56 protein-coding genes and 1 riboswitch (2 of these 57 only partly in view) are annotated in these 56,495 nt (G+C 69.2%); of the genes, 29 read left to right on the top strand and 27 right to left on the bottom strand.

Features of this window, described 5'->3' with window-relative positions:
- Together ACIBGM_RS12485 and ACIBGM_RS12480 are read right to left on the bottom strand one after the other, a co-directional pair.
- A protein-coding gene (locus tag ACIBGM_RS12485; RefSeq protein WP_396385457.1) for a 1,4-dihydroxy-2-naphthoyl-CoA synthase crosses the window boundary here: on the bottom strand, nt 1-62 show its 5' end (the start). The gene continues 841 nt to the left of window position 1, outside the view; 62 of the gene's 903 nt are visible here — the first part of the coding sequence; the start codon lies at nt 60-62; its stop codon lies off the left edge, out of view.
- A 33-nt stretch (nt 63-95) separates the two neighbouring features.
- Nucleotides 96-1,109 (bottom strand): LacI family DNA-binding transcriptional regulator, encoded by a 1,014-nt coding sequence (locus ACIBGM_RS12480; RefSeq protein WP_396385456.1) that lies wholly within the window; start codon nt 1,107-1,109, stop codon nt 96-98.
- A gap of 145 nt (nt 1,110-1,254) precedes the next feature.
- Here ACIBGM_RS12480 and ACIBGM_RS12475 point away from each other — a divergent pair, with 145 nt between their 5' ends.
- A complete protein-coding gene (locus ACIBGM_RS12475) occupies nt 1,255-3,198 on the top strand; it encodes a Xaa-Pro dipeptidyl-peptidase (RefSeq protein ID WP_396385455.1) in 1,944 nt (647 codons plus the stop codon).
- Nucleotides 3,199-3,312: 114 nt separating this feature from the next.
- Here ACIBGM_RS12475 and ACIBGM_RS12470 read toward each other — a convergent pair whose 3' ends face one another.
- Together ACIBGM_RS12470 and ACIBGM_RS12465 are read right to left on the bottom strand one after the other, a co-directional pair.
- Nucleotides 3,313-3,885, bottom strand: a complete 573-nt coding sequence (locus ACIBGM_RS12470) for a flavoprotein (protein ID WP_396385454.1) — start codon at nt 3,883-3,885, stop codon at nt 3,313-3,315.
- A gap of 18 nt (nt 3,886-3,903) precedes the next feature.
- Nucleotides 3,904-5,103 (bottom strand): helix-turn-helix domain-containing protein, encoded by a 1,200-nt coding sequence (locus tag ACIBGM_RS12465; protein ID WP_396385453.1) that lies wholly within the window; start codon nt 5,101-5,103, stop codon nt 3,904-3,906.
- A gap of 432 nt (nt 5,104-5,535) precedes the next feature.
- On the opposite strand from ACIBGM_RS12465, the gene ACIBGM_RS12460 reads away from it, so the two are divergent.
- Nucleotides 5,536-5,736, top strand: a complete 201-nt coding sequence (locus ACIBGM_RS12460; RefSeq protein ID WP_360519370.1) for a hypothetical protein — start codon at nt 5,536-5,538, stop codon at nt 5,734-5,736.
- 99 nt (nt 5,737-5,835) lie between these two features.
- Here the strand turns inward: ACIBGM_RS12460 and ACIBGM_RS12455 are convergent, their stop codons facing one another.
- Nucleotides 5,836-6,537 carry a DUF899 family protein gene (locus tag ACIBGM_RS12455; RefSeq protein WP_396385452.1) on the bottom strand — a complete coding sequence of 234 codons (702 nt, stop codon included), beginning with the start codon at nt 6,535-6,537 and terminating at the stop codon, nt 5,836-5,838.
- A 115-nt stretch (nt 6,538-6,652) separates the two neighbouring features.
- Between ACIBGM_RS12455 and ACIBGM_RS12450 the strand changes: the two genes are divergently transcribed.
- Nucleotides 6,653-7,576 (top strand): RNA polymerase subunit sigma-70, encoded by a 924-nt coding sequence (locus ACIBGM_RS12450; RefSeq protein ID WP_396385451.1) that lies wholly within the window; start codon nt 6,653-6,655, stop codon nt 7,574-7,576.
- Between the two features lie 9 nt (nt 7,577-7,585).
- Here the strand turns inward: ACIBGM_RS12450 and ACIBGM_RS12445 are convergent, their stop codons facing one another.
- On the bottom strand, nt 7,586-8,512 hold the full coding sequence (locus ACIBGM_RS12445) for a helix-turn-helix domain-containing protein (protein ID WP_360519379.1): 927 nt from the start codon (nt 8,510-8,512) through the stop codon (nt 7,586-7,588).
- Nucleotides 8,513-8,600: 88 nt separating this feature from the next.
- On the opposite strand from ACIBGM_RS12445, the gene ACIBGM_RS12440 reads away from it, so the two are divergent.
- From ACIBGM_RS12440 to ACIBGM_RS12420, 5 genes are all read left to right on the top strand, one after another.
- Complete coding sequence (locus ACIBGM_RS12440; protein ID WP_396385450.1) at nt 8,601-9,125, top strand: hypothetical protein; 525 nt, start codon at nt 8,601-8,603, stop codon at nt 9,123-9,125.
- A 255-nt stretch (nt 9,126-9,380) separates the two neighbouring features.
- Nucleotides 9,381-9,710 carry a PadR family transcriptional regulator gene (locus tag ACIBGM_RS12435; protein ID WP_360519385.1) on the top strand — a complete coding sequence of 110 codons (330 nt, stop codon included), beginning with the start codon at nt 9,381-9,383 and terminating at the stop codon, nt 9,708-9,710.
- On the top strand, nt 9,707-10,891 hold the full coding sequence (locus ACIBGM_RS12430; protein WP_396385449.1) for a DUF1700 domain-containing protein: 1,185 nt from the start codon (nt 9,707-9,709) through the stop codon (nt 10,889-10,891). The genes ACIBGM_RS12435 and ACIBGM_RS12430 overlap by 4 nt, the downstream gene beginning before the upstream one ends.
- Before the next feature lie 64 nt (nt 10,892-10,955).
- On the top strand, nt 10,956-11,837 hold the full coding sequence (locus ACIBGM_RS12425; RefSeq protein ID WP_396385447.1) for a hypothetical protein: 882 nt from the start codon (nt 10,956-10,958) through the stop codon (nt 11,835-11,837).
- Entirely contained in the window at nt 11,834-13,336 is a 1,503-nt protein-coding gene (locus ACIBGM_RS12420) for an SMI1/KNR4 family protein (protein WP_396385446.1), read from the top strand. The genes ACIBGM_RS12425 and ACIBGM_RS12420 overlap by 4 nt, the downstream gene beginning before the upstream one ends.
- Here ACIBGM_RS12420 and ACIBGM_RS12415 read toward each other — a convergent pair.
- The 5 genes from ACIBGM_RS12415 to ACIBGM_RS12395 all read right to left on the bottom strand — a co-directional run bounded on the left by ACIBGM_RS12415 (nt 13,330) and on the right by ACIBGM_RS12395 (nt 17,386).
- A complete protein-coding gene (locus tag ACIBGM_RS12415) occupies nt 13,330-14,049 on the bottom strand; it encodes a GNAT family N-acetyltransferase (protein WP_396385445.1) in 720 nt (239 codons plus the stop codon). The two genes, ACIBGM_RS12420 and ACIBGM_RS12415, sit on opposite strands and share 7 nt — an antisense overlap.
- Before the next feature lie 15 nt (nt 14,050-14,064).
- The gene (locus ACIBGM_RS12410; protein ID WP_396385444.1) at nt 14,065-15,045 is read right to left on the bottom strand and encodes an adenylate/guanylate cyclase domain-containing protein; all 981 of its coding nucleotides are present in this window, start codon (nt 15,043-15,045) and stop codon (nt 14,065-14,067) included.
- On the bottom strand, nt 15,035-15,433 hold the full coding sequence (locus ACIBGM_RS12405; protein ID WP_396385443.1) for a cyclic nucleotide-binding domain-containing protein: 399 nt from the start codon (nt 15,431-15,433) through the stop codon (nt 15,035-15,037). Before ACIBGM_RS12405 ends, ACIBGM_RS12410 begins: the two co-directional genes overlap by 11 nt.
- 61 nt (nt 15,434-15,494) lie before the next feature.
- The gene (locus tag ACIBGM_RS12400; protein WP_396385442.1) at nt 15,495-16,193 is read right to left on the bottom strand and encodes a class I SAM-dependent methyltransferase; all 699 of its coding nucleotides are present in this window, start codon (nt 16,191-16,193) and stop codon (nt 15,495-15,497) included.
- A complete protein-coding gene (locus ACIBGM_RS12395; protein ID WP_360519409.1) occupies nt 16,184-17,386 on the bottom strand; it encodes a 3,4-dihydroxy-2-butanone-4-phosphate synthase in 1,203 nt (400 codons plus the stop codon). Before ACIBGM_RS12395 ends, ACIBGM_RS12400 begins: the two co-directional genes overlap by 10 nt.
- 320 nt (nt 17,387-17,706) lie before the next feature.
- Here ACIBGM_RS12395 and ACIBGM_RS12390 point away from each other — a divergent pair, with 320 nt between their 5' ends.
- The gene (locus ACIBGM_RS12390) at nt 17,707-19,233 is read left to right on the top strand and encodes a DUF4185 domain-containing protein (RefSeq protein ID WP_396385441.1); all 1,527 of its coding nucleotides are present in this window, start codon (nt 17,707-17,709) and stop codon (nt 19,231-19,233) included.
- Nucleotides 19,234-19,240: 7 nt separating this feature from the next.
- On the opposite strand, the gene ACIBGM_RS12385 is transcribed toward ACIBGM_RS12390, so the two are convergent.
- The 3 genes from ACIBGM_RS12385 to ACIBGM_RS12375 are packed head-to-tail and all read right to left on the bottom strand — an operon-like array spanning nt 19,241 to nt 23,089.
- Nucleotides 19,241-20,593: a threonine/serine exporter ThrE family protein gene (locus tag ACIBGM_RS12385; protein WP_396385440.1), complete on the bottom strand. Its 1,353-nt coding sequence runs from the start codon at nt 20,591-20,593 to the stop codon at nt 19,241-19,243.
- Nucleotides 20,593-21,582 carry a sugar-binding transcriptional regulator gene (locus ACIBGM_RS12380; RefSeq protein WP_360518995.1) on the bottom strand — a complete coding sequence of 330 codons (990 nt, stop codon included), beginning with the start codon at nt 21,580-21,582 and terminating at the stop codon, nt 20,593-20,595. The genes ACIBGM_RS12385 and ACIBGM_RS12380 overlap by 1 nt, the downstream gene beginning before the upstream one ends.
- 7 nt (nt 21,583-21,589) lie before the next feature.
- A complete protein-coding gene (locus ACIBGM_RS12375) occupies nt 21,590-23,089 on the bottom strand; it encodes a DUF4038 domain-containing protein (RefSeq protein ID WP_360518992.1) in 1,500 nt (499 codons plus the stop codon).
- Between the two features lie 52 nt (nt 23,090-23,141).
- Nucleotides 23,142-23,275, top strand: a riboswitch (FMN riboswitch).
- A 103-nt stretch (nt 23,276-23,378) separates the two neighbouring features.
- Between ACIBGM_RS12375 and ribB the strand changes: the two genes are divergently transcribed.
- On the top strand, nt 23,379-23,999 hold the full coding sequence (gene ribB / locus ACIBGM_RS12370; protein ID WP_360518989.1) for a 3,4-dihydroxy-2-butanone-4-phosphate synthase: 621 nt from the start codon (nt 23,379-23,381) through the stop codon (nt 23,997-23,999).
- On the opposite strand, the gene ACIBGM_RS12365 is transcribed toward ribB, so the two are convergent.
- From ACIBGM_RS12365 to ACIBGM_RS12335, 7 genes are all read right to left on the bottom strand, one after another.
- Entirely contained in the window at nt 23,983-24,951 is a 969-nt protein-coding gene (locus ACIBGM_RS12365) for a transketolase C-terminal domain-containing protein (protein WP_360518986.1), read from the bottom strand. The two genes, ribB and ACIBGM_RS12365, sit on opposite strands and share 17 nt — an antisense overlap.
- On the bottom strand, nt 24,948-25,940 hold the full coding sequence (locus tag ACIBGM_RS12360) for a transketolase (protein WP_396385439.1): 993 nt from the start codon (nt 25,938-25,940) through the stop codon (nt 24,948-24,950). Before ACIBGM_RS12360 ends, ACIBGM_RS12365 begins: the two co-directional genes overlap by 4 nt.
- Nucleotides 25,937-26,932: a sugar phosphate isomerase/epimerase family protein gene (locus tag ACIBGM_RS12355; protein ID WP_360518980.1), complete on the bottom strand. Its 996-nt coding sequence runs from the start codon at nt 26,930-26,932 to the stop codon at nt 25,937-25,939. Before ACIBGM_RS12355 ends, ACIBGM_RS12360 begins: the two co-directional genes overlap by 4 nt.
- Nucleotides 26,933-26,965: 33 nt before the next feature.
- On the bottom strand, nt 26,966-27,862 hold the full coding sequence (locus tag ACIBGM_RS12350; RefSeq protein WP_360518974.1) for a carbohydrate ABC transporter permease: 897 nt from the start codon (nt 27,860-27,862) through the stop codon (nt 26,966-26,968).
- A 115-nt stretch (nt 27,863-27,977) separates the two neighbouring features.
- Nucleotides 27,978-28,892, bottom strand: a complete 915-nt coding sequence (locus ACIBGM_RS12345) for a sugar ABC transporter permease (RefSeq protein WP_360518971.1) — start codon at nt 28,890-28,892, stop codon at nt 27,978-27,980.
- A 9-nt stretch (nt 28,893-28,901) separates the two neighbouring features.
- A complete protein-coding gene (locus ACIBGM_RS12340; RefSeq protein ID WP_360518968.1) occupies nt 28,902-30,200 on the bottom strand; it encodes an extracellular solute-binding protein in 1,299 nt (432 codons plus the stop codon).
- Nucleotides 30,197-31,069, bottom strand: a complete 873-nt coding sequence (locus ACIBGM_RS12335) for a nucleoside hydrolase (RefSeq protein ID WP_396385438.1) — start codon at nt 31,067-31,069, stop codon at nt 30,197-30,199. Before ACIBGM_RS12335 ends, ACIBGM_RS12340 begins: the two co-directional genes overlap by 4 nt.
- 147 nt (nt 31,070-31,216) lie before the next feature.
- Between ACIBGM_RS12335 and ACIBGM_RS12330 the strand changes: the two genes are divergently transcribed.
- From ACIBGM_RS12330 to ACIBGM_RS12300, 7 genes are all read left to right on the top strand, one after another.
- Nucleotides 31,217-32,626 (top strand): FGGY family carbohydrate kinase, encoded by a 1,410-nt coding sequence (locus ACIBGM_RS12330; protein ID WP_360518962.1) that lies wholly within the window; start codon nt 31,217-31,219, stop codon nt 32,624-32,626.
- A 180-nt stretch (nt 32,627-32,806) separates the two neighbouring features.
- Nucleotides 32,807-33,541, top strand: a complete 735-nt coding sequence (locus ACIBGM_RS12325) for a cupin domain-containing protein (protein ID WP_360518959.1) — start codon at nt 32,807-32,809, stop codon at nt 33,539-33,541.
- Nucleotides 33,538-34,716 carry a Gfo/Idh/MocA family oxidoreductase gene (locus ACIBGM_RS12320; protein WP_360518956.1) on the top strand — a complete coding sequence of 393 codons (1,179 nt, stop codon included), beginning with the start codon at nt 33,538-33,540 and terminating at the stop codon, nt 34,714-34,716. The genes ACIBGM_RS12325 and ACIBGM_RS12320 overlap by 4 nt, the downstream gene beginning before the upstream one ends.
- Complete coding sequence (locus ACIBGM_RS12315) at nt 34,713-35,867, top strand: dihydrodipicolinate synthase family protein (protein WP_396385437.1); 1,155 nt, start codon at nt 34,713-34,715, stop codon at nt 35,865-35,867. The genes ACIBGM_RS12320 and ACIBGM_RS12315 overlap by 4 nt, the downstream gene beginning before the upstream one ends.
- Nucleotides 35,864-36,679, top strand: coding sequence for a sugar phosphate isomerase/epimerase (locus ACIBGM_RS12310; protein ID WP_360518951.1), 816 nt, complete (start codon nt 35,864-35,866; stop codon nt 36,677-36,679). The genes ACIBGM_RS12315 and ACIBGM_RS12310 overlap by 4 nt, the downstream gene beginning before the upstream one ends.
- Before the next feature lie 19 nt (nt 36,680-36,698).
- Nucleotides 36,699-37,445, top strand: a complete 747-nt coding sequence (locus ACIBGM_RS12305) for a sugar phosphate isomerase/epimerase (RefSeq protein ID WP_360518948.1) — start codon at nt 36,699-36,701, stop codon at nt 37,443-37,445.
- Between the two features lie 71 nt (nt 37,446-37,516).
- A complete protein-coding gene (locus ACIBGM_RS12300; RefSeq protein ID WP_360518945.1) occupies nt 37,517-38,953 on the top strand; it encodes a diguanylate cyclase domain-containing protein in 1,437 nt (478 codons plus the stop codon).
- Between the two features lie 24 nt (nt 38,954-38,977).
- Here ACIBGM_RS12300 and ACIBGM_RS12295 read toward each other — a convergent pair whose 3' ends face one another.
- The gene (locus ACIBGM_RS12295; protein WP_360518942.1) at nt 38,978-39,853 is read right to left on the bottom strand and encodes an aldo/keto reductase; all 876 of its coding nucleotides are present in this window, start codon (nt 39,851-39,853) and stop codon (nt 38,978-38,980) included.
- A gap of 166 nt (nt 39,854-40,019) precedes the next feature.
- Here ACIBGM_RS12295 and ACIBGM_RS12290 point away from each other — a divergent pair, with 166 nt between their 5' ends.
- Together ACIBGM_RS12290 and ACIBGM_RS12285 are read left to right on the top strand one after the other, a co-directional pair.
- A complete protein-coding gene (locus ACIBGM_RS12290; protein WP_360518939.1) occupies nt 40,020-41,552 on the top strand; it encodes an alkaline phosphatase D family protein in 1,533 nt (510 codons plus the stop codon).
- Nucleotides 41,552-42,373 (top strand): polysaccharide lyase family protein, encoded by an 822-nt coding sequence (locus ACIBGM_RS12285; RefSeq protein ID WP_396385435.1) that lies wholly within the window; start codon nt 41,552-41,554, stop codon nt 42,371-42,373. The genes ACIBGM_RS12290 and ACIBGM_RS12285 overlap by 1 nt, the downstream gene beginning before the upstream one ends.
- A gap of 43 nt (nt 42,374-42,416) precedes the next feature.
- Here ACIBGM_RS12285 and ACIBGM_RS12280 read toward each other — a convergent pair whose 3' ends face one another.
- The gene (locus ACIBGM_RS12280) at nt 42,417-43,997 is read right to left on the bottom strand and encodes an alkaline phosphatase D family protein (RefSeq protein WP_360518933.1); all 1,581 of its coding nucleotides are present in this window, start codon (nt 43,995-43,997) and stop codon (nt 42,417-42,419) included.
- 134 nt (nt 43,998-44,131) lie between these two features.
- Here ACIBGM_RS12280 and ACIBGM_RS12275 point away from each other — a divergent pair, with 134 nt between their 5' ends.
- From ACIBGM_RS12275 to ACIBGM_RS12250, 6 genes are all read left to right on the top strand, one after another.
- Nucleotides 44,132-44,614, top strand: a complete 483-nt coding sequence (locus ACIBGM_RS12275) for a GNAT family N-acetyltransferase (RefSeq protein ID WP_360518930.1) — start codon at nt 44,132-44,134, stop codon at nt 44,612-44,614.
- A gap of 98 nt (nt 44,615-44,712) precedes the next feature.
- Nucleotides 44,713-46,362: a hypothetical protein gene (locus ACIBGM_RS12270; RefSeq protein ID WP_396385433.1), complete on the top strand. Its 1,650-nt coding sequence runs from the start codon at nt 44,713-44,715 to the stop codon at nt 46,360-46,362.
- Between the two features lie 46 nt (nt 46,363-46,408).
- Nucleotides 46,409-47,332, top strand: coding sequence for a hypothetical protein (locus ACIBGM_RS12265; protein ID WP_396385432.1), 924 nt, complete (start codon nt 46,409-46,411; stop codon nt 47,330-47,332).
- A gap of 54 nt (nt 47,333-47,386) precedes the next feature.
- Complete coding sequence (locus tag ACIBGM_RS12260; protein WP_396385431.1) at nt 47,387-47,731, top strand: tetratricopeptide repeat protein; 345 nt, start codon at nt 47,387-47,389, stop codon at nt 47,729-47,731.
- A gap of 108 nt (nt 47,732-47,839) precedes the next feature.
- Nucleotides 47,840-48,952, top strand: a complete 1,113-nt coding sequence (locus ACIBGM_RS12255) for an LLM class flavin-dependent oxidoreductase (protein WP_396385429.1) — start codon at nt 47,840-47,842, stop codon at nt 48,950-48,952.
- Entirely contained in the window at nt 48,949-49,551 is a 603-nt protein-coding gene (locus tag ACIBGM_RS12250) for an FMN reductase (RefSeq protein ID WP_396385428.1), read from the top strand. The genes ACIBGM_RS12255 and ACIBGM_RS12250 overlap by 4 nt, the downstream gene beginning before the upstream one ends.
- Here ACIBGM_RS12250 and ACIBGM_RS12245 read toward each other — a convergent pair.
- Nucleotides 49,541-50,308, bottom strand: a complete 768-nt coding sequence (locus ACIBGM_RS12245) for a TetR/AcrR family transcriptional regulator (RefSeq protein WP_360518912.1) — start codon at nt 50,306-50,308, stop codon at nt 49,541-49,543. The genes ACIBGM_RS12250 and ACIBGM_RS12245 overlap by 11 nt on opposite strands.
- A gap of 94 nt (nt 50,309-50,402) precedes the next feature.
- Here ACIBGM_RS12245 and ACIBGM_RS12240 point away from each other — a divergent pair, with 94 nt between their 5' ends.
- The 3 genes from ACIBGM_RS12240 to ACIBGM_RS12230 all read left to right on the top strand — a co-directional run bounded on the left by ACIBGM_RS12240 (nt 50,403) and on the right by ACIBGM_RS12230 (nt 53,134).
- Entirely contained in the window at nt 50,403-51,356 is a 954-nt protein-coding gene (locus tag ACIBGM_RS12240) for an ATP-binding cassette domain-containing protein (RefSeq protein ID WP_360518909.1), read from the top strand.
- Between the two features lie 76 nt (nt 51,357-51,432).
- Nucleotides 51,433-52,227, top strand: a complete 795-nt coding sequence (locus ACIBGM_RS12235) for an ABC transporter permease (protein WP_396385427.1) — start codon at nt 51,433-51,435, stop codon at nt 52,225-52,227.
- 28 nt (nt 52,228-52,255) lie between these two features.
- A complete protein-coding gene (locus tag ACIBGM_RS12230) occupies nt 52,256-53,134 on the top strand; it encodes an FkbM family methyltransferase (protein ID WP_396385426.1) in 879 nt (292 codons plus the stop codon).
- Here ACIBGM_RS12230 and ACIBGM_RS12225 read toward each other — a convergent pair.
- Nucleotides 53,131-53,898: an SDR family NAD(P)-dependent oxidoreductase gene (locus ACIBGM_RS12225; protein ID WP_396385425.1), complete on the bottom strand. Its 768-nt coding sequence runs from the start codon at nt 53,896-53,898 to the stop codon at nt 53,131-53,133. The genes ACIBGM_RS12230 and ACIBGM_RS12225 overlap by 4 nt on opposite strands.
- A 98-nt stretch (nt 53,899-53,996) precedes the next feature.
- Between ACIBGM_RS12225 and ACIBGM_RS12220 the strand changes: the two genes are divergently transcribed.
- A complete protein-coding gene (locus ACIBGM_RS12220) occupies nt 53,997-54,536 on the top strand; it encodes a GNAT family protein (protein ID WP_360518897.1) in 540 nt (179 codons plus the stop codon).
- Here ACIBGM_RS12220 and ACIBGM_RS12215 read toward each other — a convergent pair.
- Nucleotides 54,533-55,348 (bottom strand): bifunctional allantoicase/(S)-ureidoglycine aminohydrolase, encoded by an 816-nt coding sequence (locus ACIBGM_RS12215; protein WP_396385424.1) that lies wholly within the window; start codon nt 55,346-55,348, stop codon nt 54,533-54,535. The genes ACIBGM_RS12220 and ACIBGM_RS12215 overlap by 4 nt on opposite strands.
- Nucleotides 55,345-56,495: the 3' portion of an allantoinase AllB gene (allB, locus tag ACIBGM_RS12210; protein ID WP_396385422.1), read on the bottom strand. The gene runs 181 nt beyond the window's last position; 1,151 of the gene's 1,332 nt are visible here — the last part of the coding sequence; its start codon lies beyond the right edge, outside the window — the gene reads right to left on this strand; its stop codon occupies nt 55,345-55,347. Before allB ends, ACIBGM_RS12215 begins: the two co-directional genes overlap by 4 nt.

Below are 56,495 nucleotides of genomic sequence, written 5' to 3'. Positions count from 1 at the left end.
GTCAGGTCGAACCCGTCCACCTGCTTCCAGGCCGACGCGTCGAAGATCTCGGAGACGGTCACCCCGTGAGCATATTTCAGAGTCCCCAGCCCCCCTCAGGCCCGGGCGGTGCTCTCCCGCAGGACGACCTCGGCCTTGAACGTCTCGGTGGTCGCCTCGCCGCCCTCGATGGCCAGCTCGAGCGCCCGGCGGCCCATCTGCTCCAGCGGCAGCCGGACCGTGGTCAGCCCGGGCCACACGTCCCGCAGCGTCGCGATGTCGTCGAACCCGGCCACCCCGAGATCCTTAGGTACGTCGACTCCGCGCGCCCGCAACGCGGACATCGCGCCGACCGCCATCACGTCGTTCACCGCGAACACGCAGTCCACGTCGACCTTGCGGTCCAGCAGCTCCCCGGCGGCCGCGTGCCCGCCGTCCCGGGTGAACTCACCGGCCTCGACCGCGACCGGCTGCAGCCCGGCCTCCGCCAGCCCGGCCACGAAACCCTCCCGCCGGTCCTTGGCGGTCGCCAGTGTGTCCGGCCCACCGAGTACGGCGAACTTCCGCCAGCCGAGGCCGACCAGCGACCGGGCCAGCTCGGCCGCGCCGGAGCGGTTGTCCGGCTCGATGGTGTGCGCCGGCATCCCGGACTGGCTGACCAGCGCCAGGCCGGCGCCGGAGTTCAGGAACGTCTCGACCTCGTTCGCCGTCCGGGCCAGGCTGTCGGGATCGGTCCGCCGGCTGCCGATCATCACCGCGGCCCGGGCCCGCTGGGCCCGCAGCGACGAGAGGTAAGCAATCTCGCGATCCGCGTCACGGAATGTGCTCGCCATCATCACCAGCAGACCGCGCTCGTCGGCCGCCCGCATCACCCCGTTCGCGATCGCCGCGAAGTACGGGTCCTCGATGTCGTGCACCAGGATGCCGACCACGTTCGTCGACGACTTGGCCAGCGCCTGGGCCTGCGCGTTCGGCGTGTACCCGAGCTCGTCCGCGGCGGCCTTGACCCGTTCCTGCAGCTCAGGACGGGGAACCCGGTCCCCGCCGTTGAGCACGCGGGAAGCGGTCGCGACCGACACACCCGCGCGCTGCGCCACGTCCAGCAATGTCACCGGTGCTCGCAGATTCACTGGCCTACCCTTCCGTACGCTCCCCCTGGGTGGTGGCCGTCACCTTATCGGAACCAGTCCATCACTACTCTGTGTGGCAGGGAAGTGCTTGCCAATCTCGGCAGAACCTGGCGTTGGACCTCCGGAGTGACTAGCCTTCCCAGCCATGACGACCGTCCGCGCCAGGGTGACGATCCTGGTCTCGTCCACCGTGCTCAGCCTGGGTACCGTCACCGGTACCGCGACGGCTGCTCGGATGCCGGACGACCCCAGTGCGCCGCCTCCCGGCGCATCCGCGGGGGCCCCAGGGGCGCCGCCGTACGTCGATGCCGCGCACAAGAGCACGCAGCCGATCTACGACTACTCCGACGCGCTGCGCGAGTCCGTCTACGTCGACACCAACATGGACACCGACTCCGACGGCAAGAACGACGTCGTCGCCGTCGACATCGTCCGGCCCCGGGAGACCGACCAGTCCGGCCTGCGGATCCCGGTCATCATGGACGCGTCGCCGTACTACTCCTGCTGCGGCCGCGGCAACGAGAGCGAGAAGAAGACGTACGACGAGAACGGCGTCATCCAGAAGATGCCGTTGTTCTACGACAACTACTTCGTCCCGCGCGGGTACGCCGTGGTCGGCGTCGACATCGTCGGCACCGGCCGGTCGACCGGCTGCGGCGACGTCGGCGGCAAGGACGAGATCGACTCCGTCGTCGCCGTGATCGACTGGCTGAACGGCCGCAACACCGCGCACACCGCGGACGGCCAGGACGTCGAGGCGACCTGGTCCAGCGGCGCGGTCGGCATGATCGGCAAGTCGTACGACGGCACGCTGGCCAACGGAGTCGCCGCGACCGGCGTCAACGGCCTGAAGACGATCGTCCCGATCTCCGCGATCTCCTCCTGGTACGACTACACCCGCTCCGGCGGCGTGCCGTACTCCGACGACTACATGCCGTGGCTCGGCAGCTATGTCGGCCACGACTCGCCCGCCTGCGACGCCGTCCGCGCGGACCTCGGGGACAACGACGACGACGAGACCGGCGACTACACGTCGTTCTGGGCCGAGCGGGACTACCTGCGGACCGCGTCCAAGGTGAAGGCGTCGGTCTTCATCACGCACGGGCTGAGCGACTACAACGTGCAGACCAACCACTTCTCGCAGTGGTGGACCGCACTCGCCAAGAACAAGGTGCCGCGCAAGCTGTGGCTCGGCCTCGAAGACCACGTCGACCCGTTCGAGTTCCGGCGGGACAAGTGGGTCGACGAGTTGCACAAGTGGTTCGACTACTGGCTGCAGGGCCTGCAGAACGGCGTCATGAAGGAGCCGATGGCCTCGATCGAGACGGCCCCCGACGTCTGGCGCGACTACAAGACCTGGCCGGCCGTGAACCGCACCGTCGGCGTCCCGCTGTCCGCCGGCAAACTAGGTGCTCCCGGCAAGGGAACGGTCACCGTCACCGACGACCCGGAGCTGACCGAGGACGACATCGTCTCCGATCCGTCCGAGGTGATCGCCGGCCGGCAGATGTTCCTGTCCGCACCGCTGCCCGCCCCGATCCGGATCAGCGGCAGCGCGTCCGTCACGCTGAAGATCAAGGCCGACTCCACCACCACGCCGATCACTGCCCGGCTGATCGAGTACGGCGAGGCCGAGCGGTTCTCCGGGATCCGCCGTACCGACGACAGCACGTGTGAAGGCGAGAGCACGTCGTACGACGACGCCTGCTACTACACGGTCGAAAAGCTCACCACCGAAACCGACCACGGCATCGTCTCCCGCGGCTGGATCGACGCCGCCCACAGCAAGTCCCTGAGCAAGCCCACCCCGCTCACCCCCGGCCAGTGGACCACCGTCACCGTCCCCCTCCGCGCCCAGGACGAGGTCATCCCCAAGGGCCGCATCCTCGGCCTCGCCGTAACCCTCAGCGACACCGAGTGGACCAGCCCCAACGACACCGGCGCCACCATCGACATCGACCTCGCCGGCTCCAAACTCAACCTCCCCGCCACCTCCGGCAAACTCACCGCCCCCACCAAGCCCCAACCCATCGACGTAGACATCACAACCCCCACCCACCGCCCCGACCTCCACGACCAAAAGAACTGACCATGGTCTGACCCCGCAGCGTCGCCGACGCGTGGACCACAGTGGTCACGAGTCGTTGGCCCGCACACCGTCCAGCGCGCTTGAACACGCAATAGCCTGTTCAAGCCCACCGGTTCACGGTGCCTCCCGCGTGTTCTGGCCGGCTGGATGAGCCAGCAGCGCATCCCAGGCAAGCTGCCAAGGAAAAAGGTGGATGTACCGTTCCCCCGTCCCGGGATCGTGCTGCTTGTAGACCTCGTCGCCGACCAGCACCGTCACGCCCCAGCCGGACAGCTTCGCCATCGCCTCCTGCACAGCAGGAAATCCGATCTGCGCCCAGTTCGAGAACGGCATCGCGACCACCGGCTGCCCCTTCCCCACCGCCTCGACCAGCAGCCCCAGCGGCAACGTGTCCGAGATGCCCGCCGCCCACTTCGCCAAGCTGTTACAGGTGATCGGAGCAACGATCATCGCGTCCGCGGCCGGCAGCACATCCGGAGCATCAGGATCCTTGTACGAACTACGCACCTGATGGCCGGTCTTCGCCGCCAACGCGTCGACATCGATGAACTGACGCCCGTTGGGAGATGCGATCACACACACCTCCCACCCATCGGCCTGCGCGAGATCCACCAACTTCCCGACATCCCTCGCCGCAGGAGACCCAGTGACGATCGCATAGAGGACGGGCGGCTGCTGCGCACTCATGGTCGGAACTCTCCGATGCTAGGTGCGAATGCCGCACCAAGCCGCGAAGCGAGCAAGGCTGACAGTCATCCGCGAGTCGCTGATCGCCAGCGACTGTACGGTCTCATAAACCTGAGGGTGGTACCGGGTGAGCAACGGAGCGATTCCACGAGCAATGTTGAGCGCCTCCAGGGCCCGCCGACGATCACCATGCAGAAGCCAACCCCGGGACAGGTCGATCCAGTAGTGACCGGATCGACTCGGCGCAGTGTCGACCGGGAGCTTGATCTTGGCAGCCCGAGCGACGGCGGTCGTGCCGTCGGCCATTTCGACGGGTACGGCCACACGGTGGATATCGACGTTGGTCGGGCCGAACTTGGTCCCGTAGTAGTTCGCCGCTTCCTGTTTCGGAGCAGCTAACTGTTCGGCGTCGGCAAGGTATGCGTCCGCCAGGTCGGTATCGGTCATTCGTGCGGCAAGGATTGATCCGCGGAGGTGCAGAGCTCCTCGCAAGGCCTGCGCGGCCTCGATGTCCGGCGCCTCGCCAACTACCTCCTGGGCCCGGCTGATGGCCCGCAACCCGGCACGATAGGACCCGTCGCAGAGCAATATCAGTGCGTGGTGCCATTCCGCGGTTGCTGACCTCAGCGGGTCGTTCCCGCGGTCCGCAAGTCGGCGAGCACGCTCGTCCGCAAGGTGTGCCAGATCCAGGTGGCCCAGCCGGTAGAGCCCGATCACGGCGAAACAGTAGGTCGACGCCAACAACTCCGCCGCGACCGGACTCTCGGCCGTCGACGCGTCGTTGTGAGCGCGATGGAGATGCCTGAGCAAGTCCGGAAGCGCGCGAATCACCGCGGCATGTTCGGTGCGGCGGTCCCACTCCTTGAGCTTGGCGACGTCAACCCGAAGTTCGGCGAGGCTACGTCGAGGGACGTCCAAGTCCGGGTCATCGCCCTCGACCAGTGCCTGACGCAAGGCGGGAACAGCTGCCTGGTCAGACTCCGGGCTTGCATTCCAGGCGCCGTACGGCTGCTCGGTGATGTCCGTGATGTTGACGTTCAGGGCTCGGGCGAGAGCAGCGACCATGGCCGGCGAAGCCGCCCGGTCGCCCGCCTCGATCTTCCGGATCGCCGATTCGGACACGTTCGCCTTTTGAGCCAGGCCGACCTGCGTCGCTCCGTGAATCTTCCGCAGTTCAGCGATTCGACGACCGATCCTCGTGGCCTTCGTTTCGCTCATGGCCCACTCCTCCGACGCACGGGCGGCTGTGACGGTTCTGTGGCAGTTCAGGCAACCAAGTCTGCACCACTATCTACGGTACGCGACGAGCTGGTTACAGGAGGGGCGACGGATGTGAACGACCTGAGCGAGGACGAGATCGCAGAGTACGTCCGGCGTTGCCCCGAACAGAGTCGGCCGGCGTTCGAAGGATGGCTACGTGGAGAGCGCCATCTCGACGGCGAACGCATAGAGGTGGGAGAGCGCAGTGCGAACGACGGCGGCAAACGGGGAGCGTGAAACCGAGTGGAGACGCGTGCGCCTGTGGCTTGGCGAACACCTGATAACGGACTGGATCGGAGACCTGCACGACTCGGCCCGTTACGAGGCAGTTGCTCGCCAACAGTTCGGCGATCTGTCCGTGACGAACGAACTAGCACGAACCTCAGCGCTGTGACCGCGCGGCGTTATTGGCGCGTGCGCGTCGTCCGCGGCGATGTCGTGATAGCAAGCCGCATCGCGCCGATCGAACTGGCCGAGCAATACGCGTCTGTACTGAGGGTTCTCTATCCGAACGATCAGGTCCGCTGCGATCGGATACCCGAGAACGAGACGGCCGACCCGACAGACCGACCGTACGACCCCCGCGACTGACTCGAAGCCACAAGCGGCGGGGCTGCCGTGCCGATGCCGCAATCCGCGGCAGCCCCGCTCACCACCAGGACCCACAACTCCGAACCTCCAAGGAGCACATCATGTGGAGAGATCACCTGGCCTGGTCCATTGGGGGACGGGGCGGCCGGATTTCGTCCACCAGGTGGCGGTGGGGTGTTGGGGCCAGCCGGCGGGAGAGTCTTCCCAGGCTTCTTGGCGGCCGTAGACCGTGAGGTCGAGCAGGTGGGCCTGCAGCATGGTCGTTTCGACGCCGCGGCCTACAATCTCGTTGGTGAGGAAGACGCGCTCGCCGTCGCGCAGGTAGCAGGCGATGTTGCCCGGCTCGTCGATGAGGCCGGGTCCGACGCCGCGGTCGTCGACGCCGAGCATCGAGTACCACGGCAACGTGTAGCCCATGAACTCACGGAACGGCGCGATCTCGTCCCACGGTCCCTCGCAGAAGATGGCGAACGACACGCCCCGATGGTTCAGGTAGCTCGCGTCGTGGACGTCGAAGATGCTCGCGGTGCAGCCCACGCACTGGCCTTCGATCCCCGCGCCGGTGTGCCACATGTGCTTGTACGCGATCAGCTGATCGCGGCCGTCGAAAACGTCCAGGAAGGACACCGGGCCGCTCTCCCCGATCAGGGTGGCGGAGGCGTCGACCTCGGTCATCGGCAGCCGGCGCCGTACCGCCGCGATCGCGTCGCCCTCGCGGGTGTGGGCCTTCTCCCGATCGAGGAGGGTACGGCGCTCGCGGCACCAGGTCTCGCGGTCGACGATCGGCGGCAGTGCGGTCATGGGTTCCTCCAGGTGTGCTCGTCAGGTGTTATGAATACGGACGAGCGACCAGGCGGATCGTCATCGCACTTTCTCGGCGACGGCGTACCCGGCGGCGGGAGGAGGGTCCGAGCGGATGGCGAGCACCGCGGACGAGGCGTGGTTCCGGGACGCGTTCGAGGAGCACCGGCGGCCGTTGCACGCGCACTGCTACCGCCTGACCGGGAATGTCGCCGACGCGGACGACCTCGTCCAGGAGACCTTTCTGCGGGGCTGGCGCTCCCGCGCGCAGTACGAAGGACGGGCGTCCCTCCGGACCTGGCTCTTCCGGATCGCCACCAACGTCTACCTCGACCACCGGAAGGCAGCGGAGCGGCGGACCCTGCCGGTCGGCGACCCGATGGAGTGGTCCACCGAGATCGGCCCGTATCCCGACTCGCTACTGGGCGGGGACCCGCCGTCGGACGTGGCGGCCCGGGAGACCATCGAGCTCGCGCTGATCGCCGCGCTGATGTACCTGCCGCCGCGGCAGCGAGCGGCGTTCGTACTGCGTGACGTCTCCGGCTGGACCCCGGCCGAGATCGCCGACGGGCTCGAACTCGCCGTACCGGCGGTGAACAGTCTGATCCAGCGGGCCCGGAAGACCATCCGGCACTATGCGCCAGGTGATCCGCGGGACTGGCGTAGGCCGCCGCTGACCAGCGCGGACGAGGAGATCCTGCGGCGTTATGCCGCCGCGACGGATCCGGCCGGCTTCCGGGAGTTGCTGGCCGAGGACGTCCGCATCACCATGCCGCCGGATCCCCCGGTCGTGGGCCGCGAGGCGGCCGCCGAGTTCCTCGGCCGTCCCCTCGACTGGCGCACGTTCCCGTCCGCCGCGAACGGCCGGCCTGCGCTGATCTGCTACCTCCGCCACCCCGGCAGCGAACGGTACGACGCAACGGTCGTCGACGTACTCACGATCGCGAACGGGCGGATCGTGGCGAGCAACGCCTTCGTCGGAGCTCATCACGTCGCAGCGTTCGGAATGCCGGCGAGCATCGGCCCCGGCGACTCTTGAGCAGGGTGGCTACTTGCCTTCGGCGACGTGGTGCATGGGGTCGCCGAAGCCCAGGTCGGTGATGCCGGCGGTGTAGAAGGCGCCGATCAGGAGGGAGCGGCGGTGGGCGGCGAAGGTGAGGACGTGGGCGACCATGCCGCCGTACGTGAAGACGCGCGGTGGTTCGCAGGTGGTGTCGACGAAGGACTCGTCGAAGCGGCCCTCGTCGTTCAGCTGGTTGATCAGGGCAACGAAGCGGGAGCCGGCGAGCGCATGGCGTTCGCGGAGCTCGGGGATCGGGGTGACGACCTGGCGGCCGCACTCGGGGACCTTGAACGGGCGGTCCTCGACCGACGCCAGCCACATCTCCTCCTGCCAGACCAGCCGGTCCAGCAGGTACCGGATCGAGATGTCGTCGTCGATTCCCTCCACCGAGAGCTCGATCGGCCGGTCGAGCGTGGCCGCGTCCAGGCGGGCGCCGCGTTCGATCATCTCGCCGGTCAGCCAGACGTGGTGCTCGACCATCCGGACCAGCACATCCATCCCTCTCACCTCTTTCCGCGCCGGCAGCCGTAGGCCCGCCGGTGGCTGAAAATGAACCCCGCTGGGCGCCGACAGGAAGAACACCCGCGACGACTCCCGACGCCACTCCCGCGGCGACATCCCATAGGCCCGCACGAACGCCCGCGTGAACGCCTCGTGCGACCCGTACCCGGCCTCCACCGCGACGTCGAGCACCGGCGAGTCCTCCGCCAGCAGCCGGTACGCCGCCCGCTCGAGCAGAACCCGTCTCCGGAACGCGTACGGCGACTCGCCCGCCACCGCCCCGATCACCCGGTCGAAGTGGAACCGCGACAGATGCACCCGCCCCGCCAGATCCGCCCCACCCACCAGCTCGCCCGGCGCGGCCAACCCCTCAGCCACCACCGCCACGAACTCCTCGAACACATCCACCATCCCCCTACTGTGCCCGCCCCACCTCCCACAGCACTTGATCAAAATTGCGGACCTGGCGCACCGAGGCGCCGATCTGGATGATTGGCCCGTGCAGAGGTTCTTCTCCGGGTGGCGTGGATCGGTGGCGTGCGGTCTGATCGGCGCGGCGGGGATCGGCGTCTTCGTCAGGACCGACGGGGCGAGCTGGGCGACAACAACTGGGTTTGCCGCGTTCGGCGGTGTGGTGTTCGGCTTCGCGTTGTGGCGGTTCGAGCCGCGGATACGGCGCGAGCTCGCGGAGGTCGAAGGTGACCTGCCGGCCGAGAAGCTGGAGCTCGCGCACCGCGCCGCTCGACGGGGCCCAGTGCCGTCCGACCCTGAAGTCCGGGCGGCGGCGCTCCGGATCGCCTCGCACGAGCTGGGGTCATCATCCACCTGGATCCCGGGCCCTCGGATCAGAACGGCGATCGGCGCGCTGATGGCGCTCAACGCCGTCGGCTCCGCGGTGTCAGGCTCGCTCTGGGCCCTGATCTACGGCACATCGGCCGCCCTGCTGCTGCACTCCGGCCTCTACTACCCACGCCAACTCCGCAGCCGCATCAGGCTGCTCTCGGCTGACGGTTCGGGCGACTAGACCCGCGACCACGCTGGTTTGGAGATCCACAGGTCGGCGGGTCCACGGGGTGGTCGACTTGCGGGCGGCAGCCCGCGGGGGGCGCGCGGTAGCGCGCAGAAGGGCGGGTGGGTGCGAGCGCGGCGAGCACGCGACGTAGGAGCGGGCGTGGCGGTGCGTGGGTATGTGGTGCGTTGTGGAGTACTGCGCATTGTGTAGTAGTGTGGTCGGTGTAGGACTGGAGGCCGCGGTCTTCTGGTGGGTGAGGAGGTTGGTGTGGATACGAGCCAGTTGCTCAAGGGTGTGCTGGATCTGGCGGTGCTCGCGGTGTTGCGGGATGCCGACGGGTACGGGTACGACGTGCTGCGGCGGTTGCGGCAGGCGGGGCTGGAGGATGTCGCGGACGCGTCGGTGTATGGGACGTTGCGGCGGCTGTTCGCGGCCGGGGCGCTGACGTCGTACGTGCAGCCCAGTGAGGAGGGGCCGCACCGGAAGTACTACGGGCTGAACAAGACCGGCCTGGACATGCTGGCCCAGTCGACCAAGACCTGGAACCACTTCGCCGACACGATGTCGGTGCTGCTGTCGGAGGAGGAGGCCGCGTGAACAGCACCCTGACCGGAGCCGTCGCGATCTACCTGGCCCAGGTGCGGGCCGAGCTGAGCGATCTGCCGCCGGGCGAGCTGGAGGACGTGCTCGAGGACGTCAGCGGTCACCTCACCGAGGTGGCCGCCGAGTTCGAGCACGAGCCGACCACCGCCGGCCTGCAGGAGCGGCTCGGGACACCGCGGGAGTACGCCGACGAGCTGCGGACCGCAGCCGGCTACCCGCCCCGCACGCAGCCGGTCGCCGATCGCGACGCAGCCCGGAAGGCGCTCCGCTGGGGCCTGATCGCGGCGACCGTGGGACCGTTCTTCGTTGCCATCGGCATCTTCGCGTGGTCACACGAGGAGACCTTGTTCTTCGGGGTTCTCGGCTTCGGCGTGCTGTTCGCCGCGGCCTACCTCGGCGTCCGCGCCCTGCGCGGCCACGATCCGCGGATCGTGCTCGAGACGCCCCGCGGCGCGCAGGGCGCCGAGGCCGTCCGCGGCCTGGTCGACCAGATCCCGCCGAACGTCCGCCGCGAGCTGGTCACCATCGGCCAGCCGGTCTGGTGGGTCGCCCGCGGCGCCACCGGCGGCGGTGGCTTCTTCGCGCTGTTCGGCGCCGGCGCGGTCACGGTGGTCGGCGCGCTGGCCGGCGCCGCGGTGTCGATCTGGATCGGCCGCAAGACCCAGGAGGACGCGCGCTGGCTCTGGTACGTCGTACCGCTCAACGTCGTCGCGACCGTCGCCGTGCCGGCCTTCCTGGCCGCCGCCTACATGGGCGCGTCGTTCGGATTCCTCAACGGGTACGACGACTACAGCGGGAGGTCGGCGTCGTACCAGGACGGCCTGGTCCTGAACGGCACGCCGGTCACGAACATCTACCCGTTCGACGCCCAGGGCAAGCAGGTGCCGGTCCGGCTGTACGACCAGGACGGCGCTCCGATCAGCCTGCGCAAGCAGGACTGCGCGAGGTACTTCGACAACGCCGATGCCACCAGCAACAGCTTCCCGCTGCCCGTGATGATCGACGACGGGGCCAACGTGGAGCAGCAGACCTGCAAGAACTCCGACCAGGCCTCGTTCTCCCCGCCACCGGCCCCGGCCACCATAACCACGCCAAGCATCACACCAAGCGTGAGCACCAAACCGACGACGACCCCAAGCACCAGCGTGACCCTGACCGTCCAGCCCACGCGCTGAACGGTGAACCCCACCAGACACTAGGGTGACGGGCCTTGTCGCCCGTCGTGTGAGGAAACGCCCTGTGTGGATCGTGCTCGGAATCGTTGCCGTCGTCGTCCTGCTCATCGCCCTGGCGCTCTGGTGGCTGCTCCGCGGTCCTGACGACGAGCTGGACGAAGAGTTCGCGGTGGAACGCAAGTGGGACTGGGAGTCCGCGCTGACCGAGGAGCAGGAGACTGCTCTGATGTCCGGCCTGCAGGCGTACCACAAGAGCAAGGACGGCCCGGTATCCATCGACGGCAGCAGCGGTCAGCTCATGCTGTTCGCACCGCACACCGTCATCTCGCTCTACCTACTCGCCCAGCGGTTCGTTGCCCTCGGCCCGGATGCGGTGTCGTACCCGGTGAGCGCGGTCGGGCGGCTGCTGGACGAGTTCGCCGACCAGGAGCAGCCCGGGGTCCTGCACCTGCGGGACGGCTGGTTCCCCGCCGAAGGCGTCGACGGGATGGACAGCTCGGAGTTCGCTGACCTGGTGATGGACGTGCTGATGCAGCACAACGACCAGCGAGTCACCGGCGGATCGTGGAACGGCGACAGCATGGTCGAAGCAGTCGTCCATGCGACCGGGCTCAGCCTGCGCGAGGAGCGGGACGCCATGTCCGACCAGGCGGAGCACGCGAGGCAGCACGGCGCGTCGGACGACGAAGCCTTCGACCGGGCCCGCGAACGGATGGAGGCGGACCGGAGCCGGCACACCAACCACCTGGTGCTGGACCTCGGCCGCGTGCTGGACCATTACGGCCAAGCCCGGCAGGCCCAGCCGCAGACCCCGCCGATCGACCTCCTGCGCGGTCTGCTGGCCCGCATGGTGGCCTCTGAGGTACCCGGCGTGCTCTGGACCCGTCCAGCCACCGACGACGAGCGAGCCATCCTCGCCGACTCCGCCTGGAACAACGGCGCGTGAAGGCGGACGACGTCCTCGGAGCGATCGCGCGCACGGTCGCGGAGGACGGACCGGAAGGCTGGCAGCAGGCCACGCTGACCGCGACAGTCGGCGAAACCTGGTCCTACCGCAGCGGCCCCCGCTACCAGCCCGACGACGGCCCCTACCGCGAGGCCGACGACGAGCGGCTCCACAAGCAGCTCACCCAGCTCCACGAGGCGGTCGATGCGGTCGACTCCGTCCTGCTCGACCTCGTCGTCCACGCCTCCGGCGCGTACGAGGCTGTCACCAGCGAGTCGGTCAAAGAGCTCAACCCCGGCTACCTCTACGTCCTCGACGCCTACGACCTGCCGTTCGAGCCCGCCGAGCTCCAGTCCGGCCCGGCGAACGCCGTACCAGCAGGTGACCCGGCCGAGGCCGTCGAGCTCCTGCACCGGTACGTCGACCACGTCGAGCGGATCCTGGATCGGAAACCGGGTGAGTTGTTCGGCAAGCTGCCTCCGCCGATGCAGGCGGACGAATCCGACCTGCCTCCGGACCTGCTCGCGCTCTACTCCGTCATCGACGGCGACGGCGGCGCCGGGATCTTCGACAACCACGTGTGGTTCGGGCTCGAGTCGGTCGCGGCACCGCCCCTCGAGCGGTGGTGGGGCGAGCGCGACTGGGCGACCGAGGTGTCCAGCCCGCCACAGCTCGACTGCGTTCCGGCCCTGGCAGTACGGCGAGCAGTCGACTGGCCGGCGTGGATCCCGTTCGCCGGTGACACCTTCGGCAACTTCCTCGCCGTCGACCTGGATCCAGGTCCACAAGGCAGTCCGGGACAGGTCGTCCGGATCGGCAAGGACCACCCTGGCCCGGTCTACGTCGCCGACTCGGTGACCACGCTGCTACGGCTGCACGTCGAGGCGCTGGACCGAGGCGACTACACCGAGTCCAACGGCGTGGTGACCACGAACTGGAACACGGTCGGCAACGGCCCGGTCATGCTCGAGGTCAACGGGCATGCCGTGCCACCGCAAGGCGTGCACGACGGCATCCAGGACCTGCGGGTGAAGAACGCCTTCCAGGTCGATCTCGAGCCGGTCCGCGGCCTGCCCGTCCTCTGGCACGTCGCCCTGACGAACTGCGCGTCCGCCGACCTCTCGCCACTCCAGGACACGCCCGTCGAGGAGCTCTTCATCGGCCTCGACCAGATCGACTTGAGCGCGCTGAGCGGTCACCCGACGCTGCGCCGCCTCAAGATCCAGACCCGCCTACCGGTCGACCTCACCCCGCTGCGCACCCTGCCGGCACTGCAGTCGCTGGACCTCTCGAAGGCGGTAGCGCAGGACTACCAGGTGCTGGAGGAACTAGCCCACCTGAAGTACCTCGGCCTCCGCGCCGACCAGTGGCAACAGGCCACCGCCCCACCAAATCTCGCCGCCGCCGGCCTCCTCGGCGACCCGACCTTCGCCGACGCAACCACCTGGGCCGCCCGATTCTCGCCAGACGACCCGTCCCGCCACCACGGGACCTACTGAAAGCCCGCCGCAGCCACGTACCGGTACGTGTAGCCGAGACGGTGGTAGACCGCGATGGCGGCAGCGTTGTCGCGGTCAACCATCAGGCCGGCGCGCCCGTGACGCTTCACCAACTCGTCCGTGACGAACCCACACACTTCACGCGCCAAGCCTTTGCCGCGGGCAACGTGTGCAGTCGCAACACCGGCCAGGAACCCGATCTCCGGCGCGCTCCACGCATCCGCCGCGATACTCAGCAAATCCCCGCGATCACCGGTCACTGCAGCCCACCGCCGTACGCCGGAACGCCCGGGCCACGCGTACGACGACGGCGCGGCCTCGGTGAGCAGCGCCTCGACACCGTCGTCGCCGTCGAGCCAGGCAGCCGTGGTGGTCACCACGGAACGCTCTGCGGTATCCATCCAGCCGAAGGCAGCCGTGAAGGAGAGCCCAGGCACCCGGTCGGCGAGCTCCCGGATCAACCGCTCATCGCCGAAGGGACGAAAGCTCGTCCCCACCTCGGCGAGGACCTCGACCGTGAGCCGCGCGACCGCGTCCGCCGGGCCGAGGACGGCGAGACGGTCCCGCTTGGAGAGATCCGGCGCGGCGACGGCAACCGCGGCCCCGTCGTACCAGGCTCGGACGCACGGGCGCAGCCCCTGCCCGGCCCAGACGATCAGCGGATCACCGGCACTCGCCTTCGCCAACTCGGCCGTCGTCAGAATCTCGCGCACACAGGCAATTCTGACTCACTCCGCGCGTTGCACGGCGTACGGGACCAGGTGGTGGTAGCCGCGGACCGAGACTCGCCGGAGCCGGCGCAACCGGTAGTCGGGGTGGCCGTCGAGCGCCGCGGCCAGCTCGCGGTCGGCGAGGACACGGCCGGGTTTGCACTCCGAGGTGAGGCGGGCGGCCAGGTTGACCACCTCGCCGTACACGTCGCCCAGCCGGATCAGGATGTTGCCGTAGGCAAGACCAATGCGCAGCTCGGGCAGGTCGCCCGCCACGGTGACGGCGTCCTGCAAGGCGAGAGCGACCGCGGCGCCCTGCGCGGCGGTGTCGGTGACGAACAGCACCTCGTCGCCGATCGACTTGATCACCCGGCCGCCGTTGAGAGCGACCACGTCTGCGGCCGTGCCCTCGAAGCGCTCGATCAGCTGACCGAGCTCCACCTCACTCAGCCGGCGAGCCAGCCGGGTGTAGCTGACGATGTCGGCGAACCCGACCGCGCGGATCCCGCGCGCCAACTGGTCCGAACCCGCCACTGCCCGACCGGCTGCCGCGGCCAGGTGGCGGCGCCAGGCGTACGTCTGCAGCCGCTCCATCGCCGGGAGCAGCAGCCCGGCCACCTCGATCGCCTCGTCGGCCGACAGCTTCGAGTTGCCGAGGAACTCCAGGAACATCGCAGACTGCCAGGACGCGAGCCGGGACTGGGTCTGGCCTAGCTTGCGGGCCAGCGAGGACTCCAGCTCGGGGTCGATGAACCCGTCGTCCTCGAGGGCCGCGACCAGCCGCAACGCCTCGACGTCGCCGTCGGTGAAGGCGACCTCGTCGTCCGGCACGGTCGCGAACCCGAGCGCGTGCCACATCCGCTCGGCGCGGGCGATCGAGATCCCGGCGCGCTCCGACACCTGGATCCGGGTGAACTTCCGCTCGCCGCCGAGCAGCGCCTGCTCGAAGTCCCGCTGCACGGCAGCCGGATCGGCAGGCTCCGCAGTGTCAGGAGCCACCACGGCGCTCGGCGATGGTGGCGTCGATCGCGTCCCGGAAGGCCGGCAGCCGGTTGGTCAGGTCGTCGAACTTCTCCCGGGTGAAGTGCAGCAGCTGCAGCCGCGACTTCGCCGTCACCGTTGCCGTCCGCAACGTGTTCTTCCGGACCGCCACCTCGCCGGCGATGTCGCCCGGGCCGAGCTCGGCGATCTGCTCGCCCTTCACCCGGACCGCGGCCGTGCCGCTCAGGATCAGGTACGCCGCGTCCGGTGGGGTCTGCTCCAGGATGAGCGACCAGCCGGCCGGCACCGAGACCTCCTCGCCGGCCCGGAAGATGTCCCTGATGTCGCGTCCGGACAGATCCGCGAACAACGGCAGGTCCCGCGGGGATGTCCTACCCAAAGCCACGTCGATCCTCCGAGCCCGCCGGGCCACCCCGGCGATCAGCCGATGTTTCCAGTCAGTAACTCTAACGGACGGCTGCGACCAGGAGTAACGCCGGCCGACGCCGGTGTACGGCGAGATGCGCATGACGCTCGACCTGTGCACGAGTCGGCACCGGTTCGTCCACCACCTCGAGGCGGAATCCCTGCTGCCGCAGCACTCTCAGCACGGTCCCGATCGTGCGGTGATACTTGATCACACCGTCGACGAACCACATCCGTTGCCGCGGGCCCTCGTCCGCGTAGTCGTCGACCACGCAATCGGCCGCGGTCAGCGGGGCCGTCACCACCGGATGCTCGATCGAGAACACGAAGGACCCGCCCGGCGTCAGCCACTGCGTAACCCGCCCGACCAGGCCCACGAAGTCCTCGACGTAGTGCAACACCAGGCTGCTTACCACCAGGTCCACCGATCCGGACGGAAGGTCGAAGTCGGCCAGATCCGCCCGGACATAACGCACTGCGGGATGCCGCTCCGCAGCCGCCAGCATCTGCTCCGACGCATCGACCGCGATCACCTCAGCTCCACCCGCAGCCAGCCGAACAGCCAGACCGCCTTCGCCGCACCCGAGATCCACGACCCGCAGCCCCTCGACCGGCGGCAGTACGGCGTTCATCGCCGGAATCTCGAGCTCGTCGTTGAGCCCGAGGCCGTCCCGCCGCAACTCTCGATACCCGCTGAGGAAGACCGGATCGTCGTACAACTCGGCGCCGTTCACAGCCACCGAACCAGGTCGTGGATGTCGATCATCGGCAACTCCCAGCGCAACGCGAACTGCTCCAGGTCAGCCGGCCCAGCCATCACCCCGTCCGGCCGCATCACCTCGCAGCACACGCCTACCGGCGCAAGCCCAGCCGCACGACACAGCGCGACCGTCGCCTCAGTGTGCCCGAGCCGCTCGGCCAGCAGCCCGGGTCGCGCGGCCAGCGGGAACACGTGCCCCGGCCGCAGGAAGTCCGTCGGTACGGCGTCCGCCGCCGCCAGCCGGCGGATCGTCGCCGCCCGCTCGGCCGCGGACACCCCGGTCCCGGCGGCGGACGCCAGATCGATCGACACGTGCATCGCCGTACCCTGCCGGTCGCCCTCGCCCGGCATCGGCGGGATCTCCAACCGCTCCAGTACGTCGGCCGCACACGGGATCGTCGTGTGTCCACAAGCGTTCGTCAGCAGGAACGTCATCGCCTGCGGCCGGAACCGCTCACCGGCGAAGACGACATCGCCCTCGCTCTCCGCGGTCGGGTCCCAGACCACGACGCCACCACCGGCGGCGATCTGCGCGACGACCTTCTGCACGCCGATCTCCCCACTGAGCTGACCCGCCCATGGCAACTGGCTGACCGCTTTCAGGAGATCGGGACCCTGCCCGTCGCGGGCCATCCGGACGAGCAGATCGCTCTCCAGGTTGACCCGATCGCCTTCGGCCAGCGCGCCGAGCGTGGTCTTCTCCAATGTGTTCGGCACGAGCACGACCGAGAACCGGTCCTTCAGCACCTCGGCCACGGTGATGCTGACGCCGTCGATCGCGACCGAGGTCTTCGCCACCAGCTTGGCGAGCAGGCGGTCCGGCGGCTTGATCCAGACCCGGCGCCCGGCCGGTTCGGCGGCGACCCGGAGCACCTTGCCGACCCCTTCGACGTGCCCCTGGACCAGGTGCCCGTCGATCCGGTCGCCGGCCGCGATCGGGAGCTCGACGTTCATCGTCGTACCGGCCGAGATGCGGTCCAGCGTCGTACGGCGCCTGGTCTCGTCCGTCACGCTCACCCGCACCTCGCCGGCGCCGGCCGGCTCCGCAGTGAACCTGACCCCGTCCAGACACACCGCGCCACCCGGGGCGACGGCGATCGCGGACTTCACCCGCAGGACATCGCCGGCGACCTCGACGACCGTGGCCGTATGCTCAATTCTTCCTGTGAACATGCTTCGCTCTCCGGCTGTGGCGGTGTCTCCTGGTGCCGCGCAGTAGGCGCGGGACCAGGAGACACCGCCTAGGTTCCGGTCAGGGACCACTGGGGGTCCGAGCTAGAAGCGGGGTATCACCGCGTGGCCCCGGTCAGCGCCGGGTCACTCCGCCACCGGCGGAGCCGACGGGCCCGGGAAGCTCCCGACCGTCACACCTTGGAATCGCACCAGCAGGAAGTAAACCACACCCAGCTGTTGACCCATTGACAACGAAGGACTACGTTCGGCGGAAATCGATTTCTCAGGATCGTGCTCTGCCCCGCCCGAGGAGACAACGCATGCGGAAACGATTGCTACTCGTCCTGCCCGTGCTGATCGGAGCCGCTCTGGTGCCGGCCGACCAGTCCTCCGAAGCCCAGGCGTCCGCGGTGCCGTCGCCCGCCGAGCGCATCGCCAAACTGACCGGCCCGGAGTCGATCAACGACACCGAGGCGCGGTTCGCCCTGAAGGCGACCGACCTCGGCATCCTGTGGGACAACGGGTCCGGGGAGATCCTTACCGCGTTCGGCGACAGCTACGGCAGCGGCTGGACCGGCCCGGGCGGCGGTGTCGGCGACCCGGCCACCATCGACTGGCGCTGCAACCTGCTGTTCCGCAGCAAGGACCGCAACCTGGCCGACGGGATGTCGCTGGACTCGGCCGCCGAGGACCGTCCCGGCCACGCCAAGCAGTTCCTCGACTGCAAGAAGGTCGACCGCGACGAGCACACGGTCATCCCGACCGGCGGTATCGCGGTCGGCAAGCGCCAGTACGTGCAGTACATGTCGGTCAACTACTGGGGCCCGGCCGGCAGCTGGTTCACGAACTACTCCGGCTTCGCCTACTCCGACGACAACGGTGAGACCTGGACCAAGGACCCGAACGCACGCTGGCAGAACACCAAGGCGTGGGACAACAACTTCCAGATGGTGGCCCTGGTCCGCGACCAGGGCTACGTCTACATGATCGGCACACCGAACGGCCGCTTCGGCAACGCCCACATCGCCAGAGTCCCGGAGCAGCAGGTCCTGCAGAAGAGCGCCTGGCGGTACTGGGACGGCCGGACCTGGTCGCCGAAGGAGAGCGCGGCGGTGCCGATCGCGATCGGCCCGGTCAGCGAGGTCTCGGTGCAGTGGAACGCGCACGTCGGCAAGTGGCTGATGATGTACCTGGACGAGACGCGGGCATCCGTCGTACTGCGCTCGTCGAAGTCGCTGACCGGTCCGTGGAGCGGCGAGCAGGTTGTTGTGAAGGGCAAGGACTTCCCCGGACTGTACGGGACCAACATGCACCCGTGGTCGTCCGGTGACGACCTCTACTTCACGATGTCGCAGTGGGATCCGTACAACGTGTTCCTGATGCGCACCAAGCTCACCGACGACGGCCAGGTCACCAACCTGGTGAGCGACCCCGGCTTCGAGGACCAGACCGGCAGTACGCCGACCTCACCCTGGCAGCTCAACGGCCGGGGCGGCATCGACCGGTCCAACCTCGGCCACAGCGGCACCAACAACGCCTACGTCCGGGACTCGATCGGCACCCACCAGCTGCAACAGAACGTCGTCGTCCGGCCGCACCACCGCTACCGCCTGTCCGCCTGGATGCGCACCGCGGCGAACAACACCGAGACGATGCTCGGCGTCCGCACCCTGCGCGGCCAGACCATCGCGCAGAAGTCCGGCGGGGCGCACCCGGCGTACGAGAAGGTCAGCGTCGAGTTCGACTCCGGCCGTGAGTCCCTGATCGAGCTGTACGGCGGCTTCTTCGGCCGCGGCCAGGACGTCTGGCTGCAGCTGGACGACGTCGTACTGGAGGAGATCAGGTAAGGCGGGCCTACTGAGGCTGAGCAGACCGTCGGCGGGACCGGCGGGATCCGGTCCGGCGACGGACCGGACGGCGTGGTCCGACCAGGCGTGGCCCGGCGAGGCGATCCTCGAGTCGCCGGGCCTCGCGGCGGATCGGCTGGGCGACGTACTCACCGAGGATCACACCGGACGCGATGGCGACACCGATCGCGACCGCGGTCGCGAGGCTGACGATGCCGATCAGGTTGCCCAGTCCCATCAGCTCGTAGAGGCCCTTGTAGATCGTCAGTCCCGGCAGCAGCGGAATGGTGCCCGACACAACGACCACCAGCGGCGGCACTCCGGTACGCCGACCCAGCGAGTAGCTCCCGAGACCCACCACGAAGGCCGCGGCTGCCGTCGACCACGCCGGCCCGAACGAAGCCCGCGTCATCAACGTGAAGACCAGCGACCCGAGCGCCCCGATGATCGCGACCGGGAGCAGCACCCGCAGCGGCGCGTACGACGCGTACGCGAACGCGACCGCCATCAGCGCACCGGACCCGACCATGATCGGCAGGTTCGCCAGCTGGATCGTCTGCGCCTCGATGCCGACGTTGAGACCGAGCTTGATCCCCACCGTGAGGCCGAGGCTCACGCCGGCGATGATCCCGCCGGTCAGCAGCATCGCCTCGAAACTTCGGGCCGCCGCCGTCACGTAGTACCCGGTGAGCGCGTCCTGGACGGCACCGGTGAGCGCGATCCCGGCCAACAGCATGATGATGCCTGCGGCAACGACCAGGGACGGTTTCACCGGCGCGTGGACGGCGTACAGGACCAGCGCGACCGCGGTGGCGACGAACGCGCCCGCGACCTGCTGGTAGAAGGCAGGCAACCGCTGCCGGTTGAACCACCGGTTGTTCAGGTCGATCACGATCGCGGTGACGACCGCGACCAGCGTGATCAGCCAGCCACCACCGAGCAGCAACGTCGCGCCACCGGCCATCACCCCCCAGGCCAGCACGGCGCTCCAGCGTGGGTACGGCGGTCCCGCCGACGTCAGCCGCGCCAGCTCGCGACTCGCTTCGTCCCGGGTCACGTCGCCCCGGGCGAGTCGCCGTACCAGCCGGTCGACGTCGGTCAGCCGGGAGAAGTCCTGCGAGCGGTAGCGGACCAGGCGGATGTGGGTCTCGGGCGCGACGTCGGGCGCCGCCTGGTACGAGATCGCCATCGAGGTGAAGGTGATGTCGACCTCGCAGCCGCGCAGCCCACCGGCCGCGGTGACGCCGAGGATGGTCGCGGTCGCGTCCGCCGTACCGGCGCCGCTGGACAGCAGCACCTCGCCGACCCGCAGGGCCAGGTCGAGCGTCCGGTAGACGTCTTGCTGCTCCTCGCGATCCATCAGGCGTCGAGCAGGCGGTTGGCCATCGCCAGGTCGGTGATCAGGATGTTGACCCAGCCGCCGAGCAGCGCGGCCCGGATCGCGGAGAACTTCCGGTCGCCGCCGGCCACCCCGATCCGGCGCGGCACCGCCAGCAGCTCCTTGGCGGTCACCCCGATGACTCGCTGGTCGAACGTCGAGCGCACGTGCTTTCCCTCTTCGTCGAAGAACCGGAAACAGACGTCGCCCACCGCGCCGAGCCGGCGCAGCTCGTCCTGGTCGGCCTCCGCGACCGCGTTCCCACTGCGCTGCAACAGCGGTGAGGGCTCGAGGCTGCCGATCCCGACCAGGGCGTCGGTGAGCTGTCCCCAGGTGCCCAGAACGTCCCGAACGGACACGTCGTTCATCATCGCCCGCCGGACCGCCGGGGTGCCGACCAGGCCCGGGGCGGGCAGGTAGACCGGCATCCCGCCGGTCAGCTCGGCGAACCGGGCGGTCAGCCGGGTGGCCTGCATCTGTACCGCGGCGTCACCCAGCCCGCCGACGATCTGCACCACCCGGTCCACGACCGGCACGCTCTTGCGCGGCATCCGGTCGACGGCGCTGATCAGGGTCTCGCTCCAGGACGAGATACCGATCACATGCCCGCCGGTGAGCGTCATGTCGATGTACGCCGCCGCGCCCGAGCCGAGCGCCGGGAGCACGTCGTCCGCCACGCCGAGGGTGTCGACGACGACCGCGTCCCGCAGTCCGTACCGGCCCTGGAGCTCGTCCTCGAGGTCGCTGTGCACGCCGCTCGGCATGGTCACCACGGTGTGCACGATGCCGACCTCGACGGCCTGCTTGAGCATCCGCGACACCCGCGCCTGGGACAGGTTGAGCTCAGCCGCGATCTTCGGCTGCCGGATGCCCTTCTCGTGGTACATCCGGGCCACCTTCGCCAGCAGCCGCAACTCGTCCAGCCCTGGCTGGCGCACCGCGCGGTTGTTCACGTCGAGACCCCCTAACAAGCGACGACTATAGGTCAGCCAGGCAGATGTAGACGCGGGGCTGTCCACCGGGGTCGGGGAGGACGTCGCGGGGCGAGTCGCGCTTGCCGGCGGCCACCACCGAGCCGTCGCGGGGGTCGATGATCGTGTACGGCAGCGGCACGTCGTCGTCGAACACCGGCACCGGGCCGCCGTGCTCGCGGTAGATGATCAGCAGCCGGCCCGGCACGCTCAGCGCCCGGCCGGAGATGACCCGGGTCCAGTCCGGCTCCATGTCGGTCGTCGGCAGCCCACGCAGGATCTTGGTGAGCAGACCGACGTACGACGACCCCTCGAAGCCGACCGCCTCCCGCCAGCCCGCGCCCGGCGCCGCGAAGAAGTCCGCGTGCCCCGGCTCGTCCGGATGCAGCTTCCACTGCCACAGGCTGCCGGCGCCGTAGACGACGCCCATCGTCCCGCCCGCGCAGAGGTTGCTCCACGCCTCGTGACCCTGCCACCAGCCGGCGCCGACGCCGGTCCGCCCGGTGTTCTCGTACGTCGGTTCGCCGTTCGCGATCGCCTTGACGGGCCGGTTCCGCCACATGTCCGCAACCCGCTCGGGGACGTGTTCACCGCTGTGACCCGTCTGGCACCACTGGAAGTCCAGCCAGTCCGCATCCTGGTGCGCGTCCGCGTGGATGTGCGGGCGGTAGTGGATGCCGGTCGGCTGCTCGTAGCAGTCCGTCGCGTGCACCTCGGCCCCGCCGGCGGCGATCTGGGGCTCGCGACCGGATCCGTCCCCGCCGACCAGGTAGATCGCCGGCTGAGCGCCGTACCGGGCGACCAGGTATCGGCAGTAGCGGGCATACTCCTCCGGCGGTACGACGGGCCCGGCTACCTCGAGGCCCTTCCAGCCGAAGCCGTGGAAGACAGGCTGGAGCACCGGGACCAGCCCGTGCTCGACCAGGATCCGGAGCAGGTCGTCGAGGTACTGGAAGTACTCGATGTTCGGCTGGTTGAGGTGCCCGTCCGGGAGGTCCTCGAAGCCGACCGCGAAGCCTTCGTCCTGGGTGCGGTCGCGTGGGCCGACGGCACGCATGTCCGGCTGCACGGTCATCAGCAGGACCGCGTTGAACCCCTTCGCCTGCCGGTCGGCGGCGTACTCCCGGACCTGCTCGGGGGTCGCTCGCCAGGGCAGCGCCCAGGCGGTGTCGCCCGCGAGGATGGCTGGCGTGCCGTCCGCGTGCACCAGGCTGCGACCGCCGGGCGACATCCGCCAGAAGCCGCGTGCGTAGAACGGGTCGTCCTGCCCGGGATCAGCCGGTTCCACGTCGAGCTCGCCGCTGTCTGAGCCGCTCGTCCAGGTCCACCGGCCGGGCGACGGCGCGGCGAAGCGGACCCGCCAGGTGTCACCGCCGTCCCAGAACGCGGGCCGCCGCAGCCGGAGGCCGCTCTCGTGCTCGAAGTCGGCCCACTCCTCGGCGGCGTACGGCTCCTCGTGGTTGCGCGTCAGCGTCAGCTCGACTGCACGCCAGACTGAGATGGACATGACACTCCAAGGGTGGTTGTGACGGATAGACTGAGCGGCGAACAGCAAGACCACACGTGCTCTGGGGTCGGTGAAATTCCGAGCCGGCGGTGACAGTCCGCGACCCGCATGTCCGCAAGGAGATGCGGTTGACCCGGTGGAACTCCGGGACCGACGGTGAAAGTCCGGATGGGAAGACGCACGTGGCAGGTCTTCGCGGTGCGCTGTCGGCGTTTGCTGCCGTGGTGCCCGCGGAGCTTGTCGTTGCCCCGGAGTACGGCGCCAGTTTCACGCCGAGAGGACAACGACCGTGAGCACCGCGACCAAGACCCGGCTGGACACCGTCCGGCGCGCCATCGACGAGCTCGCCCTGGGACGGCCGGTCGTGGTCGTCGACGACGAGGACCGCGAGAACGAGGGCGACCTGACCTTCGCCGCGAGCCTGGCGACCCCCGAGCTGATGGCGCTGCTGGTCCGGCACACCAGCGGCTACGTCTGCGCACCCGCCGCACCGGAGATCCTCGACCGGCTCGAGCTGCCGCTGATGGTGCCGGACAACCAGGACAGCCTGCGGACCGCGTACACGGTCTCGGTCGACGCGAGCAGCGGGGTCGGGACCGGCATCTCGGCCGCCGACCGGGCCCGGACGGTCCGCGTGCTGGCCGATCCGGCGGCGCAGCCCACGGACCTGATCAGGCCCGGTCACATCCTCCCGTTGCGGGCAGTGCAGGGCGGTGTCCGGCAGCGGCCCGGTCACACCGAGGCCACGGTCGAGCTCGTCCGGCTGGCCGGGCTGCCGCCGGTCGGAGTGATCGGCGAACTGATGAACGACGACGGCACCCTGATGACCGGGCCCGACCTGCGCGCGTTCGCCGACACTCACGGTTTCGCGATGATCTCGATCGCCGACCTGGTCAGCTACTTGGCTTGAGCAGCCGGCGCGCGGCGTCCGCGATGCCGTCCGGCGAGAGCCCGTAGCGGTCCAGCAGGTACCCGGCCGACCCCGTGGGCGCGAACTCGGGGATCCCGAGGATCGACACCCGCGCCGGGTGCTGCTGTACGACGGTCTCCGCCACCGCACCGCCGAGGCCGCCGCCGGACACTGCCTCCTCCGCGGTGACGATTCCGGCCGTCTCCCGCGCGGCCGCGACCACGGCCTCGACGTCGAGCGGCTTCACCGTCGGCATCGACAGCACCCGGGCCGAGATCCCTTCGGTGGCGAGCTGCTCGGCCGCGGCCAGCGCCCGCCACAGCACCGTCCCGTTGCTGATCAGCGTCACGTCGTCACCGGCCCGGACCGTGATCGCCTTGCCGATCCGAAACTCGTAGTCGTCGGCGTACACCTTCGGCACGCTCATCCGGCTGACCCGGATGAACACCGGCCCGTCCGAGGCCGCCGCCCAGCGCAGCGCCGCCGCGGTCTCGATCGGGTCGGCCGGCACGATCACGGTCAGGTTGGAGATCGCCCGCAACCAGGCGATGTCCTCGATCGAGTGGTGCGTCGGGCCGAGCTCGCCGTACGCGACGCCCGGGCTCATCCCGCAGAGCTTCACGTTGGTGTTCGAGTAGGCGACGTCCGCCTTGATCTGCTCCAGCGCGCGGCCGGTCAGAAAGCAGGACGCGGCCGAGACGAACGGGATCCGGCCGCCGTTGGCCAGGCCGGACGCGACCCCGACCATGTCCTGCTCGGCGATCCCGACGTTGATCAACCGGTCCGGGAACGCCTTGCGGAAGCTGTTCAGCTTGCTGGACCCGACCGAGTCGTTCACCACCCCGACGATCCGGTGGTCCGCGTGCGCGAGCTCGGCGAGCGTCTCGACGTACGCGTCCCGGCAGTCGTACCGCGGCTGGTCGGCGATCGAGGCAGTCTCGACCATGCTCATCCGCGTCCTCGCTTCGCTCCGGGCGCGGATGAGACACGAGGCCGGCTGTGCTTGATGATGCCCTCGCTTCGCTCGGTCATTGGAAGCTCCTTGGTGTATCCGGGAACAACAGCCTCCAGCTCGGTCAGCGCCTGCTGGAACTCCGCCGCGTCCGGCACCCGGTGGTGCCAGGCGACGTTGTTGCTCATGAACGAGATCGGGTGCCCCTTGTGCGTGTGGGCGATCACGAAGGTCGGCTTGCCGGGCCGGAAGGGTACGGCAGACAGCACGTCGAGCAGCTCGCCGTGGTCGTGACCGTTCACCTCCACCACCGCGAACCCGAACGCCATCGCCTTCTCCGGCAGCGGGTCCAGGTCGTTGGTCTCCTTCGTGGTGGCGCCCTGCTGGAGCCGGTTCCGGTCGACGATCACGGTCAGCCGGTCCAGCTGGTACTGCGAGGCCGCCATCATCGCCTCCCAGTTGCTGCCCTCCTGCAGCTCGCCGTCACCGACCAGCACGTAGGTCCGGCGCATCGACACGTCCAGCTTGGCCGACAGCGCATGCCCGACCGCGACCGGCAGCCCGTGGCCGAGCGGACCGGTGTTCGCCTCGACCCCGGCGACCTTGTTCCGGTTCGGATGCCCGTTCAGGGCCGACTCGGGCTTGAGGAAGGTGGCGAGCTCGTCGACCGGCAGGAACCCGAAGGCCGCCAGCGTGGTGTAGAGCGCCCCGGCGACGTGGCCCTTGCTCAGGATGAACCGGCCGCGCTCGTGCGCGGTCACCGTGTCCGGCGTGATGTCGAGCACCGCGCCGTACAGGGTGGCCAGGATGTCGATGGCGGAGAAGTCACCGCCGATGTGGCCGGCGCCTGCGTGGTGGACCAGCTTGAGGTCCTGGATCCGGATCTGCCGGGCCGCCTCGGCGATGTGCGCCACCTGCTCGGCCCGGCTGCTGTGGATCGGCAGCCGCCCGAGCACCGGCATCGTGGTGTGTTCGACGGTCAGTGTCATGCGAGCTCCGCCATCGAACTCAGGAGCACCTTCTGCACCAGCTTCTGCGCGGCCAGCGCGTCGTGCGACGCCTGCGCCGCGGCCAACGCCTCGTCGTCAAGTACGTCGAGCGCGTGGTGCACCGCCTTGAGGAACCGGATCGCCTGCTTGGCCGCCTCGACGCTGTCCTCGCGGAACGGGAACTGGTCCAGCTGCCAGACACCCTCCCAGTTGTTCTTGCGCAGCGTGTGGAAGAACTCGAACGTCTCGACCAGGTGCACCGAGCCGACCACCATGTCGTCGTCCCAGCCGCGCAGGTTGTCGTTCACGTCGATCGCGAACAGCCGGTTGTAGTCGATCGCCAGCTGGGCGGCGTCGGCCGGCGTCTCCTGGCCGTACAGCGAGTGGCCGAAGTCGAGCAGGATGCCGAGGTTCGGCAGGCCGATCTTCTCGATCCCGAGCAGCGTCCGGGCGACGTTCGGGAAGATGATCTTCACCCGCGGCTCGCGCGGCTTGTACTCGATCACGAAGTTGATGTCCGGGTGCGCGGAGACGAGCTCCTTCAGGCCGTCCAGCGCGAGGTTCCAGATGTCGCGGTAGTCCACCTGGAACGGGTAGTCCCAGCCGTCCTGACCGGGCCAGAGCTTCACGTACGAGCAGCCCAGGTCCTTGGCCAGCTCGGTGGCGTTGTGCATCAGCTCCAGCGCCTGCTTGCGGACGCCGGGATCGGGGTTGGTGAAGGATCCCTTGACGAAGTCGCGGGTGTAGATCTCCGGGGTGATCGCGATCGCCTTCAGGTTGTTGCGCTTCAGTGCCTCCTTGACCTCGTCGAGCGCCCCGTCGTACCCGGCGAACGGCCAGTTCAGGTCGACGACGGACAGGTCGCCGACGGCGCCGGCCCGGTCGATCTGCTCGAGCAGGCCGACCGGGTCGCCGTACCCGTCGGTGGCGTAGCGGTCCTTGTACGTCGCGAAGTGCCAGATACCTGCGCCGAAGACCGGCATGTCAGTCATTGGTGGTTACTCCTTCGTGTGGGGCGGTTTCGGTCAGCCCTTGAGAGAGCCGGCGGTGAGGCCGCCGACGATCCAGCGCTGCAGGAGGGTGTACGCGATCAGGATCGGCACCACGGCGATCAGGATGCCCGCCGCGAGACCGGTGTTGTTGTTGGCGAACTGGCCCTGGAAGTTGAGCAGTCCGACCGGGATCGTCTTGTTGGCGTCGGAGTTCAGCAGGATCAGCGCGAACAGGAACTCGTTCCAGGTCGCCACCGCGTCCAGGATCGCGACCGTGACCAGCGCCGGCAGGGACAGCGGGAGCACGATCGTGAAGAACACCCGCCAGTCGCCGGCGCCGTCGACCTTGGCGGCCTCGATGATCTCGTCCGGGATCTGCCGGAAGAACGACTGCAGCACCAGCACCTCGAACGGGATGCCGAAGGCCAGGTACGGCCCGATCAGCCCGAAGATGCTGTCGGTCGCGCCGGCCTGACGCATCATGATGAACACCGGGACGATGGTGATGTAGATCGGGATGGTCAGCCCGAGGAACACCGAGAACATCACGGTGGTGCGGAACTTCATCCGCAGCTTGGCCAGCGCGAACCCGAGCATCGCCGCGATCAGCACGCCGAGCGGCACCTTGATCAGCGCCAGCAGCGCGCTGTTGCGGTAGGTGGTGGCGAAGTTGCCGATCCCCCAGGCGTCCTTGAAGTTCGACCAGGTGAACTGGTCCGGCCAGGACAGCGGCCCGTTGCCGATGAAGTCCGACAGCGGCCGGACCGCGGTGATCACCAGCAACGCCAGCGGCGAGATCCAGAACAGCGCCACCACGACGAGCACCAGCGTGATGACCAGGCCCTTGCGGCCCTTCGGCTCCTGGCTGACCGGCTCGGTCTGCTGCAGTACGACGGGCGCGTCGACCCGCACGGGTGCGATCGAGGTCATGGGGCCTCCCGGCCTGGACTGAGGAACGGAGGGAGCGAAGCGACTGGAGAGACGAGGGAAGGCCGGGAGTTCCAGCCCCATGACCTGCCGCGCGGCAGCGCGGCATTCAGCACAGTCATGACGCCTCCTTCGTCTGGGACCGGACGTACGGGATGCCGACGGCGACCGCCACCAGGGTGATCACCACGGCGATCGCGGTGCCGTAACCGGCCTGGTAGTACTGGAAGACGTTGGCGTACATCCACGTCCCCATCACCTGCGTCGCCGTACCGGGGCCGCCGTACGTCATCGCGTAGATCATGTCGAAGACCTTGAACGAGTCGATCAGCGACAACGCCAGCACGATGTAGTGGGCCGGCCGCAGGCTCGGCATCGTCACGTGCCAGAACTGTTGCCAACGGCTCGCACCGTCGACCGTCGCGGCCTCGTAGAGCTCGTTCGGGATCCCTTGCAGGGCGGCCAGGTAGAGCAGCATCGGGAAGCCGGTGCGCAACCAGATGGCCGGCACCATCACCGCCCACAACGCGGTCGAGTCCTGCCCGAGCCACGGCTGCGCCAGCCCGTCCAGCCCGAGCAGCCGCAGGAACGAGTTGATCGCGCCGTACTGCGGGTTGTACAGCCAGCCCCAGATCGAGGCGATCGAGACCAGCGGGAGGACGGCGGGCGTGTAAAAGATCAGCCGCAGGATCGGCTTGCCGTGCACCTTGCCGTTCAGCGCGATCGCCAGCGCGAGCCCGATGATCGTCGGGACCGCGATCGTCACGACGGTCCAGATCACGTTGTTCCGGACCGCTGTGACCACGACCGGGTCCTTGGGCAGGTCGACGTAGTTCTGCAGCCCGACGAAGTTGTACGTCGCGCTCAGGCCGTCCCAGTCGGTCAGGCTGAACCACAGTGACGACAACGCCGGGTACACCAGGAACGCGACGTACACCACCAAGGCGGGCAGGGCGAACAACCAGGGTGACCACTTGCCACCCTTCTTGGCCTTCGCGGCCTTGGCAGGCTTGGACAGTGCGACCGTCGCCATCAGCCCTACTCAGCCCTTCGCCCAGGCGGAGACGATCTCCTGCATCTTCTTCGCCGCGGCCTCCGGCGTGACCGATCCCTGCAGCAGGTCGCTCTGCACGCTGAAGTACTGGTCCGCCTCCTTCTTCGGGAAGGCCTGGTCCTGGATCGTGTAGAACGGGTTGCTCCCGTACTTCTGCGCCCACTCCGCCGACAGCGGCAGCGCCTTCGGGTCCGGCTCGGCGCCCTTGACCGTCGAGGCGCTGACCTGCATCGCCTTCTGCGTCTCGGGCTTCACGATGAAGTCGATCAGCGCCGCGGCCTTGTCGGCGTTCCCGGTCTTGGCGTTGATCATGTAGCCCTCGACGAAACCCGAGTGCCGGGCCGGCTGCTGGTCGGTGGGCAGCTCGAAGTTGCCGAACGCGGCCGGGCTCTTCTTCGCGGTCAGGATCGCGGCCGCCTCGGTCCACGGCCCCGTGATCGTGTACGCCGTCTTGCCCTGGACGTACGCCGGCTCGATGTCGGCCGGGTCGAGACCCAGCGCGCCCTGCGGCACCCACTTCTTGTCCTGCCACTTCTTGAACAGCGCGAACGCCTCGACCACCTCGGGCCGGTCCCAGCTCTCGTCGCCGGTCAGCAGCTTGTCGTGCAGCTCCGGGCCGGCGGTGTGCTCGAGCAGGTACTCGAACAGCCGCATCACATGCCAGCCGTACTTGCCGCCGGTGCCGAGTGGCGTCACCCCGACCGCGACGAGCTTGTCGTTGATCGCCTCCAGCTCGGCGTACGTCGTCGGCGGGCCGCTCACGCCGGCCTTCGCGAACAGCGACTTGTTGTACCAGGCGCCGATGCCGAGGGAGACGAACGGCACCCCGGACTTCACGCCGTCGAACGTCATGCCGCCGATCGCCGCGGTGTTGATCTTCGAGTCCCAGCCGTACTTGGAGTAGTACGGCGACAGGTCCAGCGACTGCTTCGCCTTCGCGAACGGCGCCCCGATCTGGCCGCCCCAGATCCGCCAGACATCCGGGCCCTTGCCACCGAGCAGCTCGGTGCGCAGCTTGTCCGGGTACACCGCCGCCCCCGAGCCGGGCAGGCTGTCGACGGTCGTCGTCGTACCGTTCTGCTCGTCGAACTTCTTGACCTGCGCCCGCAGCAGGCCGATCGTCTCGTCGCCCTCGTAGGTGAACAGGCGCAGATTGTTCGAGGCCGCGCCGGTGGCGCCGCCGCTCCCGCTGGTCGACGTGCCACCGCCGGTGCAGGCGGACAGACCGACGCCGGCTGCGGCGGCGGACGTGAGACCGAGGAATCCACGGCGGGTGAAGGTGTTCATTGAGTGCTCCTTTGCCGGGCGAAGCGGCGGATCTTGGCGAACATGTCTTCCAGCAGGAACCGGACGTCGACGTGCTCGCAGACGCTGATGGGGTTGTCGGTCCCGGGCAGGTACCAGCCGTCCACGCCGAAGCGCGGCGCCGGCCGGACCCGCATGTCCCCGCTGCGGGGGAAGAGCATCAGGGCGATCGCGGGTGAGTCACCGAGGGACCGGGACTCGATCGGCTCGCCGTGGTGGGTGGCGTTCCACTCGTGCAGCTGCTCGATCAGGTACTTGCCGAGCGGCCCGGCGTCGCCGATCTTCTCGTCGAGCTCCGCGTAGCTCACCGAGACCTTCGTGTAGACGTCGCTCGGCACCTGCCAGACCGTCATCCCGGAGCCGAACACCACGTTCGCGGCGTGGATGTCGTTGGACAGGTTGAACTCGATCCCCGGGTACGTCGTGTAGCCGTCGTAGCCCCGGCCGCCGATCCAGATCACGATCACGTCCCGGTGCACGATCTCCGGGTCGAGCAGGATCGCCGAGGCCATGTCGGTCAGCGGGCCGAGGAACGACACGAACAGCGGGTCGTCCTTCGAGGCCAGCTTGGACTCCTCGATGATCAGCCGGGCGCCGGGCGAGTCCAGCGGGGTCTGCTCGTCCGGGATCCCGGTCGGCGCCCCGTCCGCGACCGGGACCTGGCCGGTCAGGTCCATCAGGTCCAGCAGCAGCTCGATCTCCTCGCGCGACTCTTCCATGCTCCGGTCCGACCGCCGGGTCCCGAAGTGCGCGGCGATCAGCCCGCGGATGTCGAAGGTGGGCGACAACAGCCCGTGCACGATCGCGAACTGGTCGTCCGCCTCGTTCTTGGCGTCCGTGTTGATGATCACCCGGCGTCTACTCGGCTTCGCCACCCTGAGATCCAATCTTTGAATAGATATTCAATAGTGCATAACCTGTCGACCTGAGTTTCACCACGGGGCTAGAGTCCCGTCAAGACCTCAGTTGAAAGTTGTCCAATCGGGAGGGCGCTCGACGTGGGTGGATCTGCCGTGCTTGCGGTCGACCAGGGCACGACCAACTCCAAGGCGGTGCTCGTCGCCGCGGACGGCGCCGTGCTGTCCACCGGATCCGCCCCGGTCGGCCTCTCGACGCCACACCCCGGGTGGGCCGAGCAGGACGCCGAAGGCATCTGGCAGAGCGTGCTCGCTGCGATCTCGGCGTGCTTGGAGTCCGCCGGCGCGGTTGAGGTGGCCGGAATCGCCTTGTCCACACAACGTGAGTCGGTCGTCGGGTGGAGGGACACGGGCGAGGCGGTCGGACCGGTGATCGGTTGGCAGGACGTCCGGACGACCGCCTGGTGCGCCACGCTTCCAGTCGAGCTCGATGACCTGGTCCGCGAGCGCACCGGACTGCGGGTGGACGCGATGTTCTCCGCACCCAAGCTGCACTGGCTACTCGAGAACTCGAAACCCGATCGCGTCGGCACCGTCGACTCCTGGCTGGTCCACCGGCTGACTGGTTGCCAAGAGCATCTAATAGAAGCCGGCAACGCGTCACGCACCTTGCTGTACGACGTTCTCGACCTCGACTGGTCCGCGTCGTTGCTCGACGCCTTCGCCGTACCGCGGTCGGTGCTGCCGGAGGTCCGGCCGTCGAACGGCGGATTCGGCCACACCAAAGGCGTTCCGGGACTCGCCGACGGGATCCCGATCGTCGCCGTGCTGGCCGACTCGCATGCGGCGATGTACGGGCAGGGTTGCACGCGAGCCGGGATGATCAAGGCGACGTACGGGACCGGGTCGTCCGTGATGACGCCGGTCGACGCGTTCGTCGCGGACGGTTGCACGCTCGCGTGGTTGACGGATCAGCCGCTCTACGCGCTCGAAGGGAACATCGTGTCGTCCGGCGCCGCGCTCGCGTGGACGGCCGGCATGCTCGGACTGCCCGATGTCGGGGCGCTGGTGGAGTTGGCGGACACCGTGCCGGATGCGGGCGGCGTCGTACTCGTGCCGGCGTTCGCCGGACTCGGGGCGCCGCACTGGGATCGCGACGCCCGCGCGGCGCTGACCGGGATGAGCAGTTCGACCACTCGCGCGCACATCGCGCGGGCATCCGTGGACGCGGTCGCGCACCAGATCTGCGACATCGTCGACACCATCCCGGGCACGCCCGGGCGACTTCGGGCCGATGGCGGCGCGACCGTCTCAGGTCTGCTGATGCAGACCCAGGCCGATTTGCTCGGTCACCCGGTCGAGGCATCGGACGTCGCCGAGGTCAGTGCGCTAGGCGCCGCCGAGCTCGCCTGGACCACCCTCGGCGAGACGACAGGCTGGGCTGATAGGCGCACCGCACGCACCTTCGAGCCGGCGATCGACGCTGCCTCTCGCGCCGACCGCCGTACCCGCTGGGCCGAGGCCGTCGCCGGGGTCCGAACGGCCTCCTGACTACCCAGCGCACACGCCTGGATGACGACGGTTCCGGAACCGCTCGCCTGACACCGTTGTCCGGATGCGGTCGGACATCGCTTTCCGTTACAGGTTGACTCGTCGTGACAGCACACCTAAGGTTGCGGTCACAAGCCCTGGAAAGCCCTTTCCAAGGCGGATGGCGAGGGAGGCTTCGGCATGTGCGAGTTCGAGCCCGGTGCTGCGGTGGCGCTCCCGGGCGGGATCGGCATCTCGCGGCTGTCGGTGTACGACGTCGAGGCCCCGGACGGCCTGGTCGGTGGGACGCCACACGTCCACCTCGCCTGCTCCGAGGGGTACTACGTGATCGCCGGCACCGGCGCGGTCCAGACGCTGACGCCGAAGGGCTTCGCCGAGACCCCGCTGCAGGCCGGCGCCGTGGTCTGGTTCGACCCCGGCACCATCCACCGACTGGTGAACGACGGCGGGCTGCAGATCCTCACCCTGATGTCGAACTCCGGACTCCCCGAGGCCGGCGACGCCGTACTGACGTTGCCGCCCGAGCACCTGACCGACCGCGAGACGTACCTGCAGGCGACCGCCCTCACCGGTGAAGGTGAGGCCCGGACCGCGTCCGCGATGGCCCGCCGCGACCTCGCGCTCGAGGGTTTCGCCGTACTGCGGGAGTCGTGCGAGGCGCAGGGCCCGACCGCGCTCGACGACTTCTACGCGGCCGCGGTCCAGATCGTCCAGCCGCAGCTCGCCGACTGGCGCCGCCGCTGGGAGCAGGGCGCCCGCCGGCTCGCCGACGAGACCGGCGCGGCGCTGGACGCCCTCGAGGCCGGCACGGCGCCGCACCTGCAGACCGCTGAGCTCCATCGACTTCCCGCCCCTACCGAGTTCGGCCGGCACGGCATGTGCGGTCGCCTCGACATCTACGACATCACTTCGTGAGAGGCAAGACTGTGAACGAGCGACGCATCGGCATCGTGATGAACGGAGTCACCGGCCGGATGGGCCTGCGCCAGCACCTCGAGCGCTCCATCGTGGCGATCCGTGAGCAGGGCGGCATCCCGGCCGCCGACGGCAGCATGATCATCCCCGAGCCGATCCTGGTCGGCCGCAACGAGCTCAAGCTGCGCCGGATCGCGGAGACCTACGGCCTGACCCGGTGGACCACCGACCTGGCCGAGGCGCTGGCCGAGGCGGACGTGGAGATCTACTTCGACTCCCAGCTGACCCAGCTGCGCGAGAAGGGTGTCCGCGCGGCGGTCGAGGCCGGCAAGGCGATCTACTGCGAGAAGCCGATCGCGGAGGGCCTGGAGGCCGCCGTCGACCTGGCCCGCCTGGTCCGCGACTCCGGGCTGAAGAACGGCGTGGTCCAGGACAAGCTGTCGCTGCCCGGCCTGCGGAAGCTGAAGCGGCTGGTGGACGGCGGGTTCTTCGGCCAGATCCTCTCGGTCCGCGGCGAGTTCGGCTACTGGGTCTTCGAGGGCGACTGGCAGGAGGCGCAGCGGCCGTCCTGGAACTACAAGTCCGAAGAGGGCGGCGGCATCATCGTCGACATGTTCTGCCACTGGCGGTACGTGCTCGACCAGATCTTCGGCGAGGTCAAGTCGGTCTACTGCCAGGGCGCCACCCACATCCCGACCCGGTACGACGAGCAGGGCCAGGAGTACACCGCCACCGCGGACGACGCGGCGTACGGCGTCTTCGAGCTGGAGGGCGGCATCGTTGCCCAGATGAACTCGTCCTGGGCCACCCGGGTGTTCCGCGACGAGCTGGTCGAGTTCCAGGTCGACGGCACCGAGGGCAGCGCGGTCGCGGGCCTGCGCCGCTGCCGGGCGCAGCACCGCTCGGCGACGCCGAAGCCGGTCTGGAACCCGGACCTGCCGGCCACCGAGCAGTTCCGGGATCAGTGGGCCGAGGTGCCGGACAACGAGGACTTCGACAACGGCTTCAAGGTGCAGTGGGAGATGTTCCTGCGGCACGTGGTCGACGACGCGCCGTTCACCTGGGACTTCGTCGAGGGCGCCAAGGGTGTGCAGCTCGCCGAGCTGGGCCTGCAGTCGTGGCGCGAGGGCCGCAAGCTCGAGGTGCCGCCGCTCGACCTCGAGGCAAAGCCGTGACGCTTTCACTGCGGTTGCCCGGCCCGGACGGGCTGGGCACCTACCAGCTGGCCGGCGAACCGGTTGCTCAGGGCACCTATGAGCCGGCCCGGAGCCGGCTGGCCTTCGCGGCGGCCCATGTCGTGGCGGACCCGCTGGGTGACAACTCGCCGGGGCAGCCCGCGGTGGTCGACTGGGAGCACACGCTGGAGTTCCGGCGGCACCTGTGGTCGCTCGGGCTGTCGGTCGCGGAGGCGATGGACACCGCGCAACGCGGGATGGGTCTGGACTGGCCGGCGACGCAGGAGCTGATCCGGCGGTCCGCCGCAGAGGCTCCGAACGGCCGGATCGCGGTCGGTGTCGGCACGGATCAACTTGCCGCAGGCAACCATGCGCTGGAGACCGTGATCGGCGCCTACGAGGAGCAGCTGGCGGTCGCCGAGGAGGTCGGCGCACAGCCGATCCTGATGGCCAGCCGGGCCCTGTGTGCGGCGGCGACCTCGCCGGACGACTACCGGAAGGTGTACGACCGGCTGCTGAGCCAGTCGTCCCGCCCGGTCATCCTGCACTGGCTGGGTGCCATGTTCGACCCGGCGCTCGACGGCTACTGGGGCAGCGATTCACTCGACACTGCCGCCGACGTGGTGGTCGAGCTGATCGGCGACAACATCGCGAAGGTCGACGGCATCAAGGTCTCGCTGCTCGAGGCCTCGCGTGAAGTTGCCCTGCGCAACCGCCTGCCCGAGGGCGTGCGGCTCTACACCGGCGACGACTTCAACTACCCTTCCCTGATCAAGGGCGACGACAACGCTTACAGCGACGCGCTGCTCGGCATCTTCGCGGCCATCGCCCCGGCGGCCGCGGCCGCGTTGAAGGCGCTCGACGACGGCGACCTGCAGCGGTACGACGAGGTGTTCGAGCCGACCGTTGCGCTGTCCCGGCAGATCTTCTCGGCGCCGACGTACTACTACAAGACCGGAATCGCCTTCCTGGCGTGGCTGAACGGCCACCAGCCTGGGTTCTCGATGGTCGGTGGCCTGCAGACCGGGCGGTCGCTGCCGCATCTGGCGGACACGTTCCGGCTCGCTGACCAAGCCGGCGTACTGACGAATCCGGAGCTGGCCGTGTCGCGGTTCCGGCAGCTGCTGCGTGTGGGTGGTGTGGACGCGTGAACCGCTACAGCCTGAACCAGGCGACGACGAAGTACTGGCCGCTCGAGGATGTCGTCGCGGCCAGCGCGAAGGCCGGGCTGTCCTGGATCGGCCTGTGGCGTGAGCCGATCCAGGAATACGGCGTCGACCAGGCGGCCAAGCTGGTCGCGGACGCCGGCCTGAAGGTGTCGTCGTTGTGCCGGAGCGGGTTCTTCACCGCGACCGACCCGGTCGAGCGGAAGGCGAAGATCGAGGACAACCGCCGCGCTATCGACGAGGCGGCGACGATCGGCACCTCCGTGCTCGTGCTCGTCAGCGGCGGCCTGCCGCCGGGGTCACGGGACATCGACGGAGCCCGGGCGATGGTCCGGGACGGTCTGGCCGAGCTGGCGCCGTACGCCGAGGAACGTGGCGTGAAGCTTGCGGTCGAGGCCTTGCACCCGATGTTCTGCTCGGACCGGTGCGTGGTGTCGTCGCTGTCCGGAGCCCTCGACCTGGCCGAGCAGTTCCCGGCGTCGCAGGTCGGCGTGATCGTGGACGCTTACCACTTGTGGTGGGACGCGGACGTTTACCGGCAGATCGAGCGGGCCGGTGAGCGGATCCTGTCCTACCAGGTGAGCGACTGGGTCGTGCCGCTGCCCGAGGACACGCTGCTCGGCCGCGGCATGATGGGCGACGGCTCGATCGAGCTGCGCCGGCTGCGCGAGGCCTGTGACGCGGCCGGGTACGACGGGCCGATCGAGGTCGAGATCTTCAACCAGAAACTGTGGGACGCGCCCGGTCAGGAGGTCTTCGACCTGGCGCTGGAGCGGTACCAGGAGCACGTCGTCTAGCTACCGAGGAGCTGCCTGTATGACTATCCCCGCCGACGGCATCGGGATGCACCTGTACACAATGCGGGATGTGCTGGCCGAGGACTATCCGGGAACACTGAAGCGGCTGGCCGCCATCGGGTACCGCACGGTTGGCGTGAGCGGCCGGTTCGGTCACTCCGCGGACAAGATCCGGTCCTTCGCGGACGAGGCCGGGCTGGCGATCGTGTTGGAGCACGTGAAGTACGACCGGATGGCCGACGACTGGGCCGGCGCGCTGGCCGACGCCACGACGCTGGGTGCGAAGTGGGTCGTCGTACCGTCAATTCCGTCCGAGCAGCACTCGGTGGAGGGGTTCCGTACGGCGGCCGCCGCGTTCACCGAGGCGGGCAAGGCGGCTCGGGACGCCGGCCTGAAGCTGCTCTTCCACAACCACGGCCGGGACTTCGACGAGGTCGACGGGCAGGTGCTGTTCGACATCCTGCTCGAGGTGGACCCGGAGCTGCTCGGCTTCGAGCTGGACCTGTACTGGGTGGTCAACGGCGGCAAGGACCCGATCGACTACTTCCGGAACCACCCGGGCCGATATCCGGCACTGCATGTCAAGGACATGGCCGAGGACGGCTCGTGGGAGGACGTCGGCGCCGGCAAGCTCGACTTCGCCGCGATGTTCGCCTACGCCGGCGACGGCGGGGTCGAGCAGTGGCTGGTCGAGCACGACAAGCCCGCCGACGCCTGGCAGTCCGCCGAGCGGAGCTACCGCGGACTGTCCGATCTCCGGTTCTGAGCCAAACGCTTAACCGGATCAGCGTTGGTTACAACTGCTCACATCGGGTGAGATCGTCCTAAGCTCGTCGCGTGCAGAACGAACCGACTGTTCGGCTGACGGCCGTGCGGCGCCTGTACGAGGTGAGCGCGCGGATGGGGGCGGGGCGCAGCCTGGCCGAAACCCTGCAGGCCGTCGTCGAGGGCGTCGTGACCGGACTCGGGTTCGGGATCGCCGTGCTCAACCTGCGGCAGCCGGACGGGAAGTTCGAGGTGATCGCGGTCGCCGGGTCGCCGGAGGCCCGCGAAGCGCTGCTCGGCACGGTCAGCTCGGCGGACATCTTCGACGCCGAGTTCGCGATCGCCGACGAGTGGGGCCGGCTCCGCTTCGTGCCGCACGAGCGGTTGCCGGAAGGCGAGGTGGTCGGCTGGGTGCCCGACGTACCGGTGTCCGACGACCCGGCCGCGTGGCATCCGCTGGACGCGCTGTTCGCGCCGCTGTACTCGCCGGCCGGCGACCTGGTCGGGATGCTGGCGGTCGACCTGCCGGAGGACCAGCGGCGGCCCGGGCCGATCCACCGGGAGCTGCTGGAGATCTTCGCCACCCAGGCCGGGCTGGCCATCGACAAGGCCCGGCTGACCGATCAACTGCTGGCCGAGAAGGCCCGGCTGGAGGCCAGCGAGACGACGTTCCGGATGGTGTTCGAGGGGGCCGGGAACGGGATGGCGACGGTCGCCCTGGACGGGCCCGAGGAGGGCCGGATCCTGCGCGTGAACGACGCCTTCTGCCGGATCACCGGGTACGCCGCCGACCGGCTCGTCGGCGCCCGGCTGCTGGAGTTCCTGCGCGACGAGGACCCGTCGCTGTCCCGGGAGGAGCTCGAGAAGGTTGCGGCCGGCAATGGCACGTACCGGTTCGAGCGGATCTTCTCGCCGCCGGCCGGCAACGACATCTGGCTCGGCGGCACGGCGGCCATCGTCGGCGCCAAGGGGCAGTCGCGGATCCTGCTGATCCAGATCGACGACGTGACCGCCCGCAAGGACGCCGAGCGCGAGCTCCGCCACCACGCCGCCCACGACCCGCTCACCGGACTGCCGAACCGTCGCCTGCTGCAGCACCGGTTCGCCGCCGCGCTGGAGCGGACCCGCGCCACCGGCCGCCGCGGCGCCCTGCTGTTCTGCGACCTGAACCACTTCAAGCTGGTCAACGACAGCTACGGTCACGAGGCCGGCGATCACGCACTGCGCGAGATCGCGGGCCGGCTGGCCAGCGAGGTCCGCCACGGCGACACCGTGGCCCGTCTCGGCGGCGACGAGTTCGCGGTCCTCGCCGAGGACATCGCCGACGACGACCTGGCCGCCCTGATCGCCCGCCTGGAGACCGCCGTCAGCCGCCCCCTCCCCAACATCACCGTCCAGGTCAGCACCAGCATCGGCACCGCCCCCATCACCCCCGAAACCACCGACCTGGACACCCTCCTCCACACCGCCGACCAGGCCATGTACGAAGCCAAACAACACCGCGCCTGACGTCGCAGCCGGACGGTCCGGTGCTCAGGCCGCGTCGAGGGTGGCGACCTGGTCTGGGGTGAGGTCGAGGTCCAGGGCGGCGTAGGAGTCGAGGATCGTTTCCGGGCGGCTGGAGCCGGGGATCGGGATGACGTACGGCGACTTGGCCAGCATCCACGCGAGCGTGACGCGCTGCGGGCTGACGCCGAGCTCGTTCGCGAGCTGGTGGACGGCGGGGTGCTTGGCGCCGAGCTCACCGGCGTTCGAGATGCCGCCGAGCGGGGACCAGGGCAGGAACGCGATCCCGAGCTGGTCGCAGAACTCGAGCTCGGGCTCGCTGGACCGGAAGGCCGGCGAGAACTGGTTCTGCACAGAGACGAGCCGGCCGCCGAGGATCTCGTTGGCCAGCTGGATCTGCGCCGGGTTCGCGTTCGAGATCCCGGCCATCCGGATCTTGCCCGCGTCGAGCAGGTCGCGGATCGCGCCGACCGACTCCTCGTACGGCGTGTTCGGGTCCGGCCGGTGGAACTGGTACAGCCCGATCGCGTCGACGCCGAGCCGCTTCAGCGACGCGTCGGCCGCCTCCTTCAGGTGCTGCGGCGAGCCGTCGAGCGTCCACCGCCCGTCACCCGGCCGCAGGTGCCCGCCCTTGGTCGCGACCAGGACGCCGGAGGTGTCACCGCCGTACGACGCCAGCGCCTTGGCGATCAGGGACTCGTTGTGTCCGACGTCGGTCGCGGTCAGGTGGTACGCGTCCGCGGTGTCGATCAGGGTGATGCCGGCGTCGAGCGCGGCGTGGATGGTCGCGATCGACCGGGCCTCGTCGGGCCGGCCCTCGATCGACATCGGCATCGCGCCGAGCCCGATCCCGCTGACCTCCACGTCGCCGATCCGACGCGTCTTCTTCGTCTGAGCTGCCATGCCGTCAAGCCTCCCGCGCCACCACTCAGACTTCCAACAGGAATCTTCGCAAACACCCAGCACTCCGGTTGCTGAATCTTTGGCGACTTCCCGTCAACGGCTGACATTCCGGACGAGACTTACGTAAGAATGTGACGCAAGTCCTCCCCTGATTGGAGCTCCGTCCGTGCCTCCACCGCCCACACGTCGTACCTTCCTTCAGCTCACTGGGCTCAGCGCTGCGAGTGTCGCGCTGGGGGTGTCCGCGCCGGCGAGTGCGGACGCCACTCCTGGGCGTCCGATTCCGTCGGGTGCGTTCGCACTCGGGGTCGCCTCCGGTGATCCGCGGCCTGACGGTTTCGTGCTCTGGACCCGGCTTGCGCCGACGCCGTTGGCCGCTGACGGGCACGGCGGGATGCGCGCCGACCACGTGCCGGTGCAGTACGAGGTGGCCGAGGACAGCTCCTTCAAGCGAGTCGTACGACGAGGACTCGCCATCGCGACGCCTGAGCTGGCACACGCCGTACATCCCGAGGTGCGTGGGCTGCGGCCGGAGCGCGAGTACTTCTACCGCTTCCGCGTCGGCACCCAGCTCAGCCCGGTCGGCCGCACGAAGACGCTGCCGGTGCACGGCTCGCGGTTCAGCTTCGCCACCGCGTCGTGCCAGGCGTGGTACCACGGCCACTTCCCGGCATACCGGGACATCGCCCGCCGGGCGCCGGACGCGGTGTTCTTCCTCGGCGACTACATCTACGAGTACGGCATCGTCGCGGGCGGCAACCTCTGGCGCGAGGGCGTGACGGTCGGCCCCGAACACGGGGTGGAGATCGAGACCCTCGAGCAGTACCGGCTGCGGTACAGCCTGTTCAAGACCGACCCCGAGTTGCAGGCCGCGCACGCCGCCGCGCCGTGGCTGAACGTCTGGGACGACCACGAGGTGCAGAACAACTACGGCGCAGCGAACTCGATCTACGGGATCCCACCGGAGCTGTTCATCCATCGCCGCGCGGTCGCCTACCGCGCCTTCTACGAGAACCTGCCGATCGGGCTCGGCAGCCTGCCCGAGGGCCCGGACACCCAGGTCTACCGGCGGTACGACGTCGGGACGCTCGCCCGGCTCAACCTCCTGGACAACCGCCAGTACCGCGACCCGGTGCCGGTGGACGAGGCGGACCGGCAGTCCGAGCAGCGCACCATCCTGGGTGCCAAGCAGGAGAAGTGGCTGTACGACGGCCTGCGGCGGTCCCGCGCGACCTGGAACGTCCTGGCCGGCGGCGTCGTCCTCACCGCGATCACCGACGACCGGATCGAGCAGTGGGACGGCTACCCGGCGAACCGGCGCCGACTCCTCGCGGAGCTGCAACGGGCCGGGAACGCGGTCATGCTCACCGGCGACATCCACCGGCACGTGGCGTCCGAGCTGAAGGCGGACTTCGCGGACCCGGCCTCGCCGACGATTGGCGTCGAACTGGTGTGCTCGTCGATCGGGTCCGACGGGGACGGCGCGGACACCGACCAGTACGCGAAGGACTGGCTCCAGCACCCGTACGTGAAGTTCTACAACGCCCGGCGCGGCTACGTGCACACGACGCTGACCCGCTCCGAACTGACCGCGGAGTTCGTCAACTTCCCGTACATCGAGGCCGACGCGAACGCCGAACCGCGGGTTGCCGCGGCGTTCCGCTCACCCGCCGGCGCGCCCCGTCTGGAGGCCCTGTGATGAACCGTCCGCCCGCCATCACCGACCTGACCGGCAGCGGCCAGCTCGGCACCATCACCCTCGACTGGAAACCGGTGTCGTGGGCAGCGGTCGTCGACCACTACGCGGTATACGTGCTGACCAACGGCTCCTACGAGCTGGCCGGCAAGACCGTCTACCCACACTTCGTTCATCGCGGCCTGGGCTTCACCGGCGTGACCCGGACGTACCGCGTCGTGACGGTCGATGCTGCCGGCAACAAGTCGAAACCGTCGGCGACGGCCTCCGCGACCAACCTGACCTCGGTCACGATCTCGGGTGTCCCCGTGGCGACCGTGGGCACCTTCGACGGCAAGGGTTCCGAACTAGCGCTGTCGCCGAACGGCTACGCGAGCTATCCGACGCGCTTCCCGTCGGACGTCGACTACACCTTCGGTACGTCGACCCCGTCGGCCGACTGGTCGTACCTGCTGCCAGGTCCGGCCGACAAGTGGGCCGGGTCGAAGAACCACAAGGCGACGCTGCGGTTCGACCTTGCCGCTGCACCGGAGCAGGATCTCGACCTGGCATTGTGGCTGATCGACAGCCACGCCAGCCTGGCGGGCACCGCCGTACTGACTGTGAACGGGACCCAGGTCGGCCGGCTGACGTTCGCCAACGGCGCGACCAAGGGGTCGACGATTGCCGACAGCACCTATCCGGGTTCGCCGCTGAAGCCGTCGTACCTCGAGCAGCCGTTGCCGCGGGCCCTCTTCAGGACCGGGCAGAACGTGCTCGAGTTGTTCAAGGACAACGGTTCCTGGATCGCGTACGACGCCCTCGGCCTCTTCGCGCGGAAGTGAAAGGGGAGGACCCCGGCGCGCCGGTGCCGGGGTCCTCGCCGTTTCAGGATGCGTGCACGTGCGGGTTGCGGTCCTCGACGACGTACGATGCCCGCGTGCTGATCGGCGCGTCGGGCTTCGTGACGTACGGCAGGACGCGGTAGTCGGAGCGCCACTCCTTCTGGTTCACGGTGACGCGGACGTAGCCGCGCTGCGAGTTGAAGAACTTGAGGTGCGGGTTGGCTTCCAGGAACTGCAGCCCCTGCGGGGTCATGTCGGCGCCGTCGCCACCGCTGGTGATCGACGTGCCGACGAACTCGGTGCCGACGGCCGCCGAGTCCGGGTTCGCGTAGTCCCGCTTGAGCTCGAGCGCGTAGTTCTGGTGCCGGTCGCCGGTGATGACCACCAGGTTGCGGACCCCGCTGTCCTGCGCGGCGCCGAGCACCTGGTTGCGCTCGGCAACGTAGCCGTCCCACGGGTCCAGCCAGACCCGGGTCTCCGGGCCGGGGGTCCAGTCGGTCTGGCCCATCGGCGCCTGGTTGCCGAGGATCTGCCACCGGGCGTTCGACTGCTTGAACCCGTCCAGCAGCCAGGCCCGCTGCTTGCCGCCGAGCATCGTGTTGTCCGGGTTGAACCGGTCGTCACAGGTCGACGAGTCACCGTCGCCGCACGGCTGGTCGGAGCGGTACTGGCGGGTGTCCAGCATGGTGATGTCGGCCAGCCGCCCGTACGGGAGCCGCCGGTGCAGCCGGACCGACGGGCCGGACGGCATCTGGTCGTGCCGCAGCGGCATGTTCTCGTACATCGCCTGGAACGCGGCCGCGCGGCGGGCCCGGAACACCACCGGGTCCTGGTCCGGCTCGGTGTCCGCTTGGGACAGGTCGCCGGCCCAGTTGTTCTCCACCTCGTGGTCGTCGATGGTCTGGACCCACGGGAACTGCGCGTGCGCGGCCTGCAGCGGCGCCTCAGTCTTGTAGAGCGCGTACTGCAGCCGGTAGCGGGCCAGGTCGAACGTCTCGCCGTGGAACCGCGGGTCGGTCTCGACCCCACGCCGGTTCGTCCTCACGCCGGACTCGTACAGGTAGTCACCGAGGTGGACGACCAGGTCGAGGTCCTCGTCGGCCATGTGCTGGTAGGCGGTGTAGAAGCCGTCCTGCCAGGCGTTGCAGGACGCGAACGCGAACCGGAGCTCACGCGGCGACGCGAACGGGTGCGGCGTGGTCCGGGTCCGGCCGGTCGGCGAGACCTCGGAGCCGGTGCGGAAGCGGTAGTAGTACACGTGGTCCGGCTGGAGGCCGCGGACCTCGGGGTGCACCGAGTGGCCGAGCTCCGGGGTGGCGACGACGCTGGACCGGCGGACGACCTGCCGGAAGTTCGGGTCGCGGGCGATCTCGTACTCGACCCGGACCGGCTTGGCGGGCATGCCGCCCTTGCCGTCCACGGCGTACGGGTCGGTGGCGAGGCGGGTCCACAGCACGACACCGTCGTACTGCGGGTCTCCGGAGCCCACGCCGAGGGTGAACGGGTTGCCGCTGCCGGCCGGGGCGGCGTACGTGGTCGAGGCGTCCCAGGCTCCGGTGCCGAGCAGCACGGCGGCAGAGCCCGCACCACTCAGGCCGAGGAAGCGGCGGCGGGAAACGGACATAGAGGATCCTCCTGTGTCGGGCGGAGAAGGCGGGTTGTCAGCCTTCCGGCGCCGGGTGACTGGGATTTGTCGCGGAGGTGCTCGGTAAGTTAACAGAAATGCTCGGTAGCCGAGTCGGCGTGCAGGATGGTCCAATGCAGACCGACGAACGAGTACGACGCGCGCGGCCGGACGACGTCCCGGCAATCGTGGAACTGGTCTACGGCCTGGCCGAGTACGAGCGAGCCCCCGATGAGTGCCGGCTGACCGCCGAGCAGCTGCAGACCGCGCTGTTCGGCCCGGAGCCGAAGGTGTTCTGCCACGTCGCCGAGCACGAGGGCGCCGTGGCCGGCTGCGCCATCTGGTTCCTCAGCTTCTCCACCTGGCGCGGCGTCCACGGCATCTACCTCGAAGACCTCTTCGTCCGCCCCGAAACCCGCGGCACCGGCCTCGGCAAGGCCCTCTTGGTCGCCCTCGCCCAGGAATGCGTCCGCAACGACTACGAACGCCTCGAGTGGTCCGTCCTCGACTGGAACACCCCCGCCATCGACTTCTACAAGTCCCTCGGCGCCCACCCCCAGGACGAATGGACCACCTACCGCCTCACCGACGCCGCCCTGACCCATCTCAGCTCCTGAGCGTTGCAACTTCCTGCAATCGGAGCGAAATGGGGAGCGGGATCGCGTCTCTCCGGGCAAGATAGGGCGGCTGTCGGTTCGAGCACCGGGGTGGGGACATGGGTGGGGAGTTGCGGGTCACGGAGGTGGACGGGGTTCCCGTCTACTGGGTGCCTGGTGAGAAGCAGATGCGGGCCGGTTTGTGGTTCCGGATGGGGATGGCGGACGAGACGCTGCCGACCCACGGCTGGCTGCATCTGCTCGAGCACCTCGCCCTGCACGGGCGGGACACGATCCGTACGCCGGTGAACGGGCACGTCGGCATGCTGCACACCAGCTTCGACGTGGAAGGTGAGCCCGAGGACATCGCCGCGTTCCTCGAGCAGACCTGCCGGTGGCTGAGCGATCCGGACTTCACCGACCTGGAGCACGAGCAGCGGGTGCTTCGGGCCGAGGGCGCCACGCGTGGTGGCGGTGCTGTGGGGACGCACTTGCTGTGGCGCTATGGAGCGCAAGGACCCGGCCTGGCCGCGTACGACGAGTTCGGGCTGTACACCGCCGACGCGGATCGCCTGCGCGCGCTCGCGGCGGACATCTACACCCGCGGCAACGCCGTACTGGCCCTGACCGGTCCGCCCCCGGCGGGTCTGCGGTTGCCGCTCAACGACGGCACACACTGGCCGGTCAGCCGTGCAACACCCTGCGATCAGCCGATGCCTGGTGGTTTCCCCGGTCCTGAGGGCTCGGTCGCGTTGTCGGGTGTCGTGCCGCGTTCGACCGCGGCTGCCACCTTGACGCGGGCCCTGCGACGCGGGCTGGAGGGCGGCTTCCGGCACGGCGCCGGAGTGGGCTACAGCGGTTGGTCGTCGTACGAGCTCGTGGACGGCGACCACGCGATGGTCAGTGCGGGCATGGACATCCTGCCCGAGGCACTGGCGAACGTCGTCTCCGAGACCACGATCGTGCTGCGCCGGCTGCGGGATCACGGTCCAGACCCGACCGAACTGCGCGACGACCTGGATCAGGAGCTCCGGCGGATCAAGGCCGAGCCGGCCGAGAACTGGTTGCCGTACCTGGCCGCGCGCGACGTGCTGCTCGGACGCCCGCCGACGGACCGCGACCAGCTGGCCGCCGAGGTCGACGCCGTGACGGTCGACGACGTCCGGCAGGCCGCCCGCGCGATGTGGAGCAGCCTGCTGGTCTCGGTGGACCCCGCCGGCGGCCGCGATCCCCAGCTGACCTGGCACGGTGGCCCGCCGTGGGCCAGGGCGCCGCTGGGGCAGGAGTTCAAGCACATCGGTAGCCCGGTGGCCAAGGCCATGCTGACGGTGGGCCGCAGTGGCGCCCATGTCGACACCACCACGAACAGGATCTCGGCGTCGTACGACGAACTGGCCGCCGTCGTCGCCTACCCCGACGGCGGGCGGATGCTGATCCGGCGGGACGGCTACCAGCTTCCGATCGAGCCTGCGCTGTGGAAGGACGGGCAGCAGGCGGTCGCGACGGTCGACGCCGCGGTCCCGGCTGCGCTGCGGGTGCCGATGCCGGCCCGCGAGCCCGACGCGATCCCGCAGAGCTCGGTGACCCGGCGGGACAAGGCGGCGTACTGGCTGAAGCGGCCGGAGCTCTGGGTCCTCACGGTCCTCGTCGCAGTGATCGTGGTGGCGCTGGCGACCGGGCTCTCGTTCGACGACGTCGTCGAACCCGCCGTGGTCCCGATCCTCGTGGTCGGCGCCGTCGTGGCCTACCGCGAACACCGCAAGAGATGAGGCGACCCCGATGAAGTGGCGACGGAAGACACCTCCCCCGCCCACCATGGTTCTCGATCCGTGCCTCGGCGATCCCACCGCCCGCCGGCTGTACGACGCCCTCGAGAACCGCGAGTGGCCCGCCGCCCGCGCCGTACTGGCCGCCACCGAGCACCCCGACGACCGCGCGTTCTACCTGGACGTCTGCGGAGCAGTGCCCGGCGTCCAGGGGTGGATCGGGTTCCACACGTCCGATGACAACCTCGCGCAGCTGGTCCGCGGTGCGCACGCCGTGCACTGGGCCTGGGACGCCCGCGGCGGCTACCGCGCGCAGTACACCTCCCGCGATCGCTTCGAGCTCTTCTTCGAGCGCCTCCGCCTCGCCGAGTCGTACCTGTACGACGTGATCAGCCGCGACCCGGACGAGGTGTCCGCGTGGGCGTTCCTGATCCGGACCGCGCGCGGACTGCAGTTGCCGTTGGACGACGGCGAGTTCCGGTACCGGGAAGCGACGAAACGGCACCCGAGCCACTGGAAGGCGAACCACGAGTGGATGCAGACCCTCTGCAAGAAGTGGTTCGGCAGTGACGAGTGGATGCACCAGTTCGCCCGCGACACCGCGACCCGCAGCCCGGACGGCAGCATGGTGCACGCCCTGGTCGCGCTCGCGCACCTCGAGATCACCCTCGAACTGGACGCGAACCAGACGACCGGCTACATGACCCAGCCGAACGTCCGGGCCGACCTGCGGACCGCCGCCGAGCACTCGATCTGGCACCCGGCCGCCGACCTCCGCCCCGGATCCGCGGCGGCACTGAACATCTTCGCCCTGGCCTTCAGCCTGAGCGAGGATCCCGCGGCCGCGGGAGCAGTCTTCCGGCAGCTCGGCGAGCGCCCGACCGAGCAGCCCTGGGGCTATCTCGGCGGCGACCCCGCCCAAAGGTTCCTCGAAGCCCGATCCCGGGCGGCGGCCGCGGTGCGGCCGGAATAGGTTTGCGCCGGTCGGCGTTCCTGTCTTGTCCCCACCAGACAGGAGGTTCTCGCGATGGAAGATCTGCGTGCGTTGAGCTATGGGCTCGGGCAGCAATACTTCGACGAGCGGGACTACCGTGGCGCGATCCGGGCGCTGCGGCCGGTGGTGGAGGAGACTCCGGACGATGTCGGCACGCGGCTGCTGCTCGCCCGCGCCTACTACCACGCGGCCTTGCTGAAGCCGGCCGAGGAGCACCTGCTGGAGGTCATCGAGCGGGAGCCGACCGAGTACTACGCGCACCTGATGCTGGCGCGGACACTCGAGCGGCAGTCGCGGCCCGACGAGGCCGGCAAGCACCGCCGGATCGCGGCGGCGCTCACCGGTGACGACGAACTGCTCAAGCCCCACCGCGTCTGAGCTGACGCTGCGCGGCGTGCCGGTCGCGGGGAATGCCCCGACCATGGAATGGCGTTGTGCAGGTCAAGGTAGTTTAATAGTGAACTACTACAGTCTGGAGGAGGACAGATGCAGTTCGGTGTGTTCAGCGTCGGCGACGTGACCGAGGACCCGACCACCGGTCAGACGGTGAGCGAGGCCGAGCGGATCAAGGCCATGGTCGCGATCGCGCTGAAGGCCGAGGAGGTGGGCCTGGACGTGTTCGCGCAGGGTGAGCACCACAACCCGCCGTTCGTGCCGTCCTCCCCCACCACGCAACTCGGGTTCATCGCGGCGAAGACGTCGAGGATCGTGCTGTCCACCGCGACCACCCTGATCACCACCAACGACCCGGTGAAGATCGCCGAGGACTACGCGATGCTGCAGCACCTGGCCGACGGCCGGGTCGACCTGATGATGGGTCGCGGCAACACCGGCCCGGTGTATCCGTGGTTCGGCCAGGACATCCGCAACGGCATCGGGCTCGCAGTCGAAAACTACGCGCTCCTGCGCCGGCTGTGGCGTGAGGACGTGGTCGACTGGGAGGGCAAGTTCCGGACGCCGCTGCAGGGCTTCACCGCGACGCCGCGGCCGCTCGACGGCGTACCTCCGTTCGTGTGGCACGGGTCGATCCGCTCACCCGAGATCGCCGAGCAGGCGGCGTACTACGGTGACGGGTTCTTCCACAACAACATCTTCTGGCCGGTCACCCACACCAAGCGGATGATCGAGCTCTACCGCAGCCGCTTCGAGCACTACGGGCACGGCGCCGCGGACCAGGCGATCGTCGGCCTCGGCGGTCAGGTCTTCATGCGGAAGAACTCGCAGGACGCGGTCCGGGAGTTCCGGCCGTACTTCGACAACGCGCCGGTCTACGGGCACGGCCCGTCGCTGGAGGACTTCAGCCGGGAGACTCCGCTGACGGTCGGCAGTCCGCAGGAAGTGATCGAGCGGACGCTGACGTTCCGGGAGCACTTCGGTGACTACCAGCGGCAGCTGTTCCTGATCGACCACGCCGGACTGCCGTTGAAGACCGTGCTCGAGCAGCTGGACATCCTCGGCGAGGAGGTCGTGCCGGTGCTGCGCAAGGAGTTCGCCGCGAAGAAGCCGGCTCACGTGCCGGACGCGCCGACGCACGCCTCCCTGAAGGCCGCAGCCGAGCGGGCGCGGGACCTGGAGACGATCGAGGAGCCGACGGTATGACCGAGCGTGTGATCGCCGTGGTGACGGCCGGGCTGACGACCCCTTCGTCGTCCCGGCTGCTCGCCGACCAACTGGCCGCCGCGGTGCGCGACGAGTTGTCCGGTCGCGGGATCGAGTCGCGGGTCGAGCTGATCGAGGTGCGGGACCACGCCCACGACCTGACCAACAACCTGCTCACTGGCTTCCCGACGGCCGAGCTCGGCAAGGTGCTCGACACGGTCACCAAGGCCGACGCCCTGATCGCGGTGACGCCGACGTTCAGCGCGTCGTACAGCGGGCTGTTCAAGATGTTCTTCGACGTGCTCGACGACAAGGCGCTGGCCGGCAAGCCCGTGCTGCTCGCCGCGACCGGCGGCACCGAGCGGCACTCCCTGGTGCTCGACTTCGCCCTGCGGCCGCTGTTCGCCTACCTGAAGGCGCTCCCGGTCGCGACCGGCGTGTACGCCGCCTCCACCGACTGGGGCAGCGGCGCCACCAAGCTCCGCACCCGGATCGCCCAGGCCGCAACCGAGCTGGTGGCCGCCCTCCACCACGAGATCCCGACCCAGGCCGACCCGTACGAGAACCCCACCCCGTTCGAGGACCTGCTCAACGGCTAGCGATCAGCAGCTCGATCCCGTCCAGGATCCGGGTCAGCCCGAACTGCAGCGCATGCGCGGGATCGATGACGGACTGGAAGTGCTCGCCGACCGAGGTGCCGACGCGGCCGGCCACCGGGAATCGGTCGGCCGCACCGGCCATGACGTAGGTGAGCGTGGGTGAGATCTCCCGCCACCACTCCTGGTCGGACAGACCGGTCTCGCGCTGGGTGCGGAGTTGCTCCGCGCCCGCGCGGGCGGTGCCGTGGACGTGGGTGAGGACGAGCGTCAGCGCGGAGTCCATTTCGACGTCGGTCAGGCCGAGCCCGTCCAGCGGACGGAGCTCGGCTTCGTACTTCAAGGTGATGTTCGGCCCGAGCGCGTTCCGCATCGTCGGGACCTCGTGGATCCACGGATGCTTCACCAGGACGTCCCAGTTGCGCTGAGCGATGAACTCCAGCGCTCCTCGCCAGCCTCCTGACTGCCGGGCCGGCTCGTCGACGTCGGCGTAGAGGTCGCCGTACACGCTGTCGAACATCAGGTCTGTCAGCTCACCCTTGCCCGGCACGTGCGTGTAGAGCGACATCGTGCCGACTTTCAGCTGCTCCGCGACGGTCCGCATGGACACCGCGTCGAGCCCTTGCGTGTCCGCCAACTCGATCGCGGTGCCGACGATCGAGCGCACGGTCAGGCCGGACCGGCCGGGCTTGGTGTGACTGCCCCACAACAGCGCCAGACTGCGCGCCGGATCGGGCGCGGCCGACTTCTTCGGACTCAAGGGAACAAACTCCAACCGCTCGTCGTTGACCGCATCGTACCTGAGTCGTACGGTGTACGGTACACCCTACGATTCATTCGGCGAGAGGTGGGAAGTGACTACGGAACGTGTGATCGAGGCCGTCGGCGTACGGAAGAACTACAAGGGCGGCACCGAGGGGGCGGGGCTGAACGGTTTCGACCTGGAGGTCACGGCCGGCACCGTGACGGGCCTGCTCGGGCCCAACGGCGCCGGCAAGACGACAGCGGTGCGGATCCTGTCCACACTGCTCGAGATGGACTCCGGCACCGCGACGATCGCGGGGTACGACGTTCGCCGGCAGGGCGCCGAGGTACGGCGCCGGATCGGGCTCGTCGGCCAGTACGCGGCGGTCGACGAGGTGCTGACCGGCCGGCAGAACCTGGTCATGTTCGGCCGGCTGAACCACCTGGGCCACGCGGCCTCGGTCCGGCGGGCGGACGAGTTGCTCGAGCGGTTCAGCCTGACCGAGGCGGCCGGGCAGGCGGTCACGAAGTACTCCGGCGGGATGCGGCGGCGGCTCGACCTGGCGGCCAGCCTGATCGTGGCGCCGTCGGTGCTGTTCGTCGACGAGCCGACCACCGGGCTGGACCCGGCCGGCCGGATCGAGGTGTGGAACGCCGTCCGGCAACTGGTCGACGGCGGGACGACGGTGCTGCTGACCACGCAGTACCTGGAGGAGGCGGATCAGCTGGCGAACCGGATCTCGATGCTCAAGGCCGGGAAGGTGGTGGCCGAGGGCACTCCGGACGAGTTGAAGACCCAGCTCGGGTCCGACTGGCTGGACCTGGTGCTGGCGGATCCCGCCGACGTGACGCAGGTGATCGAGCTGGCAAAGCCCCTGGCGGACGGGGAGATCCGGGTGACCGACGTCCGGATCAGCGTGCCGGTGAAGGACCGGACGCGGGCGCTGGTGACGATTGCGAATTCCTTGCACGAAGCAAAGATCGAACCGGAGGACATCACGCTGCGCAGACCGACGCTGGACGAAGTGTTCCTGCACCTGACCGGGCCGGAGGTGGCGGCGTGAACGAGCGGAGCGAGTTCATCATCAAGCACAGGCGGCTCGTGTCCTCATCCGCGCCCGGAGCGAAGCGAGGACGTGGATGAGTACGCTCGGGTGGACCTTGGCGGACAGCTGGACGATCGCGCGGCGGACGCTGACGCACTGGCGGAACCAGCCGGGGCTGATCGTCTTCAACTGGTTGTTCCCGGTGCTGATGCTGCTGATGTTCGGCAGCCTGCTCGGCGGCGCGATGGACTTCCCCGAGGGCGAGTCGTACTACGAACTGCTGGTGCCCGGGATCTTCGCGCTGGCGATGCTGTTCGGGCTCGAGGGCACGATGACGGCGGTGACCACGGACAAGGACAAGGGGGTGACGGACCGGTTCCGGTCGCTGCCGATGAGCTCGACGGCCGTGGTGCTGGGCCGGTGCATCGCGGACATGCTCGACTCGGTGGTCACTCTGATCGTGCTGGCCGCGGCCGGGCTCGCGCTCGGGTGGCGCTGGCATGAAGGGCTGCCGGCGGCACTTGCGGCCTTCGGGTTGCTGCTCTTGCTGCGGTTCGCGTTGCTGTGGGTCGGGATCTTCATCGGGCTGTCGGTGAAGAACGCTCAGAGCGTGACCGTGGTGCAGGTGCTGGTCTGGCCGATCGGCTTCCTGTCCAGCGCGTTCGTCGCCACCTCGACGATGCCCGACTGGCTCGGCACCATCGCCCAGTGGAACCCGTTGTCCGCAACGGCTACCGCGTCCCGAGCCCTGTTCGGCAACCCGGACCCATCAGCGACGGCAACCTGGATCGGCAACCACGCGGAGATCGCGGCGATCGTCTCTCCCCTCGTCCTGATCGCCGTCTTCCTCCCGCTGTCCGCCCACCGCTACCGCACCCTCTCGCAGTAGGCCGGCCGCGATCGGGTACCAGGCGTAGGTGACCCAACTGCTGTGGCGCTCAGCGCACGTCCTCGCACGTGCGCTGAGCCCACACGCCGCCCGCCGAACCGCCCGCCTGGCCGGAGCCATCGAGGGCCGCACCGACGCCGGAGTACATCGCGTCGCCCTGCGCATCTCACCCCGCCTGGCCGACGCCAACCCCTGGCTCGTCAAGGTCTCGCCCGACTGGGCGACTCCCACAGTCTCGGTACGACGCCAGGGCCTGCAACTCGAGCTGGACCTGCGCGACAACCTGCAGGCAGTCCTCTACTACGCCGGCCGCTACGAGCCAACTGTCCGCCGATTCCTGCTGCGCGAGCTGCGGCAAGGCGACGTCATGCTCGACGTAGGAGCGAACATCGGCCTGCACGCGCTCACCGCCGCCAAGCGCTTGAAGCGCCTAGGTGGCGGCCGCGTCATCGCGTTCGAGCCGGCCACCGACTGCCTGGCCAAGCTCCGCGCCGGGGCGGAGCGCAACAGCCTGCAGGTGGAAATCGTGCCGGCCGCACTCGGAGAGCGCGCGAGCTACGCGGCGCTCAGAGCGGACAGCCGGTACGACGAGGCTGACGCCGGTGTGCGATCCCTCTACGGCAACGGGACCGTGGTGCAGGAGGTGCCCGTGGTCACGCTGGGCGACTGGTCCCGGGACCACGGACTCGACCGGCTCGACATCGTGAAGATGGACATCGAGGGCGCCGAGCTGGCTGCCCTCTCCGGAGCCACGCAAACCCTGACGCGGCTGCGACCACGGGCCCTGCTGGTGGAGGACAAGAGGCCGGAGACGCGAACGCGACTGCACGCCGTACTCGCTCGGCTCGGGTATCGGCCCACCGGGGACGTGCTGGACCACAACGCCCTGTTCCGGCCGGTTGCCTAGGGCATCAACTGGCCGCCGTTGACCTCGATGATCTGGCCGGTGACGTAGGAGCTCATCGCGTCCGAGGCGAGGAACAGGATGGTGCCGACGCACTCGTGCGGGGTGCCGGTGCGGCCCATCGGGATGGTGGCGATCATGCCGTTCAGCTGCTCCTCGCCGGTGTGCCGGTCGTGGAACGGCGTCTTGATCACGCCGGGTGAGATGGCATTGACCCGGATCCCCTCGGGGGCGAGCTCCTTGGCCAGGCCGCGGGTGAACGTGCTGACCGCGCCCTTGCTGGTCGCGTACACGACCGAGCCACCGCCACCGCCGTGCCGGCCGGCGATCGAGGTGACGTTGATGATGGTGCCGCCGCCCTGGGTCCGGAACACCGGCACGATCCGGCGGGAGAGCGCGAACACCGAAGTCAGGTTCACGTCCAGGATCCGGTGGAACTCCTCGTCCGGCACCTCGCTGACCGGTGCGCGGTTGATCAGGTCACCGGCGTTGTTCACCAGCACGTCGATCCGGCCGTGCTCGGCGAGCACGTCGTCGATCAGCTTGCCCGCCGACACCGGGTCGGCCAGGTCCGCCTGGTGGACGGTCGCCGTACCGCCGGCGGTCTGGACTGCGCCCAGCGTGTGCTTCGCGCCCTCGGAGTTGCGGTGGTAGTGCAGCGCGACCGTCGCCCCGGTCTCGGCGAACCCGACCGCCGCCGCGGCCCCGATCCCGCTGCTCGCGCCGGTCACCACGACGACCTGATCCCTGAAATCCAGATATGCCATGCGGCCTATCCTGCCCCGGCCGGGTCGGGGCCGCGCGCGGAAGGGTGTACGCGCCGGGAGAGGGTTTGCCCAGGCAGCGTCGGCGGTAGATTTCATGGATGGGATATGCGCTGGGGCAGCTGGATCTTCGGCGGTGGCGAACGGCGGACGCGCTGCGGTTGTCGGCGGCGCACCAGGATCCCGAGATGGTGAACCAGGGCGGGATCGTGGACACGGCGTCGGCGGTCGACTGGATCGGCCGGGTGGCCGACCTGGACAACGGCCACGTCTACGCCGTGGCGGACGCCGAGGACCACCCGATCGGGTGCGTCGCGGTGACGAACATCGACCGGCACCAGGTCGGCTGGACCTGGTACTGGACGCTCGCCGAGGTCCGCGGCCAGGGCATCGCCCGCGACGCGCTCCGCGCCCTCGCCAACTGGGCCCACCAGGAGGCCGGCCTCTACCGCCTCGAGCTCGGCCACCGCACCAACAACCCGGCCTCCTGCAGCGTGGCCGCCGGCGCCGGCTTCCTCTACGAAGGCCTGGAACGCCAACGCCTCGCCTACGACGGCACCCGGTACGACGTCGAACGCCACGCCCGCCTGGCCACCGACCCCCTCCATCCCCCGCAGCGCCCGGTGACGATCAGTCTCTAGAGGGTCAGCTTCGGGTGCCGGTTGACGTCCTTGTAAAGCAGGTAGCGGAAGCGGCCGGGGCCGCCGGCGTAGCAGGCCTGGGGGCAGAAGGCGCGGAGCCACATGAAGTCGCCCTCCTGCACCTCGACCCAGTCCTTGTTCAGGAGGTAGACGGCCTTGCCTTCGAGGACGTACAGGCCGTGCTCCATCACGTGCGTCTCCGGGAACGGGATCACGCCGCCGGGCTCGAAGCTGACGATGTTGACGTGCATGTCGTGCCGTACGTCGTCCGGGTCGACGAACCGCTGCGTCTTCCAGCGGCCCTCGGTGCCCGGCATCTCCACACCCTTGACGTCCACCTCGTTGGTGACGAACGGCTCGGGTACGTCGATCCCCTCCACCCGCTCGTACGCCTTCCGGACCAGGTGGAACCGGGCGACCCGCTCGCTGGTGTTGTGCAGCGTCCAGTCGGCCGCCGGCGGCAGGAACGCGTACCCGCCCGGCCCGAGGTCGTGCTTCTCACCGGCGACCGTCAGCGTCACGTTGCCCTCGACAACGAACACGACCGCCTCGGCGCCCGGGTCGGTCTCCGGCCTGTCACTGCCGCCGCCCGGCGCGACCTCCACGATGTACTGCGAGAACGTCTCGGCGAACCCGGACAACGGCCGCGCGATCACCCACAGCCGCGTGTCGTTCCAGAACGGCAGCCGGCTGGTGACGATGTCGCGCATGGTCCCGCGCGGCAGGACGGCGTACGCCTCGGTGAAGACGGCGCGGTCGGTTGTCAGGTCGGTCTGGGCAGGCAGCCCACCGCTCGGAGAGTAGTAGGTCATCCGTGTCCTCCTCGGGTCAGCAGCCGTCCTCGGGGGCCAGCGTCGATGTCGACCAGGGCGCCGCGCAGCCAGGTGCTGCGGACGACGCCGTCGAGCCGGCGTCCGTCGTACGGGGTGATGGCGTGCTTGTGGTGCAGGGTGCTCGCGTCCACCACGAACGTCGCGTCCGGGGCGAAGACGCAGAAGTCGGCGTCGTACCCGGTCTCGATCCTGCCTTTGAGCGGAACGGCGGGCGCCTGACACATCCAGCGTGCGACGTCGGCCAGCGTGAAGCCGCGCGCGCGGGCCCCGGTCCAGACGGCGGAGAGGCCGAGCTGGAGGGAGGCGATCCCGCCCCAGGCCTCGCCGAAGTCGCCGGTGTCGAGGCGTTTGAGCTCGATCGTGGACGGCGAGTGGTCGGACACGACCAGGTCGATCACGCCGTCGCGCAGGCCGTCCCAGAGCAGCTCGCGGTTCGCGGCCTCCCGGATCGGCGGGCAGCACTTGTACTGCGTGGCGCCGTCGGGGATCTCCTCCGCGGTGAAGGTCAGGTAGTGCGGGCAGGTCTCGGCGGTGATCCGGACGCCCGACTGTCGTGCCCGGGCGATCATCGGGAGGACGTCGGCGCAGGACACGTGCAGGATGTGGACGCGGCAACCTGTCCGTCGGGCGAGCTCGATGACGCCGGCGACGGCTCTGGTCTCTGCTGCGCGGGGCCGGGACAGCAGGAAGGCTTGGTAGCTGGCGCCCTTCGGTGATGGTGCGTCGTCGATCCGGTGCGCGTCCTCGGCGTGCACGATCAGCAGGCCGTCGAACGCGGTGATCTCGCGCATGACGAGCCTGAGCTCGTCCTGCGCCAGCGGCGGGAACTCGTCGACGCCGCTGTGCAGGAGGAAGCACTTGAAGCCGAAGACCCCGGCGTCGTGCAGCGGGCGCAGCTGGGCGAGATTGCCCGGGATAGCGCCGCCCCAGAAGCCGACGTCGACGTACGCCTGGCCGGCCGCGGTCTTCCGCTTCAGCTCCAGCGCAGGTACGTCGCAGGTCGGCGGGATGCTGTTGAGCGGCATGTCGATGATCGTGGTGACGCCGCCGGCAGCGGCTGCCCGGGTCGCGGAGGTGAAGCCTTCCCAGTCCGTGCGACCGGGGTCGTTCACGTGCACGTGCGAGT

Source organism: Kribbella sp. NPDC050470 (genome assembly GCF_044458365.1).
GTDB lineage: Bacteria > Actinomycetota > Actinomycetes > Propionibacteriales > Kribbellaceae > Kribbella.
This window is presented reverse-complemented; position numbering and strand designations above follow the sequence as displayed.

Coding starts and splice junctions, on each gene's coding strand:
- ACIBGM_RS12295 (WP_360518942.1), bottom strand. CDS start 39,853: ATGGCAGCTCAGACGAAGAAGACGCGTCGGATCGGCGACGTGGAGGTC.
- ACIBGM_RS12375 (WP_360518992.1), bottom strand. CDS start 23,089: ATGTCCATCTCAGTCTGGCGTGCAGTCGAGCTGACGCTGACGCGCAAC.
- ACIBGM_RS12395 (WP_360519409.1), bottom strand. CDS start 17,386: ATGTTCACAGGAAGAATTGAGCATACGGCCACGGTCGTCGAGGTCGCC.
- ACIBGM_RS12275 (WP_360518930.1), top strand. CDS start 44,132: ATGCAGACCGACGAACGAGTACGACGCGCGCGGCCGGACGACGTCCCG.
- ACIBGM_RS12280 (WP_360518933.1), bottom strand. CDS start 43,997: ATGTCCGTTTCCCGCCGCCGCTTCCTCGGCCTGAGTGGTGCGGGCTCT.
- ACIBGM_RS12365 (WP_360518986.1), bottom strand. CDS start 24,951: ATGAGCATGGTCGAGACTGCCTCGATCGCCGACCAGCCGCGGTACGAC.
- ACIBGM_RS12390 (WP_396385441.1), top strand. CDS start 17,707: ATGCGGAAACGATTGCTACTCGTCCTGCCCGTGCTGATCGGAGCCGCT.
- ACIBGM_RS12235 (WP_396385427.1), top strand. CDS start 51,433: ATGAGTACGCTCGGGTGGACCTTGGCGGACAGCTGGACGATCGCGCGG.
- ACIBGM_RS12355 (WP_360518980.1), bottom strand. CDS start 26,932: ATGACTGACATGCCGGTCTTCGGCGCAGGTATCTGGCACTTCGCGACG.
- ACIBGM_RS12340 (WP_360518968.1), bottom strand. CDS start 30,200: ATGAACACCTTCACCCGCCGTGGATTCCTCGGTCTCACGTCCGCCGCC.
- ACIBGM_RS12255 (WP_396385429.1), top strand. CDS start 47,840: ATGCAGTTCGGTGTGTTCAGCGTCGGCGACGTGACCGAGGACCCGACC.
- ACIBGM_RS12455 (WP_396385452.1), bottom strand. CDS start 6,537: ATGACCGCACTGCCGCCGATCGTCGACCGCGAGACCTGGTGCCGCGAG.
- ACIBGM_RS12305 (WP_360518948.1), top strand. CDS start 36,699: ATGACTATCCCCGCCGACGGCATCGGGATGCACCTGTACACAATGCGG.
- ACIBGM_RS12215 (WP_396385424.1), bottom strand. CDS start 55,348: ATGACCTACTACTCTCCGAGCGGTGGGCTGCCTGCCCAGACCGACCTG.
- ACIBGM_RS12360 (WP_396385439.1), bottom strand. CDS start 25,940: ATGACACTGACCGTCGAACACACCACGATGCCGGTGCTCGGGCGGCTG.
- ACIBGM_RS12285 (WP_396385435.1), top strand. CDS start 41,552: ATGAACCGTCCGCCCGCCATCACCGACCTGACCGGCAGCGGCCAGCTC.
- ACIBGM_RS12325 (WP_360518959.1), top strand. CDS start 32,807: ATGTGCGAGTTCGAGCCCGGTGCTGCGGTGGCGCTCCCGGGCGGGATC.
- ACIBGM_RS12250 (WP_396385428.1), top strand. CDS start 48,949: ATGACCGAGCGTGTGATCGCCGTGGTGACGGCCGGGCTGACGACCCCT.
- ACIBGM_RS12345 (WP_360518971.1), bottom strand. CDS start 28,892: ATGGCGACGGTCGCACTGTCCAAGCCTGCCAAGGCCGCGAAGGCCAAG.
- ACIBGM_RS12350 (WP_360518974.1), bottom strand. CDS start 27,862: ATGACCTCGATCGCACCCGTGCGGGTCGACGCGCCCGTCGTACTGCAG.
- ACIBGM_RS12445 (WP_360519379.1), bottom strand. CDS start 8,512: ATGGTGGATGTGTTCGAGGAGTTCGTGGCGGTGGTGGCTGAGGGGTTG.
- ACIBGM_RS12450 (WP_396385451.1), top strand. CDS start 6,653: ATGGCGAGCACCGCGGACGAGGCGTGGTTCCGGGACGCGTTCGAGGAG.
- ACIBGM_RS12470 (WP_396385454.1), bottom strand. CDS start 3,885: ATGAGTGCGCAGCAGCCGCCCGTCCTCTATGCGATCGTCACTGGGTCT.
- ACIBGM_RS12465 (WP_396385453.1), bottom strand. CDS start 5,103: ATGAGCGAAACGAAGGCCACGAGGATCGGTCGTCGAATCGCTGAACTG.
- ACIBGM_RS12475 (WP_396385455.1), top strand. CDS start 1,255: ATGACGACCGTCCGCGCCAGGGTGACGATCCTGGTCTCGTCCACCGTG.
- ACIBGM_RS12265 (WP_396385432.1), top strand. CDS start 46,409: ATGGTTCTCGATCCGTGCCTCGGCGATCCCACCGCCCGCCGGCTGTAC.
- ACIBGM_RS12260 (WP_396385431.1), top strand. CDS start 47,387: ATGGAAGATCTGCGTGCGTTGAGCTATGGGCTCGGGCAGCAATACTTC.
- ACIBGM_RS12220 (WP_360518897.1), top strand. CDS start 53,997: ATGGGATATGCGCTGGGGCAGCTGGATCTTCGGCGGTGGCGAACGGCG.
- ACIBGM_RS12225 (WP_396385425.1), bottom strand. CDS start 53,898: ATGGCATATCTGGATTTCAGGGATCAGGTCGTCGTGGTGACCGGCGCG.
- ACIBGM_RS12270 (WP_396385433.1), top strand. CDS start 44,713: ATGGGTGGGGAGTTGCGGGTCACGGAGGTGGACGGGGTTCCCGTCTAC.
- ACIBGM_RS12385 (WP_396385440.1), bottom strand. CDS start 20,593: ATGGATCGCGAGGAGCAGCAAGACGTCTACCGGACGCTCGACCTGGCC.